The organism is Janthinobacterium sp. LS2A, from assembly GCF_036543145.1.
Classification (GTDB): domain Bacteria; phylum Pseudomonadota; class Gammaproteobacteria; order Burkholderiales; family Burkholderiaceae_D; genus Janthinobacterium; species Janthinobacterium aestuarii.
The window spans coordinates 57,672-114,999 of the sequence record NZ_JAZHPB010000013.1 but is presented as its reverse complement, the minus strand read 5'-3'; the positions used below and the strand labels follow the sequence as shown (position 1 = coordinate 114,999).

The 57,328-nt window shown below is 62.3% G+C and carries 54 protein-coding genes and 1 pseudogene (2 of these 55 only partly in view); 9 read left to right on the top strand and 46 right to left on the bottom strand.

From position 1 onward, the window contains the following. From V3C40_RS26890 to V3C40_RS26820, 15 genes and pseudogenes are all read right to left on the bottom strand, one after another. Positions 1-381: the beginning of an ABC transporter permease gene (locus V3C40_RS26890; protein ID WP_046683216.1), read on the bottom strand. It extends 591 nt beyond the left edge of the window; 381 of the gene's 972 nt are visible here — the first part of the coding sequence; the start codon lies at positions 379-381; the stop codon falls past the left edge of the window. Between the two features lie 18 nt (positions 382-399). Continuing rightward, a complete protein-coding gene (locus tag V3C40_RS26885; protein ID WP_331778985.1) occupies positions 400-1,953 on the bottom strand; it encodes a sugar ABC transporter ATP-binding protein in 1,554 nt (517 codons plus the stop codon). An 85-nt stretch (positions 1,954-2,038) separates the two neighbouring features. Continuing rightward, positions 2,039-2,998 carry a sugar ABC transporter substrate-binding protein gene (locus V3C40_RS26880; protein WP_034753892.1) on the bottom strand — a complete coding sequence of 320 codons (960 nt, stop codon included), beginning with the start codon at positions 2,996-2,998 and terminating at the stop codon, positions 2,039-2,041. Positions 2,999-3,206: 208 nt separating this feature from the next. Beyond that, positions 3,207-4,088, bottom strand: a complete 882-nt coding sequence (locus V3C40_RS26875) for an EamA family transporter (protein WP_331778984.1) — start codon at positions 4,086-4,088, stop codon at positions 3,207-3,209. 162 nt (positions 4,089-4,250) lie between these two features. Next, positions 4,251-5,327: a zinc ribbon domain-containing protein gene (locus V3C40_RS26870; RefSeq protein WP_331778983.1), complete on the bottom strand. Its 1,077-nt coding sequence runs from the start codon at positions 5,325-5,327 to the stop codon at positions 4,251-4,253. Positions 5,328-5,335: 8 nt separating this feature from the next. Further along, positions 5,336-6,451 carry a zinc ribbon domain-containing protein gene (locus tag V3C40_RS26865; protein ID WP_331778982.1) on the bottom strand — a complete coding sequence of 372 codons (1,116 nt, stop codon included), beginning with the start codon at positions 6,449-6,451 and terminating at the stop codon, positions 5,336-5,338. 65 nt (positions 6,452-6,516) lie between these two features. After that, positions 6,517-7,242 carry a hypothetical protein gene (locus V3C40_RS26860; RefSeq protein WP_219329333.1) on the bottom strand — a complete coding sequence of 242 codons (726 nt, stop codon included), beginning with the start codon at positions 7,240-7,242 and terminating at the stop codon, positions 6,517-6,519. A 47-nt stretch (positions 7,243-7,289) separates the two neighbouring features. Then, on the bottom strand, positions 7,290-7,838 hold the full coding sequence (locus V3C40_RS26855; RefSeq protein ID WP_331778981.1) for a hypothetical protein: 549 nt from the start codon (positions 7,836-7,838) through the stop codon (positions 7,290-7,292). A 351-nt stretch (positions 7,839-8,189) separates the two neighbouring features. After that, positions 8,190-8,297: pseudogene (locus tag V3C40_RS28360) on the bottom strand (zinc-ribbon domain-containing protein); the annotation flags it as partial. Between the two features lie 281 nt (positions 8,298-8,578). Then, positions 8,579-10,840: a YgiQ family radical SAM protein gene (locus V3C40_RS26845; protein WP_331778991.1), complete on the bottom strand. Its 2,262-nt coding sequence runs from the start codon at positions 10,838-10,840 to the stop codon at positions 8,579-8,581. 248 nt (positions 10,841-11,088) lie between these two features. Continuing rightward, the gene (locus V3C40_RS26840) at positions 11,089-11,367 is read right to left on the bottom strand and encodes a DUF4404 family protein (protein ID WP_034753883.1); all 279 of its coding nucleotides are present in this window, start codon (positions 11,365-11,367) and stop codon (positions 11,089-11,091) included. An 11-nt stretch (positions 11,368-11,378) separates the two neighbouring features. Further along, positions 11,379-11,591, bottom strand: a complete 213-nt coding sequence (locus V3C40_RS26835) for a VF530 family DNA-binding protein (protein WP_070219603.1) — start codon at positions 11,589-11,591, stop codon at positions 11,379-11,381. Between the two features lie 109 nt (positions 11,592-11,700). Then, positions 11,701-13,854, bottom strand: coding sequence for a M3 family metallopeptidase (locus V3C40_RS26830; protein ID WP_331778979.1), 2,154 nt, complete (start codon positions 13,852-13,854; stop codon positions 11,701-11,703). A gap of 228 nt (positions 13,855-14,082) precedes the next feature. Beyond that, on the bottom strand, positions 14,083-16,242 hold the full coding sequence (locus V3C40_RS26825) for a M3 family metallopeptidase (protein WP_331778978.1): 2,160 nt from the start codon (positions 16,240-16,242) through the stop codon (positions 14,083-14,085). Positions 16,243-16,396: 154 nt separating this feature from the next. After that, positions 16,397-16,615: a SlyX family protein gene (locus tag V3C40_RS26820; RefSeq protein ID WP_034753936.1), complete on the bottom strand. Its 219-nt coding sequence runs from the start codon at positions 16,613-16,615 to the stop codon at positions 16,397-16,399. A gap of 160 nt (positions 16,616-16,775) precedes the next feature. Between V3C40_RS26820 and V3C40_RS26815 the strand changes: the two genes are divergently transcribed. Together V3C40_RS26815 and V3C40_RS26810 are read left to right on the top strand one after the other, a co-directional pair. After that, on the top strand, positions 16,776-17,162 hold the full coding sequence (locus tag V3C40_RS26815) for a type II toxin-antitoxin system RelE/ParE family toxin (protein ID WP_219329336.1): 387 nt from the start codon (positions 16,776-16,778) through the stop codon (positions 17,160-17,162). Beyond that, positions 17,159-17,515, top strand: coding sequence for an addiction module antidote protein (locus V3C40_RS26810; protein WP_051991466.1), 357 nt, complete (start codon positions 17,159-17,161; stop codon positions 17,513-17,515). Before V3C40_RS26815 ends, V3C40_RS26810 begins: the two co-directional genes overlap by 4 nt. Positions 17,516-17,522: 7 nt before the next feature. Here the strand turns inward: V3C40_RS26810 and V3C40_RS26805 are convergent, their stop codons facing one another. Beyond that, the gene (locus V3C40_RS26805) at positions 17,523-19,583 is read right to left on the bottom strand and encodes a UvrD-helicase domain-containing protein (RefSeq protein ID WP_051991465.1); all 2,061 of its coding nucleotides are present in this window, start codon (positions 19,581-19,583) and stop codon (positions 17,523-17,525) included. A gap of 209 nt (positions 19,584-19,792) precedes the next feature. Between V3C40_RS26805 and V3C40_RS26800 the strand changes: the two genes are divergently transcribed. Continuing rightward, positions 19,793-20,278: an SRPBCC family protein gene (locus tag V3C40_RS26800; RefSeq protein ID WP_046683204.1), complete on the top strand. Its 486-nt coding sequence runs from the start codon at positions 19,793-19,795 to the stop codon at positions 20,276-20,278. Position 20,279: 1 nt separating this feature from the next. Here V3C40_RS26800 and V3C40_RS26795 read toward each other — a convergent pair whose 3' ends face one another. Together V3C40_RS26795 and V3C40_RS26790 are read right to left on the bottom strand one after the other, a co-directional pair. Beyond that, on the bottom strand, positions 20,280-21,401 hold the full coding sequence (locus V3C40_RS26795; RefSeq protein ID WP_331778977.1) for an HD-GYP domain-containing protein: 1,122 nt from the start codon (positions 21,399-21,401) through the stop codon (positions 20,280-20,282). Between the two features lie 166 nt (positions 21,402-21,567). After that, positions 21,568-23,016, bottom strand: coding sequence for a dihydrolipoyl dehydrogenase (locus tag V3C40_RS26790; RefSeq protein ID WP_331778976.1), 1,449 nt, complete (start codon positions 23,014-23,016; stop codon positions 21,568-21,570). Positions 23,017-23,144: 128 nt separating this feature from the next. Here V3C40_RS26790 and V3C40_RS26785 point away from each other — a divergent pair, with 128 nt between their 5' ends. After that, a complete protein-coding gene (locus V3C40_RS26785; protein ID WP_331778975.1) occupies positions 23,145-24,035 on the top strand; it encodes an ArgP/LysG family DNA-binding transcriptional regulator in 891 nt (296 codons plus the stop codon). On the opposite strand, the gene V3C40_RS26780 is transcribed toward V3C40_RS26785, so the two are convergent. Both V3C40_RS26780 and hemE read right to left on the bottom strand, forming a co-directional pair. Beyond that, positions 24,036-26,093, bottom strand: coding sequence for a primosomal protein N' (locus V3C40_RS26780; RefSeq protein ID WP_331778974.1), 2,058 nt, complete (start codon positions 26,091-26,093; stop codon positions 24,036-24,038). An 842-nt stretch (positions 26,094-26,935) separates the two neighbouring features. After that, on the bottom strand, positions 26,936-28,021 hold the full coding sequence (gene hemE / locus V3C40_RS26775) for a uroporphyrinogen decarboxylase (RefSeq protein ID WP_072457493.1): 1,086 nt from the start codon (positions 28,019-28,021) through the stop codon (positions 26,936-26,938). A gap of 198 nt (positions 28,022-28,219) precedes the next feature. Here hemE and V3C40_RS26770 point away from each other — a divergent pair, with 198 nt between their 5' ends. The 5 genes from V3C40_RS26770 (at position 28,220) to V3C40_RS26750 (ending at position 37,560) form a co-directional block, all read left to right on the top strand. Continuing rightward, positions 28,220-30,163: a dipeptidyl-peptidase 5 gene (locus tag V3C40_RS26770; RefSeq protein ID WP_331778973.1), complete on the top strand. Its 1,944-nt coding sequence runs from the start codon at positions 28,220-28,222 to the stop codon at positions 30,161-30,163. Continuing rightward, on the top strand, positions 30,160-34,329 hold the full coding sequence (locus V3C40_RS26765) for a DEAD/DEAH box helicase (protein WP_331778972.1): 4,170 nt from the start codon (positions 30,160-30,162) through the stop codon (positions 34,327-34,329). The genes V3C40_RS26770 and V3C40_RS26765 overlap by 4 nt, the downstream gene beginning before the upstream one ends. A 69-nt stretch (positions 34,330-34,398) precedes the next feature. Next, complete coding sequence (locus tag V3C40_RS26760; RefSeq protein WP_070303742.1) at positions 34,399-34,887, top strand: hypothetical protein; 489 nt, start codon at positions 34,399-34,401, stop codon at positions 34,885-34,887. Between the two features lie 141 nt (positions 34,888-35,028). Then, a complete protein-coding gene (locus V3C40_RS26755; protein WP_331778990.1) occupies positions 35,029-36,888 on the top strand; it encodes a DUF885 domain-containing protein in 1,860 nt (619 codons plus the stop codon). A gap of 171 nt (positions 36,889-37,059) precedes the next feature. Then, positions 37,060-37,560 (top strand): hypothetical protein, encoded by a 501-nt coding sequence (locus V3C40_RS26750; protein WP_331778971.1) that lies wholly within the window; start codon positions 37,060-37,062, stop codon positions 37,558-37,560. 84 nt (positions 37,561-37,644) lie between these two features. Here V3C40_RS26750 and tatC read toward each other — a convergent pair whose 3' ends face one another. The 26 genes from tatC to V3C40_RS26620 all read right to left on the bottom strand — a co-directional run. Then, entirely contained in the window at positions 37,645-38,400 is a 756-nt protein-coding gene (tatC, locus tag V3C40_RS26745; protein WP_034753858.1) for a twin-arginine translocase subunit TatC, read from the bottom strand. Next, positions 38,397-38,930 (bottom strand): Sec-independent protein translocase protein TatB, encoded by a 534-nt coding sequence (tatB, locus tag V3C40_RS26740; RefSeq protein ID WP_034753856.1) that lies wholly within the window; start codon positions 38,928-38,930, stop codon positions 38,397-38,399. The genes tatC and tatB overlap by 4 nt, the downstream gene beginning before the upstream one ends. 48 nt (positions 38,931-38,978) lie before the next feature. After that, positions 38,979-39,215 carry a Sec-independent protein translocase subunit TatA gene (gene tatA / locus V3C40_RS26735; protein WP_034753854.1) on the bottom strand — a complete coding sequence of 79 codons (237 nt, stop codon included), beginning with the start codon at positions 39,213-39,215 and terminating at the stop codon, positions 38,979-38,981. Between the two features lie 80 nt (positions 39,216-39,295). Continuing rightward, the gene (locus V3C40_RS26730) at positions 39,296-39,667 is read right to left on the bottom strand and encodes a histidine triad nucleotide-binding protein (protein ID WP_034753851.1); all 372 of its coding nucleotides are present in this window, start codon (positions 39,665-39,667) and stop codon (positions 39,296-39,298) included. 15 nt (positions 39,668-39,682) lie between these two features. Beyond that, positions 39,683-40,054: a phosphoribosyl-ATP diphosphatase gene (locus V3C40_RS26725; RefSeq protein WP_034753849.1), complete on the bottom strand. Its 372-nt coding sequence runs from the start codon at positions 40,052-40,054 to the stop codon at positions 39,683-39,685. Beyond that, a complete protein-coding gene (gene hisI / locus V3C40_RS26720; protein WP_034753847.1) occupies positions 40,051-40,488 on the bottom strand; it encodes a phosphoribosyl-AMP cyclohydrolase in 438 nt (145 codons plus the stop codon). Before hisI ends, V3C40_RS26725 begins: the two co-directional genes overlap by 4 nt. Positions 40,489-40,508: 20 nt before the next feature. Beyond that, positions 40,509-41,270 carry an imidazole glycerol phosphate synthase subunit HisF gene (hisF, locus tag V3C40_RS26715; RefSeq protein WP_034753845.1) on the bottom strand — a complete coding sequence of 254 codons (762 nt, stop codon included), beginning with the start codon at positions 41,268-41,270 and terminating at the stop codon, positions 40,509-40,511. 61 nt (positions 41,271-41,331) lie between these two features. Continuing rightward, positions 41,332-42,105, bottom strand: coding sequence for a 1-(5-phosphoribosyl)-5-[(5-phosphoribosylamino)methylideneamino]imidazole-4-carboxamide isomerase (gene hisA, locus V3C40_RS26710; RefSeq protein WP_034753842.1), 774 nt, complete (start codon positions 42,103-42,105; stop codon positions 41,332-41,334). Positions 42,106-42,160: 55 nt separating this feature from the next. Further along, positions 42,161-42,799: an imidazole glycerol phosphate synthase subunit HisH gene (gene hisH, locus V3C40_RS26705; RefSeq protein ID WP_072457435.1), complete on the bottom strand. Its 639-nt coding sequence runs from the start codon at positions 42,797-42,799 to the stop codon at positions 42,161-42,163. A gap of 35 nt (positions 42,800-42,834) precedes the next feature. Beyond that, on the bottom strand, positions 42,835-43,425 hold the full coding sequence (hisB, locus tag V3C40_RS26700; protein WP_010402123.1) for an imidazoleglycerol-phosphate dehydratase HisB: 591 nt from the start codon (positions 43,423-43,425) through the stop codon (positions 42,835-42,837). A 19-nt stretch (positions 43,426-43,444) separates the two neighbouring features. Further along, complete coding sequence (gene hisC, locus V3C40_RS26695) at positions 43,445-44,539, bottom strand: histidinol-phosphate transaminase (RefSeq protein WP_331778970.1); 1,095 nt, start codon at positions 44,537-44,539, stop codon at positions 43,445-43,447. A gap of 32 nt (positions 44,540-44,571) precedes the next feature. Next, positions 44,572-45,513 (bottom strand): DNA-methyltransferase, encoded by a 942-nt coding sequence (locus tag V3C40_RS26690; protein WP_331778969.1) that lies wholly within the window; start codon positions 45,511-45,513, stop codon positions 44,572-44,574. Further along, positions 45,510-46,835: a histidinol dehydrogenase gene (hisD, locus tag V3C40_RS26685; protein WP_331778968.1), complete on the bottom strand. Its 1,326-nt coding sequence runs from the start codon at positions 46,833-46,835 to the stop codon at positions 45,510-45,512. Before hisD ends, V3C40_RS26690 begins: the two co-directional genes overlap by 4 nt. Before the next feature lie 26 nt (positions 46,836-46,861). Beyond that, the gene (gene hisG, locus V3C40_RS26680) at positions 46,862-47,530 is read right to left on the bottom strand and encodes an ATP phosphoribosyltransferase (RefSeq protein WP_070219646.1); all 669 of its coding nucleotides are present in this window, start codon (positions 47,528-47,530) and stop codon (positions 46,862-46,864) included. Between the two features lie 12 nt (positions 47,531-47,542). Further along, a complete protein-coding gene (gene murA, locus V3C40_RS26675; RefSeq protein ID WP_034753826.1) occupies positions 47,543-48,793 on the bottom strand; it encodes a UDP-N-acetylglucosamine 1-carboxyvinyltransferase in 1,251 nt (416 codons plus the stop codon). Between the two features lie 4 nt (positions 48,794-48,797). Beyond that, on the bottom strand, positions 48,798-49,034 hold the full coding sequence (locus V3C40_RS26670; protein WP_034753824.1) for a BolA family protein: 237 nt from the start codon (positions 49,032-49,034) through the stop codon (positions 48,798-48,800). A gap of 58 nt (positions 49,035-49,092) precedes the next feature. Then, entirely contained in the window at positions 49,093-49,854 is a 762-nt protein-coding gene (locus V3C40_RS26665) for an ABC transporter permease (RefSeq protein ID WP_034753822.1), read from the bottom strand. Then, on the bottom strand, positions 49,851-50,768 hold the full coding sequence (locus V3C40_RS26660; protein ID WP_070303724.1) for an ABC transporter ATP-binding protein: 918 nt from the start codon (positions 50,766-50,768) through the stop codon (positions 49,851-49,853). Before V3C40_RS26660 ends, V3C40_RS26665 begins: the two co-directional genes overlap by 4 nt. Positions 50,769-50,979: 211 nt before the next feature. Beyond that, positions 50,980-51,327: an STAS domain-containing protein gene (locus V3C40_RS26655; RefSeq protein ID WP_034753819.1), complete on the bottom strand. Its 348-nt coding sequence runs from the start codon at positions 51,325-51,327 to the stop codon at positions 50,980-50,982. Positions 51,328-51,379: 52 nt separating this feature from the next. Next, on the bottom strand, positions 51,380-52,015 hold the full coding sequence (locus tag V3C40_RS26650; RefSeq protein WP_034753816.1) for an MlaC/ttg2D family ABC transporter substrate-binding protein: 636 nt from the start codon (positions 52,013-52,015) through the stop codon (positions 51,380-51,382). A gap of 71 nt (positions 52,016-52,086) precedes the next feature. Beyond that, positions 52,087-52,968 (bottom strand): MlaA family lipoprotein, encoded by an 882-nt coding sequence (locus V3C40_RS26645; protein WP_331778967.1) that lies wholly within the window; start codon positions 52,966-52,968, stop codon positions 52,087-52,089. Continuing rightward, the gene (gene mlaD / locus V3C40_RS26640; RefSeq protein WP_034753810.1) at positions 52,965-53,435 is read right to left on the bottom strand and encodes an outer membrane lipid asymmetry maintenance protein MlaD; all 471 of its coding nucleotides are present in this window, start codon (positions 53,433-53,435) and stop codon (positions 52,965-52,967) included. The genes V3C40_RS26645 and mlaD overlap by 4 nt, the downstream gene beginning before the upstream one ends. 80 nt (positions 53,436-53,515) lie before the next feature. Next, positions 53,516-54,298, bottom strand: a complete 783-nt coding sequence (gene mlaE, locus V3C40_RS26635) for a lipid asymmetry maintenance ABC transporter permease subunit MlaE (RefSeq protein ID WP_034753807.1) — start codon at positions 54,296-54,298, stop codon at positions 53,516-53,518. Next, a complete protein-coding gene (locus V3C40_RS26630; RefSeq protein WP_034753922.1) occupies positions 54,295-55,104 on the bottom strand; it encodes an ABC transporter ATP-binding protein in 810 nt (269 codons plus the stop codon). The genes mlaE and V3C40_RS26630 overlap by 4 nt, the downstream gene beginning before the upstream one ends. Positions 55,105-55,363: 259 nt before the next feature. Next, the gene (locus tag V3C40_RS26625) at positions 55,364-56,827 is read right to left on the bottom strand and encodes a glutamate synthase subunit beta (RefSeq protein ID WP_072457449.1); all 1,464 of its coding nucleotides are present in this window, start codon (positions 56,825-56,827) and stop codon (positions 55,364-55,366) included. Positions 56,828-56,906: 79 nt separating this feature from the next. Continuing rightward, on the bottom strand, positions 56,907-57,328 hold the end of the coding sequence (locus tag V3C40_RS26620; RefSeq protein WP_034753803.1) for a glutamate synthase-related protein. 4,279 nt of this gene lie beyond the right edge of the window; the window shows 422 of its 4,701 coding nt (coding positions 4,280-4,701); its start codon lies beyond the right edge, outside the window — the gene reads right to left on this strand; its stop codon occupies positions 56,907-56,909.

Sequence of the window (57,328 nt, the reverse complement as noted above, 5' to 3'; positions counted from 1 at the left end):
GGGAATGCGCCAGCCGACGGAAATCAGGCCCGTCGTGGCGCCGCACAGGGCGGCGACGAACATGCCCAGCAGGGCCGCGCTCCACACGGGCCAGCCCCAGTGCACGACGGCCAGCGACAGCACGGAAGCGGCCAGCGCCATCACGGAACCGACCGACAGATCGATGCCGCCGATGATCAGCACGAACGTCATGCCGACAGCCATCACGACGAGGGTCGGGATATTGTTCGACAGGGTGCTCAAGGTGGCCAGGGTGAAGAAGTTTTCGCTGGCGAACGAGAACAGCACGCACATGGCGACCAGGGCGCCGATCAGGCCCGCATAGTTTTTCAGGTCGGCCAGGCTGCGCTGCAGATACGAAGGAGAGGAATTGGTGGTCATGGGAATCTTTCCGGCGGATCAGGCCGCAGCTGGAGTGGAAGTGGGGGTCAAATAGCCGGAGAAGGCGGCCGACAGCAGCGCGTCCTGGCTCCAGGCGCCGCGCTCGAAGGTCTCGACGATGCTGCCGGCGCTCATGACGGCGATGCGGTCGCAGATCAGCATCAGTTCGCGCAAGTCGCTCGAGACGATGACGAGGCCCTTGCCCTGGCGCGCCTGTTCGGCCAGCACCTGATAAATATCAAACTTGGCGCCGATATCGATGCCGCGCGTGGGTTCGTCGAACAGCATCACGGGGCAGTCGCGGTACAGCCAGCGTGCGATCACCACCTTTTGCTGGTTGCCGCCAGACAGTTCCGCCACCGTTTGCGCGCTGTTGCGCGAGCGGATGCCCAGGCGCTCGATGTAGTCGTCGGCCACCGACGCTTCGGACGCATCGTTGAGCCAACCGGCGCCGCTGACCGTGTCGAGCGAGGCCAGGGTCGTGTTGACGGCGATGGACTGGCGCAGCAACAAGCCTTGCCCCTTGCGGTCTTCCGTGATCATGGCGATGCCCGCTTTCACCGCTGCCTGCGGCGAGGCCAGGGCGGCAGGTGTTTCGCTGTCGCCAAGGAACACGGCACCGGCGTCGGCACGGTCGGCGCCGAAGATCAGGCGCAGCAATTCCGTGCGGCCCGAGCCGATCAGGCCGGCGATGCCGAGGATTTCGCCGGCACGCAAGTCGAACGAGGTCGGGTTGACGACCTTGCCGCGCGCCAGGCCACGCACGCGCAGCAGCGGTGCGCCCAGCGTGCGGCCGCTCAGGTCGACGGCATCATCGGCCGAACGGCCCACCATCAGGCTGACCAGGTCGGCGGCGGAATGGCCCGCGATATCGTCGTCGCACACGAGCTGGCCGTCGCGCAGCACGGCGATGCGGTCGGCCACGCGCTTGAGTTCTTCCAGGCGGTGGGAAATATAGATGATGCACACGCCTTCGGCCTTCAGGCGTTCGATTTGCAGGAACAGCAATTCCACTTCGCGGTGCGTCAGCATGGCTGTCGGCTCGTCGAGCACCAGCAGGCGGCAGGCGCCGATCAGATTGCGCGCGATCTCGATCATTTGCTGGTGGCCGATGCCCAGTTCGCCCACGAGGGTCCACGGATCGAGGCCGCCCAAGCCCACTTTTTCCATCTGTTCGCGCGCGTCGCGTTCGAGACGGCCGCGGTCGATGAAGCCGAAACGCTGCGGCAGGTTTTTCAGGTACAGGTTTTCCGCGATCGACAGGGTAGGAATCAAATTGAGTTCCTGCATCACCATGCGGATGCCCAGCGCCTCGGCGGCGCCGCGCGAGGCGGGCTGGTAAGGCTTGCCGTCGAGCAGCATCGTGCCCGTGGTGGCTTGCTCCAGACCGCAGATGATCTTCGACAAGGTGCTTTTACCAGCACCGTTTTCGCCCGTCAGCGCCAGCACCTGGCCGGGGGCAAAGCGCAAGCCCACGCCGCCCAGCACGGGGCCGACATAGGACTTGCCGATGTTGTCCAGGGTCAATAGAGGGATGGCGGCTGATGGCGCCGGGGGGATGTCGGTAGGCATGATAAAACTCCGCGGTAGTGGCGGCGGGGCCGGCGCCGCCTGCTCGCATGAGTAGGCAGGCGCCGGCCCCGGCGGGATCAAACGATCAGGACTTGGCGGCCTTGGCGACCAGTTCGACCTTGGTTTCGATGACGCCACCAAGCTCGGCCTGTTTCTTCTTCTGTGCCAGGGCTTTCAGCACGGTCTCGATGCCGAACACGGCTTGCTGCGAACCGAACTGGTCGGCGGTAGCCAGCACGCGGCCATCGGCCAGCATCGGCTTGATGGCGTTGATGTTGTCGTAGCCGACGACGATGACTTTGCCCGTTTTACCAGCCGCCTTGATGGCGGACACGGCACCGATGGCCATGTTGTCGTTACCGCACAGCAAAGCCTTGATATTCGGGTTGGCGTTCAGCATGGCAGCCGCCACCGTGTTGGCAGGGGCGATTTCCCACTGGCCCGACTGCACGCTGACAACTTTCGCGCCGGCCGCGTTCATGGCGTCCTGGAAGCCCAGGGTGCGCTGCTGCGCGTTGTAGGTCGTCGACACGCCTTCGATGATGCCGACCGGGTCACCCTTCTTGATCTGCTTGGCCAGGAAGTCGCCGACCACCTTGGCGCCCTTGCGGTTGTCCGGGCCGACGAACGGCACGCTGATGCCCTTCTCTTTCAGGGCGCCTTCGTCGAGCTTGTTGTCGATATTGACGACGATGATGCCCGCGTCGATGGCTTTCTTCAGGACCGGCACCAGCGCTTTCGAGTCGGCCGGGGCGATCACCAGCGCGTTGACGCGCGAGACGATCATTTGCTCGACCAGCTTGATCTGGCTCGACGTATCCGTCTCATCCTTGATGCCGTTCGACAGCAGGTCGTACTTGGCGGCATTGGCCTTCTGATGCGCCTTGGCGCCATTTTCCATGGTCAGGAAAAATTCATTGGCGAGCGACTTCATCACCAGCGCCACCTTCGGTTTGGCAGGTGTCTGCGCCATCGCCGGCACGGCGGGCAAGGCACACACCAGGACAGCGGCGGCAATCATTTTCAGGCGAATACGGGATGTCATGAGCGTCTCCAGAGTTGTTGGTCAAGCACGTCTACACCATGCTTTTATGAAATTTTACGGCGCGCAAACGTTTGCGCGAAGCGAATAGTGCCTCAATGCCCTATTACAGTGCAAGCAAAACTGTATGTGCGGTGCAGCAAAAAGGGAGCGCCCAGAGGGAAACAGGCAGGCCGACGCGATCGGCCTGCCGAGGAGAAATGCGTAGAAATCAGACGTTTGTTGCGGGACGGGCGCTGGCCCATTGCACGGCCAGCACGCTGGCCAGCACCAGCAGCAAGCCCAGCATTGACCAGCCCGTCATGGCCTGGCCCAGCAGGGCCCAGCCCAGCATGACGGCCATCAGGGGACTGAGCAGGCCCAAGGAGGAGACGGCCACGGGCGACAGCCTGGCGATGCCGCGAAACCACAGCGCATATGCGAGCAGGGCGCCGGCCAGGCACAGGTAGGTGTAAGCCAATATTTGCGGCAAGGACAAGGCCGGCAGCGGTGCGTCGGCCAGCCAGGCGACGGGCGCCAGCATCAGGCTGCCCAGCAGCAATTGCCAGCCCGTCAGCGCCAGCACGGGCAAGTCCGGCTTCCAGCGCCGCGTCAGATAGGTGCCGGCCGCCATGCAAGCCGTGCCGCCCAGCGCGGCGGCGATGCCGACCGGTTCCCACACGGTGCGCGGCGACAACAACAAAATTCCCATGCCGGCCACGCCCAGTACGCTGGCAAGCAAGGCCAACCGGGCCGGACGGCGCCCTTCCACGCCCCAGGCCAGGCCCATGACCAGCAGCGGCTGGATGGCGCCCACCACGGCCGCCAAGCCGCCGGGCAAGCGGTAGGCTGCCACGAACAGCAGCGCCTGGAACACACCGATATTCAGCGCCGACAGGATCAGCACGCGGGCCCAGTCGCGCCGCGCGGGCAGGCGCCGCATGACCAGCAGCAACAACAAGCCGGCCGGCAACACGCGGATCAGGGCCGCAGTGAAAGGCCGGTCGGGCGGCAGCAGTTCGGACGTGACGATATACGTGGAACCCCAGATCAGGGGCGCCAGCGCCGTGAGCAGAATATCGCCCCAGGCGGGGCGGACGGAAGAAGAAACCATACAACTATCTCGACACTAAGATAAAAACTCAGTGTGGACGCGAACTATCTTGATGTCAAGACAAATGGGCGTGCGCACCGCTACCTGCGGACGAAAAAAAACCCGGCATGGCCGGGCTCCGGGAAGCAGATCAGACAGCAAGCCGCGCTGTCTGACAGATACTTAATCGCGCACGCGCCGCAGGGTCGTTACCCGCATGCCGCCCATGCTGATCTGCGCCGTGCTGCCATCGTCGCTGACGATAATATCCATGGCCGCTTCGCCCGCGCCTTCCGGCGCGATCGTCACGGTATTGCCCTTGGTGGTGAAGGTGGCCTTGGTCGAGGTGCCGTTATTGATCACGCTGTCACTTGTAAATTCCAGGACGTTGCCCATCGCCGCCTGCCATTTCCCCACCGCCGGGTGGCCGCCAAAGCTGAACACGCTTTTCAGCTTGTCCAGCATGCCCGCACCCTGCGCGGCCGACGATTTGCCTATCGCACCGGTCATGGCCGCCTGGCTCATCTGCGCTTCGTCGATGACTTGCCATTGCTTGTCAACCAGCGCCATCGGCAGTCGCACTTGCAGATCGCCGTCCGGCAAGCGCTGCAGGATCAGCGCGCGGTCCGGCGATTTGGCGAACCACGCGGCCTCATCGGTCAGCGTCAGGGTGGCCTTGGCCATCGCCACTTGCTGTACGCCCAGGTCGCGCACCTGATCGTAGCCGCTGACCTTGGCCACTTTCACGCCCTTGGCCACGCACAGCTTGTCGCCACGCAAGGCCGCCTTGCCCGGCGCGGCCAGCGCGTAGACAAATTGCGATTGCGCAACCCAACCACCGCTGCTTTGCTCGACGGGAGCGTTGTACAGGCCGCCACGCACAAGGATATCGAGCCATTGCCGAGTGGAACTGTCGTACGACGCCACGCGGATCTCTTCCTTCTGGTACGGCAAGTTGGTGAGGCACAGCAGCTTGTCGCGCGCCGCCTCGTCAGCGGCCAGGTGGGCGTCGATGGCGCGGCTGAAACTGCTGGCCGATGCCGCCTCGGGCGCCAGCAGCCACGCCAGCGCGCCACCGGCCACGATGACCGCCGCCAGCACGCCGCCGGCGATCATGACGTGGCGCCGCTTCACGCCGGACAGCGCCGGCGTCGCGGCTGGTGCGGGCGCCGGTGCGGCGTTGACAGCCTTGCCGCATTCATCGCAGAAGCGCGCGCCGGGGACATGGGCGGTGCCACATTTGGTGCAGAAGTGAGCCATGGTGTGCCTTACTTGAGTTTATGCGCGCATTCGCCGCAGAACACGTCATCGGACGCGACCGGTGCCTTGCAGCTTGGGCAATGCAGGCTGTCAACGGGCGCGGCAGCCGGCGTGGCCGGTGCGGCCGGTGCAGTCGCCTGTTCAGCCAGGGCACGCGCGCGTTCACGCGCTTCTTCGGCTTTTTTCTTGACCGTGGCCAGGCCGTCGTTCAGGCTCGCTTCCGAGGCGCTGAAATCGACATTGCGTGTGGCGTTCAGGTAGATGATGCATACGCCCTTGGTGAAGATCAGGCCCGGTACCACGGCCGCGGCCGCCAACAGCAAGCCGCCGCCCAGGCCCGCTGCGATGATGTAGCCGGAACCGCCATTCAGACCCGAAGCCAGGGTGTACATATTCATCTGGCCGCCCAGGCCCAGGATGCCGGCCGACATGCCGCTGGTCAGCGATACGCCGGTACCGACCACGCCAAAAATCAGCAGCGCCACAAACGTCGTGATCAGGAACAGCAGCACTTCCAGCAAGATCACGGACACCAGCTTGGTGCGCACGATCAGGTTCAGGCGGGCAATGATCTGGAACACGGTGGCGCCCGACCAGGCGGCAGGGCCGGCCAGCGGCAGCATCACGTAGAACAGCGCAAACACCAGCACGCCCAGCACGATGGCCGACAGCGGGAAGACGACCGTGTACAGCACGGGGCCAAGCACGGGAATCTTGCAGACAAACAAGATGATGGCGATGGTGATCATGGCCGCCAGCACGATCAAAAATTCAAGGAAGACGACCGCGATCAGGCGGTGGCTCGTGTACAGCGAAACGAGCATGGCATCAACCAGGCTCATGCCAGGCTGGCCTTGCGCGTCGCGCATCAGCATGATGCCGACGGCGTTAGAACCGTAAAACATCACGAGGAAAGCCATCAGGCCACCGACAAAGACCAGCAGCGGACTGCTCATGCCGCCGGCAAGCATCGTCAGCACGCCACCGACGAGCACGGCGCTGATGAAGGTCAGGGCCAGCAGCGCAATCGCGCGAAAGTTCCTGATGGCGTCGGTCGCTTCGATCAGCGAACCCACGGCGGAGGAAAAGGGAAGAGGTTGATGTGTTTGTGTGGAAATGGTCATGTCTGGCCTGGAAGGGGTGAATCGGGAGGGGACGGCCTGCCTGGCCGTCCCATGGTCATACTGTGTCAGTAGGCCAGCGCCAGTTGCAGCTCGCTCGCAGGCGCCTGGCGCTGGACGATCTGCAGCTTGACGTCCTGGCCACCGACGCGCTTGCTATTCAGGTACAGGGCCGTGCGTACCGGGTAAATGCCCTGCGGCACGCCTTCAGGCATGGGGATCGAGAAGCCGCCCTTGTAGGCGCCGCTGCCGTTATTGCTGCTGACCACCTTGCGCACGGTTTTGATCAGCTCGCCATTGGGCTTGTACAGGCTCAATTCTTCTTCCACCAGCGGGTTCGGATCGCGCGTGCCGGCCGCCACTTCGATGTACGAATTGGTCTGCGCCTTCTGGCCCGGACGCACGGACGACGGCGTAAAGCCCGTCTCGTATTTCACCAGGGTCGACTGCTCGGGCAGCTTGCCCTTGTTGGCCACCTTGTAATCGGCCTGCACCTGCTGCGACGTCTTGACTTGCTGGCTTTGATAATTCAAGGCCACGCAGGCGAGCGCGCCCAGGCTGGCGCCCAGGGCCGCACCGCGCACGGTGTTGTTGCCGCCGCCCAGCAAGCCGCCGACGACGGCGCCGATGCCGGCCAGCATGGCCGTATTGCATTCGCCACTGGCCGCTTCCGTGCCTGCGGTGGTGGTATTGCCCGTGGCGCCAGGGCCGCCCGGCGCGGCGCAGCCGGCCAGCATCGACGACACGACCAGCATCGCCACCAGGGGCTTGGCCATTTGTTTCAAGTTTTTCACGTTATTCTCCGAAAGAATCAAAATAGGAATGGGAGGCAAGCTAGGGCTTACTCGATCTGGATTTGCGACAGCGCCTTGTCTTGCGCTTCCTTCGCCTTGCGCTTGATGTCCTGCGCATGGCGGTTGCCCTTGTCCATGCGCAACACGGCATTCGCATTGGCAATGGCACAGTCGTATTTGCGCTGGCTCATGCAGTGGCTCGCTTCCGACAGGCTGTCCGTGATCACGCTTTCCAGGCCCGTCGTCTGTTTGACAGGCGCCGGTGGCGGGGTCACCTTGACGGGCTTGGCCGGTTTTTCCACGACAGGGGCCGGGGCCGCTGCTGGAGCCGGCTCGGGTGCTGGAGCAGGCGCTGCCGCTGGCTCAGGCTCAGGCTCGGCAGCAGGTGTCGCGGCAAGGTCGCCCGCCGTGCCGCCATCGAGCGCAGCGTCATCGATGGCCAGCGGCTGCTCGGCGGCCGGCGCAGGGTCTTCCTGCACCGGCAAGGCTGCCTCCGGTTCAGGCACGGCGACAGGCGGCTTGCCTGACAAGAAATAGTAAGCGCCCGCACCGCCCAGCAGCACCACCGCTGCGACGGCCGCGGCGATCAGTTTCATGCGCTTGCCAGCCGGTGGGCTGTCAGCCGGCGTGTCGGGAACGCTGTCTGTCACTGCTGCGGGAGCGGTTTCTGGTTCCCGTGCGGGGGCGGGCGCAGGGACCGGATCGGCACGGCGCTTTTCCAGCACGGGCGGTGGCGCAGGTGGCGCGACCGGTTCCGCCACCGGTGCCGGGGCAGGCTCAGGCACGGACACGGGTTCAATGACGGGCGCAATCTCCGGCGCGATGACCGGCTCTGGCAGCGGCGGCGGCATCGCTGCGGCCACCGGCGCCACGGCAAAGCTGAACGCGCACTTGGGGCAGAACCGGGCGTCCGGCTTGCAGTCATGGCCGCACTGGCCACAGGATTTTCCCGGCACCGGGGCGGCAACGGTCGTGGCAACGGCAAACGTCGTGCCGCAGGAAGAACAGAATTTGGCGCCCGGCTTATTCTCGGCCTGGCAGGAAAGGCATTTCAATTGGCATCTCTTTTCATATCAACGCTGGGAGCCGCGTACGCTGGCGATTGCCAGAATGGCAGTATTGTTGACGTACGGCTAAATGTTCAACGAGTATATTTTCAAATACCAAGTTGCCACAAGGGAAAATTGCCTTTTGCTCTATTCAATTTTTAAATATTGGTAAAAATCCTGCCAGCATGGCGTGCTGCGCCCCATGTTGGTGCGCAGATGGCAAAAAACCCGGCAACGCTGTATGCGTTGCCGGGTTCTCAGTCGATGCCGGGGACAGTGACGCTGGCTTACTTGCGTCCGCCCCGTGCCGGTGCGGCATGAGCGCCCTTGGCTGGCGGCTTGCCGCCACGGCCCATCGGCGCGGCGGCCGGCTTGGCCTTGGTCTTGATGGTCGACAGGATCGATGGGCGCACCTTCGACTCGGCGGCCGACGCTTTGGGCGCCGCTGCCGTACCGCCCAGGGCAATGCGGTTCTTGCCCGGCGTGACCTTGAACTTGTCTGGCGTGCCGGCGCCATGCGTCTGGCGGCTGCGTTCGCCTGCGGCCAGTCCGCCCGACTCGGACGAGGTCCAGGCCGGAATCAAATGCTTGTCGCCATTACCGATCAAGTCGCCCCGACCCATGTTGACCAGCGCTTCGCGCAGGATCGGCCAGTTGGCCGGGTCCTGGTAGCGCAGGAAGGCTTTATGCGTGCGGCGGATCTTGCCGCTGCGGGCCGTTTCCACCACTTCCGAGTCCGCCGTGACCTTGCGCAAGGGATTCTTGCGCGTGTGGTACATGGTCGTCGCCATGGCCATCGGCGTGGGCATGAAGGTTTGCACCTGGTCCAGCTTGAAATTGTTCTTCTTCAGCCACAGGGCCAGGTTCAGCATGTCCACGTCCGTCGTGCCCGGATGGGCGGCGATGAAATACGGGATCAGATACTGCTTCTTGCCTGCTTCCAGCGAGAAGCGGTCGAACATTTCCTTGAATTCGTCGTACGCGCCGATGCCGGGCTTCATCATCTTCGACAAAGTCCCCTCTTCCGTGTGCTCGGGCGCAATTTTCAAGAGGCCGCCGACGTGGTGCGTCACCAGTTCCTTGACGTATTCAGGCGAACGTACGGCCAGGTCGTAGCGCAGACCTGAGCTGATCAGCACTTTCTTGATGCCGGGAATGGCGCGCGCCTTGCGGTACAGCGAGATGAGCTTGCTGTGGTCCGTGCCCAGGTTGACGCAGATGGATGGGTACACGCACGACAGGCGGCGGCACGACACTTCGATCTCTTTTTCCTTGCAGGCCAGGCGGTACATATTCGCCGTCGGGCCACCCATATCGGAAATAGTGCCCGTAAAGCCTTTGGTTTTATCGCGGATATGCTCGATCTCGCGCAAGATCGACGGCTCCGAACGGCTCTGGATGATGCGGCCTTCATGTTCCGTGATCGAACAGAAGGTGCAGCCGCCGAAGCAGCCGCGCATGATGTTGACGGAAAAGCGGATCATTTCCCAGGCGGGGATATGCGCCTTGCCATAGCTCGGGTGGGGGGCGCGCGCGTAGTTCATGTCGTACACGCCATCCATCTCGTCCATGGCCAGGGGCAGCGGCGGCGGGTTGAGCCACACGTCGCGTTCGCCATGCGCCTGCACCATGGCGCGCGCATTGCCGGGATTCGATTCCAGGTGGAACACGCGCGACGCGTGCGCATACATGACGGGGTCATCCTTGACGACGTCGTAGGCGGGCAGGCGCACGACCGTCTTGTCGTGCTTTTCCTTGGCCATGGCCAGGCGCTCTTCGCGGCTCATGATGCGGATCGGCTTGATGACTTCGGCCGATTTCGACGCATTTTCCGTGGCGCAGGCGGTCTTGTCTTCCTGCACCATCTCGTAGGGGCTGTAGTGCGGATCGACCTTGCCGGGCACGTCGACGCGGGTGGAGTTGTGCACGCCCCAGTCGTCGCCGGGCAACCAGCCGGACGGCACCATGAAGGCCGTGCCGCGCAAGTTGCGGATATCCTTGATCGATTCGCCGGCGGCCAGGCGGTGCGTCAGGTCGACCAGCGCCCGCTCGGCATTGCCGAAGATCAGCAGATCGGCCTTGGAATCGGGCAAGACGGAACGGCGGACCTTGTCCGACCAGTAATCGTAATGGGCGATGCGGCGCAACGATGCTTCGATGCTGCCGATGACGATGGGCACGTCGGGATACGCTTCGCGCGCGCGCTGGGCGTACACGGTGACGGCGCGGTCCGGGCGTTTATTCGGTTCCGCATTCGCCGTGTAGGCATCGTCGGAGCGGATCTTGCGGTCGGCCGTGTACTGGTTGACCATGGAATCCATGTTGCCGGCGGTAATGCCGTAGTACAAACGGGGCTTGCCGAGGATGCGGAACGCGTCGGCCGACAGCCAGTCCGGTTGGCTGATGATGCCAACGCGGTAACCTTGCGCTTCGAGCAGGCGGCCAACGAGGGCCATGCCGAAACTCGGATGGTCGATGTAGGCGTCGCCCGTGACGAGGATGACGTCGCACTGGTCCCAGCCCAGCGCGTCCATCTCGGCACGCGACATCGGCAGGAAAGGCGCCACGGCAGCGCGGGCAGACCGCTTGGGAACGGTCGCAAATAAATTGGTGGGGGAGCTCATAGGGTACGGATTGTACCGGAATTGGCCATTTCCAACCTGACGGCCTGCTTTTTACTGTTGGATTTCAGTACAAAAAACGTTTATTTTTCAATTACTTGGGAGGAACGGGGCAGATCCGGCGGGGCAATGCGCCCCAGTGGGGCGCATTGCGATCGCGAAGCGACGGACCCCGATCAAATTCCCATATTCGCCAGAATCTCACCAAGTTCCCGCAACGCCGGCTCCAATTTCGGGTGCTTGACGGCAAACTTGGCCGACAATTCCTGGCTGCGCTCGGCCAGGCCATAGGTGGTCGACTCTTCTTCCTGCTCTTGCGCGGCGCGCTTTTCCATCAGCAACTTGATGTCGACATCGAGTTTTTGCAGCAAACCATGCAGTTCTTCATCGACGGGGCCGCTGGTTTCCAGTGTCGAATGCAGTTGTTGCAGCGATTCCTTGAGTTTGCTATCCATGTTTTTTCCTGTCAGTCAGTAAATTGCGTGTCCAGGAACAATTGTTCCACCTTGCTCCTGGCCCACGGGGTCTTGCGCAAAAACTTCAGGCTCGACTTGATGCTGGGATCGCTGATGAAGCAATTGATATCGATGTGCTTGGCCAGGCCGTCCCAGCCGTAGTGGGCGTGCAGGCGCGTCACGATACCTTCCAGGGTGATGCCATTCAAATCTTGCTGACTCATATACTCTTTCGACTGCCTTCTTGTTTACATCTTACTCAATTCTACGCCGCCGGCACGGAAAGCTTGCGTGCGCCATGTCAACGCAACGCAAGCTTCTGACGAGGACGTCTTACTTCGCGTTCAGGCCGCGGCGTTCCAGCAGCGGTTCCACGGTGGCATCGCGGCCACGGAAGTCACGGAACAGTTGCAGCGCATCGACGCTGCCGCCGCGCGACAGCAATTTGCTGCGGAACCAGTCGCCGTTCTTGCGTGTCAGGCCGCCGTTTTCCTTGAACCAGTTGACCGATTCTGCGTCCAGCTTTTCCGACCACAGGTAAGCGTAATACGCGGCCGAATAGCCGCCCGAGAAGCTGTGCGAGAAGTAGCTGGTACGGTAGCGCGGCGGCACGGGCGCGTAATCGACGCCAGCGTCTTTCAGCGACGCTGCTTCAAAGGCCAGCACGTCGGTTGGGATCTGGCTTGGCGCCAGCTGGTGCCAGCGCTGGTCCAGCAACGCTGCCGACAGGTATTCCGTCGTCATGAAACCCTGGTTGAATTTCTTCGCCGCCGTCACCTTGTCGAGCAATTCCTGCGGCATGGCCGCGCCGCTCTGGTAGTGCTTGGCATAGTTTTGCAGCACTTCCGGCCAGACGGCCCACATTTCATTGACTTGCGATGGATACTCGACGAAGTCGCTCGGCACGCTGGTGCCGGCAAAGCGCGGATATTTCACGTTCGAAAACATGCCGTGCAACGCATGGCCGAATTCGTGGAACATGGTCGTCACTTCATCGAACGTCAAGAGCGTCGGCTGGCCGGCCGGCGGCTTCGGAATGTTCAATTGGTTGGCCACCACTGGATGCGTGCCCATCAGCATTGACTGCGACACGTATTCATTCATCCACGCGCCGCCATGCTTGTTGCCGCGCGCATAGAAGTCGGCGATGAACAGGGCCAGCGGCTTGCCGTTGGCGTCCGTCACGTCGTAGACGCGCACGTCCGGGTTGTACACCGGTAGATCAGTGCGTTGCTTGAAGCTGATGCCGTACAGTTTATTGGCGGCAAAGAAGACGCCGTTGTTCAGCACGCTGTTCAATTCCAGGTACGGTTTCAGCTCGTTTTCATCGAAATTGAACCGTTGCTTGCGCAGCTTGTCCGTGTAGATGGCCCAGTCGGCCGCTGCTACCTGGAAACCGCCTTTTTCCGCATCGACCACTTGCTGCAGGTCGGCCGCTTCGCGGCGCGCGTTGGCGACGGCCGGTTTCGCCAGTTCCGACAGCAGCGTATTGACGGCCGTCGTGGTCTTGGCCGTCTGGTCTTCCAGCGAGTACGCGGCGTAGTTGGCGTAACCGAGCAAGGTGGCCCGTTCGGCGCGCAGTTTCGCCAGTTTCAATACGATGGCGCGGTTGTCGAACTCGCCGCCCTGGCTGCCCCGGTTCAGCGACGCATCCATCAGGCGCTGGCGTGTCTTGCGATCCGTCAATACGGCCAGCGGCGGCTGGCCGCTCGTATTCACGAGGGCGATGACGAACTTGCCCGTCAAGCCGCGTTCCTTGGCGGCAGCAGCAGCCGTATCGATATCGCTGTCCGTCATGCCGGCCAGCTCGGCGCGCGTGTCGACAACGATGCTCTTGGCATTCGTTTCCTTCAGCACGTTTTGCGCGAAGGCCGTTTCCAGGCCCGCCTGCTCGGCGTTGTAGGCTTTCAATTTTTCCTTGTCCGCATCGGACAGCTTGGCGCCGGCGCGCACGAAGTCCGTATGGTAGCGTTCCAGCAAGCGCAAGGATTCGGCATCGAGGCCCAGCTTGTCGCGCTTGGCGTACAGGGTATCGATGCGGGTAAACAGTTTTGGATTGAGGGTAATCGCGTCGCCATGCGCGGCCAGTTTCGGCGACACGTCCACTTCCACCGCTTCCAGCACGCTATTCGTGTTGGTCGACGTCATGTTGCTGAAGATGCTTTGCACGCGGTGCAGCAACTGCCCCGTGCGCTCGAGCGCCACGATGGTGTTCTCGAACGTGGGCGCCTGGCGATTGTTCGCAATGGCGTTGACTTCGGCCAGCTGGCGTTTCATGCCTTCGGCAAACGCCGGCGCGTAGTGCGCATCCTTGATCAGGCCGAATTGCGGCATCTGGAATGGCAGCGGACTGGCTTTCAGCAGGGGGTTCTGGGCGCTGACGGCGGCGGCGGGCGCGGATTTTGCAGTGGCGGCAGCCATGGCGGATGGGGCGGCGTGGGCCAGCATGACGCTGGCGGCGATGACGAGCAGTTGTGGACGGATCATGACATCTTTCTGAAAGCGCAGGGAAGAGCCGCGATCGCGTCGCGGGCCAGTGGCAGATCATAGCAGCCTGTCACACAGGCGTCATCCAACATGGGCGATCCTGTGGTGCATCGCGCCAACTGCGCGGTTTACCACGGTTTGTGTGGTGATTCGCCAAATAAAAATGGCCACCCATTCATGGCGGCCACTGATGTTCATCACCGGCCAGGCCGGTGACGGGTACGAGGATTACTTGCCGTTCAAGCCACGGCGTTGCAGCAGCGGCTCGATCTTCGCATCGCGGCCGCGGAAGTTGCGGTAGATGTCGAGCGCGTCGGCGCTGCCGCCGCGCGACAGCAGTTTATTGCGGAACCAGTCGCCGTTCTTGCGCGTCAGGCCGCCGTTTTCCTTGAACCACTCGACCGTGTCGGCGTCGAGCTTTTCCGACCACAGATACGCGTAGTAGCCGGCCGAGTAACCGCCCGCGAACGCGTGCGAGAAATACGTGGTGCGGTAGCGCGGCGGCGCCGGGGCGAAATCGACGCCCGCATCCGTCAAGGCGGCCTTTTCAAAGGCCAGCACGTCGGTCGGGATCTGTGCCGGGGTCAGCTGGTGCCAGCGCTGATCCAGCAGGGCCGACGCCAGGTATTCCGTGGTTTTATAGCCCTGGTTGAAATTGTCGGCCGCCGTCACTTTCGCCAGCAGCTCGGCGGGAATTGCCGCGCCCGTCTGATAGTGCTTGGCATAGTTTTGCAGCACTTCCGGCCACAGCGCCCACATTTCATTGACTTGCGACGGATATTCGACGAAGTCGCGCGGCACGCTGGTGCCGGCAAAGCGCGGGTATGTCACGTTCGAAAACATGCCGTGCAGCGCATGGCCGAATTCGTGGAACATGGTGTTGACTTCGTCAAACGTCATCAGGGTCGGCTGGCCCGCTTCCGGCTTCGGAATGTTCAGGTTATTCGCGATCACTGGCTTGCGGCCCAGCAAGGTCGATTGGCCCACATAGGCATTCGCCCAGGCGCCGCCGCGCTTGTTGCTGCGCGCATAAGGGTCAAGCGTAAAGATGGCCAGCTGCGTGCCGTCTTCATTGAAGACGTCGTAGACCAGCATGTCGGACGTGTAGACGGGCAAGTCGGTGCGCTGCTTGAACGTGAGACCATACAACTTGCCGGCGGCAAAGAACACGCCCTTGGTCAGCACGCTGTGCATTTCAAAGTACGGTTTCAACTGCGTTTCATCGAAGTTGTAGCGTTCGGCGCGCACCTTGTCGCTATAGAAAGCCCAGTCGGCAGCGCCCACCTTGAAGCCGCCTTTGCCCGCATCGATAACCTTCTGGATATCGTCCGCTTCACGGCGCGCATTGACGACGGCCGGCTTCGCCAGCTCGCCCAGCAGGGCGTTCACGGCGGTCGTGTCGTGCGCCGTCTGGTCTTCCAGCGAATACGCCGCGTAGTTTGGGTAGCCCATCAGCGCGGCACGTTCGGCGCGCAGTTTTGCCAGTTCCAGCACTTCCTGAGTGTTGTCGAACTCTCCGCCACGGCTGCCGCGCGCTTGCGAGGCGGCCATGATGCGTTCGCGCAAGGCGCGGTTGGTCAGCAGCGACAGCGGCGCCTGGCCCGTCGTGTTGACGAGGGCGATCACGTATTTTCCGTCCAGGCCGCGCTTCTTGGCCAGGCCGGCGGCCACTTCGATGGCGGCCGGCGACAGGCCGTCCAGTTCCTCGCGCGTGTCGACGACGACGGCCGACGCGTTCAATTCCTTCAGCACGTTCTGCGCGAACTTGGTCGACAGGGCAGCGAGCTGGCCGTTGTAGGCGCGCAGCTTTTCCTTGTCCGCCGCCGACAGCTTGGCGCCGGCGCGCACGAAGTCCGTGTGATAGCGCTCGAGCAAGCGTTTCGATTCGGCATCGAGGCCCAGCTTGTCGCGCTTGGCGTACAGGGTATCGATGCGCTTGAACAATTTGTCATTGAGCATGATCGCATCGCTATGGGCCGCCATTTTCGGCGCCAGTTCGCGTTCCAGGCCCTGGATCGTGTCATTCGTATTCGAGCCGGACATCACGGAAAACACGGTGCGTACACGGCTCAGCAACTGGCCCGAGCGCTCCATGGCCACGATGGTGTTGTCGAACGTGGCTGGTTTCTTGTTGTTCGCAATCGCACTGATTTCCGCCAGATTGGCGGCCATGCCTGCCGTAAAGGCGGGTGCGTAGTCGGCGTCCTGCACCTTGTCGAACGGCGGATAGTTGAATGGCAGGCTGCTCGCTTGCGCAAACGGGTTCGAGGCAGGCAAGGCTACCGCCGCGGTAGCGGTGGTGGTTGGCGCCGCGGTGGCGGCAAAAACGGCGGCGGCTGGCGCCAGCATCAGGCTGGCGGCGATGACGAGCATTGTTGGACGGGTCATGTCTTCTTTCAAGAAACGCAAGAGAGCCGCGATTGTGTCGCGGGCCAGCCTGAAATAATAACAGCCTGAAACACTTGCGTCACCAGCAACTACCGATGGTAGCGCGCCCGCCAGTGATGAACGGTTTTCACGTGTCCCGCGTCACGATGCCGATTTAGTAATGCGGCGGACGCTCGTTGACCAGCCCGCCATTTGCCTGCTGCGCGCCGTCGCGCACGTGTTCGCCCAGCTTGTGCAGCATCGCCTCGAGCTGGTCGATGCGCTTGCCCTGCTGGTACACCATCTGGTTCAGCGATTCGACCAGGTCCTCCTGCTGCGCCAGCTTGATTTCGATATCGACGAAACGTACTTCCATCTGTTCTGCATTGTCCATGGTGCTCACGATCATTTCTCACTGAAAGCGGCATTCTACCGCCGTCACGGCGTGAGCCAGGACAAACAAGCGGCATTCTTCCTGTAGCGGTGCCGATTTCTGCCTATTCTCCCCGTATGGCTGAATCAAACCGCTTGACGAATGAGAACAAACGATTACAATGGACGTATCCACTTTGCCTGACCTGATCGATACGCGCAAGACGGCTGAATACCGGCGCTGGGAAGACTCCCTGCACGACGTGGCTGCCGCAGCCATCGATGCACGCATCAAGCATTTGCAGCACGGAAAAAAGGGCGACTGGCGGCCCGTGGGCGAAGGCGTGTGCGAGCTGCGTTTTTTACAGACGGGGCCCGGCTGGCGCGTGTATTTTCACGAAACCAACCTGGGCACCCTGATCTTGCTGCTGCTCGGTGGCGACAAGTCGAGCCAGCGGCGCGACATCAAGCACGCGCAAGCGATACTGCAAACATTGAAGGCCCAACAGGCGGCCATCCGGAAACAAAAAGCGGTGGCCAGCCCATCGACAGGAGCACGAAAAAAATGAACGACCATACTGACGCTGACGGCTTTGACCTCGACGACCTGGACGCATTAGGCCTGAGCAAATTTGATCCCACGCAACACCTGACCAGCAAGGAAGCCGTGGCTGCCTACATGAGCGAAATCGTCGCCACCGGCAACGCCGAACTATTCCAGTCCGCCATGAACGACGTGGTGCGCGCCTACGGCATGGGCAAGGTGGCGGCCAGGGCCGACATCACGCGTGAAGGCGCGTATAAAGCCTTGCGCGAAGGCAGCAAGCCGCGCTTTGAAACCATTTTAAAGATGCTCGATGCGCTGGGCATGCAGCTGGCCATCGTGCCGAAAACCACGCCAGACGGCGCCGTGGAAGCGTGAACGCCGCTTAGCCCTTCGGCGCGGCCAGCAAGGCCTTCATGCGCGCCAATCTCTCCTTGGGCGAAATCACTTCCGCCTCCGTCGGCACGGCGTCGCCCACGTCGAGTTCCATTTCCTTGATGAAGCGCGACGGGTCGCAATGGACTTGCTCGCCGGCACGCTTGCGCTTCTTGCACCACGTGATGTGCAAGGTGCGCTGGGCCCGCGTGATGCCCACGTACATCAGCCGCCGCTCTTCCTGGATGCGCGCGGCGATGGTTTCGGCCGGCGCGTCAGGGTCGCCCTTGTGCGGCAAGATGCCCTCTTCCACACCCACCAGAAACACGTGCGGAAACTCGAGACCTTTCGACGCGTGCAGGGTCGACATGCGCACGGCGTCCTGCTCCTCGTCCTTGCCCTCGAGCATGGTCATCAGGGCCACCATCTGTGTCAATTCCAGCACGTTCTTTTCTTCGCCGTCGCGGTCCTTGCCGCCCCGGCCCCGTTCCTTGAGCCAGTTGACGAATTCCAGCACGTTCTGCCACTTGCTTTGCGCTTGGCGTTCCTCGAAAGCATCGTACAGATACGATTCGTAGTGGATTTCCTTCATCATGTCGTCCAGCACTTCGGCCGCGTTGTCGCCGCTGCCGGCCGCGCCGGGACGGCTGGCGCGCGATTCGAGGTCGTTGATGAAGTTGCAGAAGTCGCGCAGCGGCCCCAGCTGGCGGTCTGTCAGCTTGGCCTCGATGCCGCCTTTAAAAACGGCCTGGAACAGCGAGCACTGCCACTGCCCCGAAAACGCGCCCAGCACCTCCAGCGTCGATTGCCCCACGCCACGGCGCGGCGTCGTCACGGCGCGGATGAAAGCCGGATCGTCATCTTCGTTGGCCAGCAAACGCAGATAGCTGATGATGTCCTTGATCTCGGCCTTGTCGAAGAAACTCTGGCCGCCCGAAATCGTGTACGGGATGCGTTCCTTGCGCAAGCATTGCTCGATGATGCGCGCCTGGTGGTTGCCGCGGTACAAAATCGCGTAATCGGAAAATTTGTTCTTGCGCTCAAAATGGTCGGCCGAGATCATGATGGCGACCTGCTCCGCCTCCTGCTCGTCCGTCTGCATGCCCAGCACCTTGATCGGCTCGCCCAGGCCGTGTTCGGACCACAGCGACTTTTCAAACAGCTTCGGGTTATTGCCGATGACGGCATTGGCCGCGTTCAGCACGCGCATGGTGGAGCGGTAATTCTGCTCGAGCTTGATCACGCGCAGATCGGGGAAATCCGTTTCCAGGGTCTTCAGGTTTTCCACGGTGGCGCCACGCCACGCGTAAATTGCCTGGTCGTCGTCGCCCACGGCCGTAAACATCGGCTTCTTGCCGATGCCCGTCACCATCAATTTCACCAGTTCGTACTGGCAGGTGTTCGTGTCCTGGTATTCGTCGACGAGCAGATAGCGCAGGCGGCGCTGCCACTTGTCGCGCACGGGGCCGTTGTTGCGGAACAGTTCCACCGGCAAGCGGATCAGATCGTCGAAATCGACGGCCTGGTAGGCGGACAAGGTCGCCACATAGCTGCGGTAGATGCGCGCCGCGTTCGCCTCGTCTTCATCCTTGGCTTGCGCCAGCGCCATGTCCGGATCGATCAGGCCATTTTTCCACAGGGACATGGCATTCTGGATGCCACGAATGACCTGTTTATCGGTGGTAATGGCGAGGTCTTGCACGAGGGAAAAGCAATCGTCGCTATCCATGATGGAAAAGCGGTCCTTCAAGCCCACGCCATTGGCTTCCTGGCGCAGGATTTTCACGCCCAGCGAGTGGAAGGTCGACACTGTCAACTGCTTGGCCTGGCGCGGCTGTTTCAACAGCTTGGCGATGCGTTCCTGCATTTCCAGCGCCGCCTTGTTGGTGAAGGTCAACGCGGCGATGGTGCGCGGGTCATAGCCCCGGTCTTCGATCAGGTGGGCGATCTTTTGCGTGATCACGCGCGTCTTGCCCGAACCGGCGCCCGCCAGCACGAGGCAAGGGCCGTCGAGGTAGGTAACCGCTTCACTTTGGGGCGCATTCAGACCGAACTGTGGTGCTTTGGACATCAGGGTATTTCCGCAGGGAACAGCAGCCCATTGTAACAGCGTCGCATGGGCTATTTGCATGGCGGACCCTGCCTGAAAAACAGGCATAGTCATTGATATATCGCCATATGCCGCCATCTTGGCCGATTCAATGCGTGCGGCGATGCCACGCCTGGAGTACCATTCCGCCTATATCGCCCGTGCGCGCCCACTTACCGAATGGCAGTCCCATGAAATTTGAACACCTGATTGAAATCAACGATCCCTTGAACCCGCTGATCGACACCTTGACTCTGGAACAGGTGTGGCGCGGCCTGGTCTTGCGCGCCGAGTCGCCGAAGCTGTTCGTGCCGCACCTCGACGAATGCCAGATCAGCGAACGCAGCGACGCCGGTTTCGCGCGCAGCCTGCGCTATGGCGAGCTGGTCATCAACGACAAGGTGGTGCTGATACCGCAACTGCAGGTGCGCTACGAAGTGCCGGCGCAACAGGATATCAGCGCGTCCTCGCTGGTGATGACCATCGAAATGCCCGACGAAGCGAGCATGTGGGTGCGCTTCCAGTACGACGACGGCCACGACGCGGCCACCGACGCGGCCAATGCCCTGTACGACGACTTCCGCCGCTCGGCCTACAAGGAGTCCGACATCGACACGGTGCGCATCATGCGCGAACTGGCGCTTGAAGGACGGCTCGATGCGGGCTTGCTGAACTAAATCAAATTCGCGCGCTGCGGCCCCACAACTGATCGGGGCGAAACTGGAGTCCCGCCTGCTCGGCGCTCAGCACTTCGCGAATCGCATGCAAGTCCACGCGCGTATCGCGCCGCAGCGGCACTTCCAGGCGCGCGCCGCGGGGGCCGACCAGCGACTGCACATGGGGCGTGGTGGCATTCAGCCCCTTGCGCGTGACGACGCCGACTTCCCCATTCAACAGTTTGACGAAGGTGCCGACCGGGTAGATGCCCAGCTCGCGCACCAGCAGCGAGGCCAGCGGCGCATCGAGGGTGGCCTTGTCGGCCATCAGCATTTCGCGCAGGGCCACGTTCGGCAGCAAAGGCTGGCGGTAGCTGCGCTTCGATACGCGCGCGCAATAGCGGTCGGCCAGCATGATCAGGCGCGCGCCGATGCCGATCGCCTCGCCTTGCGTGCCCAGCGGATAACCGCTGCCATCGATATTTTCATGGTGCTGCAGCACGGCTTGCAGCCAGACGGCATCCGTCACGCCAGCCGCGCGCAGCAAATCGACACCGGCTTGCGGATGGGCGCGCAAATAGGCGCGTTCCTGCGCGTCCAGCGGCCCCGCCTTGTGCTGGAAATCGGCGTGGCGTTCCAGCATGCCCACATTCATGCTCAGCGCGGCCAGCAGCACGCTGCGGATCACGCCATCATCGAGTTTCAGGGCGCGCGCCAGCAAGGCCGTGATGACTGCCGTATCGACGCTGTGGCGCACGGCAAAGTCGCCCGCGCCCTGGTTGTGCAGGATGCAGGCCAGCGCCACGTCGGCATCCAGAACAACAGCCTCTTCCACCAGCTGCGCCAGCGGCGCGAGGGATGCATGGCTGCCCGCCTGCCCGGCGGCAATGGCCGGCAAGACGAGGGCCAGGCCCGCCGTGACGAGGTTGAGCATGCGCAGGGCCGACGGTGCTTCTGTGGCTGTGCGCGGCACGTCCGCGCTGGTATCGGCGATGACGCCGCGCGCCAGCAGCAATGCGATCTGGTTCTCGCTGCTGATGACATGGCCCAGCCTGGCCAGCAAGCTGCCCGTTTCGCCGTGCACGTCCCAGGGCAGGGCCACGCCCAGGGCGAGTTCTCCCGCGTAAATGCGCCGAATTTTCACATCGTCTCCGTGTCATCGCCAGCCGCCACCCTTTTTACCATTGCGGCATGGGCGGCATGTGCCAATTGAAATGTTTTTTGCTTTTAATCAATATTTCAATGTGGCAGCGATGATCGCGCAATCATGTGAGCTTGTCTACAAAATTATGTAAATCATAAAGTTGCCTTCAAGGTCCCGGTGTGCAGTCGGCGCAGCCGGGCGCGTGTTCCGGGTCTTTTTCCAGGTGCAGCGCCAGCTCGCGCAAGGCCGTGCGCACGCCTTCTTCGATGACGGGGTGGTAGAACGGCATGTCGAGCATGGCCGGCACCGTCAGCTGGGCTTGGCATGCCCAGGCCAGCAGATGGCCCAGGTGTTCCGCCCTTGGGCCGATCAGCTCGGCGCCGAGAAAACGCTTGCTGCCGAATTCCGCATACACGCGCAGCAAGCCCTGGTTTTGCAGCATCACGCGGCTGCGGCCCTGGTTGCCGAACGACACGGCGCCGACGGCGAAGCGGCCCGCGTGGCTCACGCACAATTGCTGGTACGTCGCGCCCACGGTGGCGATCTGCGGTTCCGTGAAGGCGATCGTCAACGGCGTGCGGCGCAAGCCCGGTTTGACGTCGGGAAAGCGCGCCGCGTTGTCGCCCGCGATGCGGCCCTCGTCGGCCGCTTCGGGCAGCAGCGGTAGTTCGTTGTCGGCGTCGCCGGCGATGAAGATGGCGCTCTTGCCGCATTGCATGGTGTGCGGATCGTGCAGGGGAATACCGTGGTGGTCGAGCTCGATTTGCGCCGTTTCCAGGCCGATCTTGTCCACGTTCGGCGCGCGGCCGATGGCGGCCAGCACATACTCGAACTGCTCGGTTTTTTCCACGCCGGCGTCATCGCGGCTGGTCAGCACGATACCGCTGCCGTCCGGCGTTTTTGCCATGTGCGCGACCTTGGTCATGAAACGGATATCGAGTTCGCGCGCCAGCACGGCGTCCGCCTCGCGCAGCACCAGCGGGTCCGTCAGCTGCGCGACTTTATTGCCGCGCGCAAACAAGGTCACGCGCACGCCCAGGCGTGCCAGCGCCTGGCCCAGCTCCAGCCCGATGACGCCGCTGCCGACCACGGCCACCGAGCTGGGCAAATCCGTCCACTCGAACACGGCGTCGCTGGTGATGACACGCTCGCCCGCCGCCCGCCACTCGGGCGGCACGATGGGCGTGGAACCGGTGGCGATGACCACGCTGGCGGCCTCGACGATCGTATGCTCATCCACCTGCAGCTTGCCAGGGGCGATGAAGCGTGCATGGCCGCGCAGTTTTTCGTCGTCGGGAATGGCATTGACGCCGTCGAGCACGAAGCCGACAAAGCGGTCGCGTTCGCTCCGTACCCTGGCCATCACTTGCCGGCCATCGATGCGCACAGGCCCCGGATGCACGCCGAAAGCGGGCGCGGCAGCCACCGCATGGGCCGCCTCGGCCGCCGCGATCAGGAGTTTGCTGGGCATGCAGCCCACCCTGGCGCAGGTCGTGCCGTACGGTCCGCTTTCTATCATCAGCACGCGCTTGTCCTGCATGCGCGCCGCCCTGTGCGCCGTCATGCCGGCCGTGCCGCTGCCGATCACGGCCACATCCACTTGTATCGTCTTCATGGTGCTATCCATCCACTGAGGTTGCTCACAGCGTTCGATACTACCCGTTTGCCGAAAATAAGGTTTTACTTTGCAGCAATATATGCATTAGTATAACTAATCATTTTCAAAATTTATAAGCTGAGCTAATGGGATCACTCGATTATCGCGCGCTGGCCGTGCTGGATGCCGTGGCCAGCCATGGCAGTTTCGACAAGGCCGCCCTGGCGCTGGGCATCACCCAGTCGGCCGTCTCGCAGCGGATCAAGGCGCTGGAAGACGCCAGCGGGCGATTGCTGATCATCCGTGGCCAGCCAGCCGTGCCGACGGGCCTGGGCCAGCGCCTGATCGTGCATCACCGCAACGTCAAGCTGATGGAAGCATCGCTCGACATCGACCTGGGCAACAGCGTCAGCATGCCGGAAATCGCCATCGCCATCGATGCCGACAGCCTGGCCACGTGGTTCCCCGACACCTTGTCCGCCCTGCTGGCGCCGCCGCGCTGCCAGCTCGACGTGCGCCTGGCCGACAGCGACAGCGCCCTGCAAATGGTGCGCGACGGCTCCGTGTTTGGCTGCGTGGCAGCCGAGTCCGGCACAGCGATCGACGCGGCGGCGGCCACCAGCGTCACGCCGCTGGGTACCTTGCGCTATGTCTGCGTGGCAACACCCGTGTTTGCGGGCCATTGGTTTGGCGATGGTTTTATTGCCGAAGCGGTGCAACTGGCACCGGCTGTCGTAGGCCAGCACAGCTTGCTGGCGCGTTTCCTCGCTGAACAATTGAGCATGCGTGAACCATTCCCCCACCACACCTTGCCGGTGGAAGCGGCGCGCCGCGGCTGCGTCCAGGATGGCCTGGCCTACGGCCTGATGCCGCAGCGCCTGGCCGCGCCAGCGCTGGCGGCGGACCGTCTCGTGGATCTGATGCCGGGCAGTACCCTGGACGTGCCGCTGAGCTGGCATGCCTGGACCCTGGACACGCCGTTTACCAAGCTGTTGTCGGAACAGATCGTCAAGTCGGCGCGCAACTACCTGCAGTAATCAAATATCGAGCGGGTCCACTTCCAGCGACCATTTCACGCGCGTCTTCATGGCGCGCAGCTCGGCTAACCACTCCTTCAAAAATGCCTGCAACGCGGGCCGCGAAGGCGATTCCAGCAGCAGCTGGGCGCGGTCCACGTTGTAGACGCGCGTCATGCTCATGGGAATCGGGTCATTGATGGTCACCTGCGGGTGTTCCATGCACTCTTTCGCCGCCTGCAGGAATTCGATGGCCGTGGCCAGCTCGGGCGCCTCGGCGCGCAGCAGGGCCTGGAATAGATACGGCGGCAGCGCCGCCTGCGCCCGCTCTTCCAGCAAGGTGGTGGCGAAGTGGTCGTAATCGTGGTTGACGACGGCGTCGTACAGCGGATGGCGCGCATAGCGCGTCTGGATCAGCACCTCGGACACGCTGCCCCCTTCCGTCTGCGCGGCCCGCCCGGCGCGGCCAGCCACCTGCATCAATTGCGCGAACAGCCGTTCGCTGGCCCGGTAATCCTGCGAAAACAGGGCCGTGTCCGGATTCAAGATGCCGACCAGGGTCAGCTTTTTGAAATCGTGGCCCTTGGCCACCATCTGCGTGCCGATCAGAATATCGACTTCGCCCCGGTGCACGGTGTCGAACGCTTCCTGCGCGCTGCCCTTCTTGCGCGTGGAATCGGCGTCGATGCGCAAAATGCGCGCCTCGGGAAACAATTGCTGCAAGCCCTCTTCCACCCTTTGCGTGCCGCGTCCCAGCGGCTGCAAGTCGACGTTGCCGCACGTGGGGCAATGGCGGGGAATGCGCAGTTCCAGGCTGCAATGGTGGCAGCGCAAGCGGTGTTCGGGTTTGTGCAGCACCATGAACGAGGTGCAGCGCGTGCAATTGCTGATCCAGCCGCACGATTCGCAGCAGATGACGGGCGAATAGCCGCGCCGGTTCAGGAACAGCAGCGACTGCTCCCCGCGCTCCATGCGCAGTTTCAAGGCGGCTACCAGATGCGAAGTCAGGCCATCTTTCGGCTTGTCGCGCTCCATGTCCAGGATCTTGACGCGCGGCAACACCGCATTCCTGACGGCCCGTTCGCGCAATTCCAGCTTGCGATAGCGCCCCGTCTGTGCGTGGTGCCAGCTTTCCAGCGAGGGCGTGGCCGAACCGAGCACGATGGGAATTTGCAATTGCCAGGCGCGCCACACGGCCAGGTCGCGCGCCGAATAGCGCAAGCCTTCCTGCTGCTTGTAGGAAGGATCGTGTTCCTCGTCGATGACGATCAGTTTGAGCTTAGGCAACGACGCCAGGATGGCCAGCCGCGTGCCGAGCACGATGCGCGCCTGGCCCTGGTGGGCGGCCAGCCAGTGCAGCATGCGCTCGCCCTCGGACAGGCTGCTGTGCAAGGTAGCCAGCATGACGCCGGGAAAGCGCGCACGGATATTGCCTTCCAGCTGGGGCGTGAGGTTGATTTCCGGCACCAGAATCAGGATTTGCGCATCGTCCTCGCGCGCCAGCACCTGGGCGCAGGCTTGCAGATACACTTCCGTCTTGCCGCTGCCCGTCACGCCGTACAGCAGGGTCGGCTTGAAACCCTGGGCGCCGCCGATGGCATCCGCCGCCTCCTGCTGCGCCGGGTTGAGCGCCGGCATGTTCAGCGGCGTGCCGTCGTGCGCATCGGCCAGCTTGCCCAGCTTCTTGATGGCGCGGTCCAGCGCCACGGTGGTGAGCACGCGCAAATTCTTCGGCAAACCGGGCAGCGCCACTTCGCCGAGCGGACGCTGGTAGTAGTCGGCGGCAAAGGCGGCCAGCGCCAGCCACTGTGCCGACAGCGGCGCCAGCTGGCTGCGCACGGCCAGCACGTCCTTCAATTTCGCGGCGGGCACGTCGGTGCTGTCGGAGACGCCGACGATCAGCCCCATCACTTCGCGCCGGCCGAACGGCACCAGCGCCAGCTGTCCCACTTGCGGCAGCGGTGCGGCGGCGTCCGCACCGGCATCGGCCGCCGCGTTCCAGCGGTAGTCGAACAGGGCGTTCAAGGGCGTGTCGAGCGCGATTTTCAGGATGCACGACGTCAAAATGCACTGCGACATGGGAGGTGGGCCTATCTCAATAAAAAAGCGCGCCGCAGGGTCGGTGGCGCGCGGGATGTCCGGCATCAAGCCAGCGGGCCATGATACTTGTTTCGCCCATCAAACACCTAACGGCAGGCAGGACAGCGTGTCATCGTGCCTGAAGAAAATTCTGTGGATAACTTTGTGGACAAAGCAAAATTAACTTTCAGAAAAATGTGGACAGAAAATTTCGATCGCCGTCAAGAGCGGCACGCAAGAAAAATTACCCTTTTAAAATCAATGGCTTAAAAATTGATGCCCGGGAAACCATAAATCCACAGGGCATTTCCGCCGCTGTGCATAACTGAACCATTTGTAATGTATTTATACAGAAATCAGCACCGTTTTGATGCATGCGATCCGCAAAAATACGGGAGGAATGAAGCAAAGTTGACAATTGCCGGGCAAGCGTTCGTTTTTTGCTGACGAGCGGCGAAACATTGTTCAATTATCATGCACTGCAACATGCACTTCAGGTGAAACCTGAACATCGGCGCTAAGTATCGGTTAACAAAATACTTTTCAATTTTATCCACAGAATCTGTTGATAACTTTGTGGACAATGAAGGAATAAGGCAAGCGAACGAAAGAATAACCTTATCAATAGCAACAAAGTCCGCCGAACAATGGATTTTTTATGTCTTAATAATCAAGCACTTGCAGAGCATCCCCGGGCATGGCTTTTACGGTGCCTCTTATTTCCGCAGCAAAAAAAATTGTGCATAAGTCGGTATTTCTTGCTAGGGCGCAGCAAAGAAAAAGGCAGGCTTCCGCTGGAAAGCCTGCCTTTTCTTGTCCCTGAACCAGGGGGAAGCGAATACTTACTGGCCGCTGCGCATGGCGCGGCTCATGCTGTGCACGGCTTCCACCATGGCTTCCACGGATTCCGGCGGCGTGAACTGGGAAATACCATGGCCCAGGTTGAATACGTGACCCGTGCCGGCCGATGGCGCGCCAAACGCGTTGAGCACTTTCGCCACTTCGGCGCGGATCTGCTCGGGGCTGGCGAACAGGATGGCCGGGTCGAGATTGCCCTGCAAGCCCACTTTATGACCGACCAGCTGGCGCGCGCGCGTCAGGTTGACGGTCCAGTCCAGGCCCACGGCATCGGCGCCGATGTCGGCGATCTGCTCGATCCACTGGCCGCCGCCCTTGGTAAACACGATGGCGGGAATCTTGACGCCATCCTTGTCGCGTTTCAGCTGCGCCACCACTTGCTGCATGTAGGCCAGCGAGAATTCCTGGTAGGCGCCGTCGGCCAGCGCACCGCCCCACGAGTCGAAAATCATCACGGCTTGCGCGCCGGCATCGATTTGCGCATTCAGATACTGCGCCACGGAGGTGGCGTTGATCGCCAGGATGTGGTGCATCAGGTCCGGGCGGTTGTACAGCATCTTCTTGATGGTGTGGAACTCTTTCGAGCCACCGCCTTCCACCATGTAGCACGCCAGGGTCCACGGGCTGCCGGAAAAACCGATCAGCGGCACGCGGCCATTGAGTTCCGTGCGAATTTGCGTGACGGCCTTGAAGACGTAATCGAGCGACTCCAGGTCCGGCACTTGCAATGCCTTCACGTCCTGTTCCGTGCGCAGCGGACGCTCGAACTTCGGGCCTTCGCCATCGGCGAAATACAGGCCCAGACCCATCGCGTCAGGCACCGTCAGGATGTCGGAAAACAAAATCGCCGCGTCGAGCGGGAAACGCTCCAGGGGCTGCAAGGTCACTTCGGTCGCGTAATCGGGATTCTTTGCCAGGCCCAGGAAGGAGCCGGCCCGCTCGCGCGTGGCGCGGTATTCGGGCAGGTAGCGGCCCGCCTGGCGCATCAGCCAGACAGGGGTGTGCTCGGTTGGCTGGCGCAGCAGGGCGCGCAGGAAAGTATCATTCTGGAGCGGAGCAAATTGTGGCATGGCAGGCAATCGAGCTTGGAGAAGCGGTATTATCGCATCCAATCGCTGCCATTTCATTGATTCCGGTGCCGCTTTGCAGCATTTGCCACGCACAGCGATGACTTTCGTTGTGCCTGCCCTTCCATTATGATGATGCACGCCGCCGCGCGCCCTGACCCTGCCTGGCGGCCCTTGATCCCCTCACTACACGGAGCCCGCATGACCTCGACCGCATCCAGCACCACTTATGGCATTTGGCCATCGCCGATCAGCGCGACCATCGTCGCCGCCGGCGCCTCGCCGCTGACGCAGCTGGCCCTGGGCGGTGCGGATGGGGCCGACGTGTTCTGGCTGGCCGGGCGCGCCAGCGAGGCGGGCCGCAATACCCTGCTGCGCCAGCGCGGCGCGCGTGTCGATGAACTGACGCCGGCGCCGTTCAATGTGCGCACCCGCGTGCATGAATACGGCGGCGGCGCGTATGCCGTGGCCGGCGATACCGTGTATTTCTCGCATTTCGCCGACAATTGCCTGTACCGCGTGAGCGGCGACGGCGCGCCTGAAGCGTTCACCACGGGCGGCAACACGCGCCATGCGGACTTCGTCGTCGATGCGGCCCGTTCCCGCTTGATCGCCGTGCGCGAACAGCACCCGGCGGAAGGCCATGCGCATCCGGAAAACAGCCTGGCGGCCGTCGGCTTCGACGGGCGTGAAACGGTGCTGGCGCGCGGTCACGATTTCTATGCGGCGCCGCGTTTGTCGCCGGACGGCAGCCAGCTGGCCTGGATCAGCTGGGACCACCCGCGCCTGCCGTGGCAAGGCACGGAACTGTGGCTGGCCGACGTGCAGGCTGACGGCAGCCTCGGTTCGCCGCGCCTGATCGCCGGCGGCGCGCGCGAATCGATTTGCCAGCCGGAATGGTCGCCGAACGGCTTGCTGCATTTCGTTTCCGACAGCAGCGGCTGGTGGAATCTGTACCGCCTGCATGGTGCCGACATCGAGGCGCTGTGCCCGATGGAAGCGGAATTTGCCACGCCGCACTGGACCTTCGGCGGCAGCATGTACGGTTTTCTGTCCGACGACGAAATCGTCTGCACGTATATCCAGGCCGGTGTCAGCTACCTGGCGCAATTGAACGTGGCGGCGGCCAAGCTCGAGCCGATACCGCACCCCTACCAGGAAATCCGCGAACTGCGCGTGGGCCCCGGCTTCGTCGCGCTGCTGGGTGGCAGCCCGACCATCGCGCTGGAACTGGCGCGCATCGATTTGTCCAACCATGAGCTGGAAGTACTGGCGCAGTCGATCGCACACTTGCCCGCGCTCGAGTATTTGTCCGTGCCGCGCAGCTTGAGTTTTCCAAGCAGCAATGGCCGCACGGCTTACGCCTTCTTTTATGCGCCCACCAATGGCGACGTGCAGGCGCCGGCGGGAACCTTGCCGCCCGTCATCGTCATCAGCCATGGCGGCCCCACCAGCATGGCCAGCAATACCTTGAAACTGGCGACGCAATACTGGACCAGCCGCGGCATCGGCGTGCTCGACGTCAACTATGGCGGCAGCAGCGGCTTCGGCCGCGAATACCGCGACGCGCTGCGCGGGCAATGGGGCATCGTCGACGTGGAAGACTGCATCGCCGGCGCGCGCTACCTGGCCGCCAACGGCCTGGCCGACCCGGAGCGCCTGATCATCCGCGGCGGCAGCGCGGGCGGCCTGACGACCCTGTGCGCATTGACGTTCCACGACGTCTTCAAGGCGGGCGCCAGCTACTATGGCGTATCCGACCTGAAGGGCCTGGACGACGATTCGCACAAGTTCGAATCGCGCTACACCGATTACCTGATCGCTTCGCAGCCGCAAGCCGAGGCGCTGTACCTTGAGCGCTCGCCCATCCACCACACGGACAAACTGTCGCGCCCGATGATCTTCTTTCAGGGCCTCGACGACAAGGTGGTGCCGCCGCAGCAGTCGCAGCTGATGGTCGACGCCCTGCAGGCGCGCGGCGTGCCTGTCGCGTATGTGCCGCTCGAAGGCGAGGGCCACGGCTTCCGCAAGGCGGAAAACATCGTGCGCACCCTGGACGCGGAACTGTATTTCTACCAGCGCGTGTTCGGTCTGCCAGTGGCGGCCGGCGAACCGCCCGTCCACATCGCCAATTTGTCCGCATGACAGACCAGCTCTTGCTTGACGAATTTGCCGCCCTGGAGCAGCACGAGCAGATGATCCTGGCCCTGCTGGCGATCACGGGCGAACCGGTGGGCAAGCATGCCGTGTATGAACACTTACAGCGCGCCAATGTCGTCGAGCCGGACGGCACGCCGTTCGCCCTGCTCACCGTCACAAACATGCTGCAGCATTTGACGCGGCACGCGCTGACGTCCGAAGTGGTGGGACGGGGCTTTGCCTGCGAAGCGAAGCTGCGCTGGCCCGCCATGCGCGCGGCCATCGAGCACCTGGTATTTCGCGACCTGTGCCAGGCCATCGAGCTGATCAACCCCGTGCGCCGCAACTGGGATGGCTATGTGGAATTGCGCAGCTACCGGCAAGGCGTGGCGCGCCTGCGCATCGCCCTGCTGCGCAACGACGAGGTGCGCCACGTGGCCGCCATCCTGGCTGCCTGCATGGCCTGCTATGAAGCGCAGCAGCTGCATCCGCTGATCGAGATTTTCGGCCGCCCGTTCGAGCCGGAAATGCTGTCTTTCGTCATGCCGCAATTGCAGGATGACATCCTCGCCGTGCTGCTGGGCAACGCCCCGCGCGAGCCGGCCACGGCGCACGCCATCCGCACGTATGCGCGCGCCCACCATGCGCGCCAGACGGCCGCCGGCGACCATATCGGCGCCGCCCTGCCGCTGGCCCTGGCCGAAGATGCCCTGCTGTGCGGCGAACTCGACGCGGCCGCCCGTTACCTGGCGGGCCAGCAGGGGCCGCAGGCGCTGTTTGTCGACAGCAGCATCGCCCTGTTGCGCGGCGAACATGCGCACGCCGTGGCCGGCTTTGAAACGGCCTTGAAAGGGCTGCGCAAGGAGGCGGGCAAGCGCAAGCTGTGCTTCACGGGCATCGGCGGCCATTTGTACGTGCTGGCGCTATTGCGCGGCAACGACGCCAAGCTGCTGAAAAACGCGGAAACCTATCTCGATATCGCGCTGCACGCGCAGCCGAACCACGACAGCATCGTCTACCAGCAACTCAATACCTTGCGCCTCGTGCGTGCCGGCGTGCAGCAAGCGGAAAGCATTTCCACGCGCAGTTGGGAAACGGGACTGCAGCCGCAGCTGTTCCAGGCCTTGCTGTACTACTGGCTGGCGCTACCGCAATTGAGCGAACGCAAGGACCAGCTGCGATCGCTGGTGCAGCAAGCGGACGCGGCCGGCTACGATCTGATCGCCGCGCAGGCGGCCGGCTTGCTGGGCTTGATGGGCGAGCCGCAGCAGGAGCGCTATGCCACGGCCAAGCGGGCGCAACATGGATTGACGGACATGGCGCCGTGGTTCGAACGCCAGGAAGCGTGGCAGCGCCAGCTGAGCGCCCTGATCAACCTGCAGCAGAACGCGCCCGCCGAAGCGCTGGGCGGCGTGTCGCGGCTCGTATGGCTGGTGGCGTTCGATCCGCGCTTTGGTCTCACGGCAGTGGAAGTGCGCGAGCAGAAACGCGACGCGCGCGGCGGCTGGAGCAAGGGCCGCGCCATGGGTCTCAAACGCCTGGCCGAGGAAGCGGGCGACATCGATTTCCTCACGCCGCAGGACGCCCGCGCGGCCGGCAGCATCGCGCCGTTCAAGCAATACTATTCATCGGCGCCCCGCTATGAAGTCGAGCTCGACAAGGCCGCCATCCTGCTCGTCGGCCACCCGCTCGTCTTCTGGCTCGACAACCCCGACACGAGAGTGGAACTGATCGCCGGCGCGCCCGAACTGCTGATCAAGTCGCACGAGGGGCAACTGTGGCTGGGCATGCAACCGCCCCTGCCCGACAGCGGCAGCAATGTCGTGGTACAGCGCGAGACGCCGACGCGCTTGCGCGTCGTGCACATCCTCGACGAACACCGGCGCATCGGCGCCATCGTGGGCCTGGGCCTGTCCGTGCCCCTGCATGCGGAAAAACAGGTGATGCAGGCGATCGGCGCCATCTCGTCCATGGTCACCGTGCAATCGGACATCGGCGGCGGCGCCGGCGACGCGGAAGCGATCACGGCCGACCACCGCCTGCACGTGCATTTGCTGCCCTACCAGCAGGGCCTGAAAATGCAGATTTTAGTCCGCCCACTGCTCGACAACGGCGCCTATTACGCGCCGGGCAGCGGCGCCGAAAGCGTGTTTGCCGATGTGGCAGGCCGTGCCGTGCAAGCGCGGCGCGACCTGAACGCGGAACGCGAAGCGCAGCGCCAGCTGATCGGGAAATGCCTGGTGCTGGAAGAGGCGGAAGAAGAGCATGGCGAGTGGCTGCTGGGCCAGCCTGCTCTGGGCCTGCAATTGCTGGTCGAGCTGCAAGCGCTCGACCCGAATGGCATGGTATTGGCGTGGCCCGAGGGCGAAACCATGCGCGTGTCGAAACGCATCGACAGCGGCCAGATGCGCCTGAATATCAAGAGCGAAAAAGATTGGTTTGCCGCCAGCGGCGAAGTGCAGATCGATGAAGACAAGGTGATGGATTTGCGCGCCCTGCTCGACTTGATGCAGAACAATAAAAGCCGCTTCGTGGCCCTGGGCGACAACCAGTTCCTGGCCCTCAGCGACGAACTGCACCGGCGCCTGTCGGAACTGGCCGCATATGGCGAGGCGCATGCCGATGGCGTGCACATCCACCCGCTGGCCGCGTTTGCGCTGGAAGAGCTGGTCAACGATGCGGGCGGCGTGAACGCCGACAAATTGTGGCGCGAACACTTGCTGCGCCTGCGCGCGCTCGACGACTATCAACCGCAGCTGCCCAGCACCTTGCAGGCGGACTTGCGCGACTACCAGCTGGCCGGTTACGAATGGCTGGCGCGCCTGGCGCACTGGGGCGTGGGCGCCTGCCTGGCCGACGACATGGGCCTCGGCAAGACCTTGCAAGCGCTGGCGCTGATCCTGGCGCGCGCGCCGAACGGCCCCACCCTCGTCGTCGCCCCCACGTCCGTGTGCATGAACTGGATCAGCGAAGCGCAGCGCTTCGCGCCCACCTTGAACATCAAACTGTTCGGCAGCGGCGACCGCGCCGACATGCTCGATACATTGCAGCCGTTCGATGTGGTGGTGGCCAGCTATGGCTTGCTGCAGCAGGAAGCGGCCATGTTTGCCGGCGTGCACTGGCATACGATCGTGCTCGACGAAGCGCAGGCGATCAAGAATGGCGCGACCAAGCGCTCGCAAGCCGTGATGGCCCTGCAAGGCGATTTCCGCATGGTGGCCAGCGGCACGCCGCTGGAAAACCATTTGGGCGAATTGTGGAACCTGTTCCGCTTCATCAACCCGGGCTTGCTGGGCACCCTCGACCAGTTCAATTTGCGCTTCGCCGGGCCCATCGAGAAGGATCAGGACAAGCGGGCGGCGGCCGGCGCGCGCTTGCGGCTGCGCCGCCTGATCGCACCATTCATCCTGCGCCGGACAAAAACGCAAGTGCTGTCGGAGTTGCCGTCGCGCACGGAAATCGTGCTGGAAGTGGAATTGTCGCCGCAGGAAACGGCGCTGTACGAATCGTTGCGCCGCGAAGCGCTGGAAAAGCTGGCCATGGTGGAAGGGCCGGCATCCAAGAAGGCCATCCAGATCCTGGCGGAAATCATGAAACTGCGCCGCGCCTGCTGCAATCCGCAACTGGTGGCGCCCGAGCTGGGCCTGGCCAGCAGCAAGCTGGCGGCGTTCGCGCAACTGCTGTCGGGCTTGCTGGAAAACCGCCACAAGGTACTCGTCTTCAGCCAGTTTGTCGACCATCTGACCCTGATCCGCCAGCATCTGGAACAGCATGGCGTGCGCTACCAGTATCTCGACGGCAGTACGCCCATGCAGGAGCGCAAGCGCCGCGTCGACGCCTTCCAGGCGGGCGACGGCGATGTCTTCCTGATCAGCCTGAAGGCGGGCGGCATGGGCATCAATTTGACGGCGGCCGATTACGTGATCCACATGGACCCGTGGTGGAACCCGGCCGTGGAAGACCAGGCCTCGGACCGCGCCCACCGCATGGGGCAATTGCGCCCCGTTACCATCTACCGGCTGGTGGCGAAACATACGATCGAGGAAGGCATCGTCGAATTGCACCAGCATAAGCGCGACCTGGCCGACAGTCTGTTGGAAGGCAGCGACGCGGCCGCGCGCATGTCGGCCAATGACATGCTGGGCATGCTGCAGGAAGGGTTGAAGCGATGAGCTTGAAAAAATGAACGGCGCCGCCGCGTTCCATGCGATGATCCATTTTTCCTGTTGCTCTCCCACGCCATGACCGACTATATCGCCACCAGCGCCGGCCAGCGCGCCACCTTTTTGTGCGGCAAATCCTGGACCGCCTACGTCAGCACCTTCCTCATTGCCGTGCTGCTGTTTTTTGCCGCCCTGCCGCTGGCCTTCAAGTACAACACGCGCGCCGCCTTCATCGTGCTGGTCGGCTCGGCCCTGATCGTCGGCTACCGCCTGCTGACGATACGCAGCTACCAGCTGTACTACGATGAGGCGGGCGTGTGGCTGGCATCCGGCATCTTGCCGTGGAAAAAGAAACTCACGGGCGTCAAATGGCGCGACATGGATGAAGCCGTCTATGAAACGAACTTCTGGAGCTGGCTGTTCCAGTCCTACACGGTGCGCGTCAGCCAGCGCTACACGCAGGAAACGGAAATCCACGCCACCGGCATGGCGCGCGGCAAGGATGCCGTGGCGGCCATCAATGCGCGCCACCAGGAACTGCTGCACGGCAGCGCCATCGTCGTCTAGCGCCGCAGGGGCAATTAGTGCTAATCTTTGGGCCGCCCAGGCAAGCAAGGCCAACCTTTCAATAGTTGTTTGTTACTTATATTATCAGTTTATTATTTTCTGATGAGGGCAAACGACAAAATATTCAAGAGATAAACTATGCTGATAAAAAATAAAGTTGCGCTCGCCGCATTGATGATGGCCTTTACCCTGACACCGGCCAGCGCCGCGAAGAAGCCGCAGAAAAACAGCAAGGCCAGCACCAGCAGCAGCAAGAAGAAAACCGTCGCCAAGAAAGCGGCCGTCGTCACGGCGGCAACGGCAGCCACGGTCGCGGCCGTCGCCAGCGAGAACAGCAGCGACCGCTCCATGAATAACCTGAGCGGCCAGTTCCTCACGGCCCTGTGGCGCCTGGACCCGGAAAGCGCGATTTCCGTCGGCAAGTACGATGGCGCCGCCAACCTGAGCATTCCCGACGCGGCCAGCCGCCAGAAGCAACTGGCCTTCATCGAAGAATGGCTGGGCAAGTTCGGCAAGCTCAATGCCGGCAAAATGTCGGACAAGCAACGTACCGACCTGGCCTTGCTGACCAATAAACTGCAATCGGGCCGCTGGTATCTGACCACCTTCCGCGAATTCGAATGGAATCCCGCCCAGTACAACGTGGCCGGTTCCATCGACTTCATCCTGAACACGGAATACGCGGCCCAGCCGCAGCGCCTGCGCACCTTGCTCAAGCGCATCGCCACCGTGCCGCAATACTATGCGGCCGCGCGCGCCAGCATCGTCAACCCGACGCGCGAACACACGCAGCTGGCCATCGCACAGAGCGCAGGCGTGCTCAGCGTGCTTGACGACTTGAACAAGACGGCACAGGGTTCCATCCTGACGCCGGCGGAAAAACAGCTATACAACGCGCGCATCGCTGCGGCCCGCACGGCCGTGCAAGGCTACGCGGCCTGGCTGACGGAACAGGATGCGGCGCTGGCGCAGAACGGCAATGCGCGCTCCTTCCGCATCGGCAAGGATTTGTACGAACAGAAATTTGCCTACGATATCCAGGCCAGCGTGAGCGCCGAGCAGATGTACCAGAAAGCCCTGGCCGCGCGCGAAAAGCTGCTCGAACACATGGATAGCCTGTCCGATGAGCTGTGGGTGAAAACCATGGGCAACACGGCCAAGCCGGCGGACCGCACGGCGAAGATCGGCATGGTGATCGACAAGCTGTCGAGCAACCACGTGGCGGCCGCCGATTTCGTGCCGGAAATCCGCCGCCAGATTCCCGAGTTGCAGGAATGGGTGACCAGCCACAACCTGCTGACGATGGACCCGAAAAAGCCCCTCGTCGTGCGTGAAACGCCCGCTTACCAGCGCGGCGTGGCCGGCGCCAGCATCGAGGCGCCCGGCCCGTACCGTCCGCAAGACCGCACCTATTACAACGTGACGCCGCTCGATGGCGAAACGCCGGAACAGGCGGAAAGCAGCTTGCGCGAATACAACCACTGGATCTTGCAGATCCTGAATATCCACGAAGCCATTCCCGGCCACTACACGCAGCTCGTGTACGCCAACAAGTCGCCGTCCTTGGTCAAGTCGATCTTCGGCAATGGCGCCATGATCGAAGGCTGGGCCGTGTATGGCGAGCGCATGATGCTCGAATCGGGTTATGGCAACAACGCGCCGGAAATGTGGCTGATGTATTCGAAGTGGAACTTGCGCAGCGTCACCAACACCATCCTCGACTACAGCGTGCACGTGCTGGGCATGACGGAAGCGCAAGCGCTCGACCTGCTGACGCGCCAGGCCTTCCAGACCCAGCGTGAAGCGAAGGAAAAATGGCGCCGTGTGCAGCTGAGCTCGGTGCAACTGACCAGCTATTTCAGCGGCTACAGCGAAATCATGGACTTGCGCGAACAGCGCAAGCAAGCGCTGGGCAGCAAATTCGTGCTGAAGGATTTCCACGAGCAATTCCTCAGCTACGGCAGCGCGCCCGTGAAAGTCATCAAGGAACTGATGAATTAACTTGTACGCCTCCTCTCCTTGCAAAGGGCGCTGCGGCGCCCTTTTTGCATGCGTTTGCGCCACCGCAAACCGCCGGCGTGCCTGTCCATTACGCTGACGGGAAGGCAGGCGCCACCGCACTCCTCACTGGCAATTGCCGATTTTCCTGCTAGGCTGGATACAGGAGCGTCCATGCATATGCCCATCCAGTTCGACACCCTCGATTACGCCAAACGCCTCGCCTCGGCCGGCGTGCCCACGCAGCAGGCGGAAGCCCATGCGACGGCCTTGGGCGACGTACTGGGTTCGGCTGTCGTCGTGCATGGCGAACTGGCGGCGCTCGAGCGCAATCTGCTGGGGGAAATCAAGCTGGTGTCGCACAACGTCGATACCAAGGTGGGCGCGCTGGAGTTGAAGATCGATGCGCTGGAGCTCAGACTCGATACCCAGATCGATGCACTGGACCTGAAACTCGATACGAGGATCGATGCGCTGGAGCACAAATTCGATACTAAATTAGACGCCTTGGAACACAAATTCGACGCCAAATTTGACACATTCGAGCACAAATTCGACGCCCGCCTGGAACGCCTGGACTTGCGCCATGGCGCGGACATGAAACACGTGTACTGGATGATGAGCACCCTGATCCTGCTCAACCTGGGCATCCTCAGCAAACTGATGCTGCAGTAAGCACCCACCAACTTTCCGGACGATAAAAAAGCCGCTGCTCCCGAAGGAGGTCAGCGGCTTTTGCTTGCGTGTATTGCAAACCGTCTAGGACGCTTCTTCCGGCGCCTGCGTGGCCTTGACGAAGATGGGCGCTACCAGCAGGCCCAGCTCGAACAGCAGACACATCGGGATGGCCAGCGAGAACTGGCTGACGACGTCCGGCGGCGTGACGATGGCGGCAATCACGAAGGCGCCGACGATGATGTAGGGACGCACTTCCTTGAGTTTCGCAATAGAAACAATGCCCATGCGCACGAGGATCACCACCACTACGGGCACTTCGAACGTGGCGCCAAAGGCCAGGCACATCGACATGACGAAATCGAGGTAGTTTTCGATATCGGGCGTCACCGCGATCGACGATGGCGAAAAGTCGCTGATGAAGTGGAAGACGCGGCCAAACACAAAGAAATAGCAGAAGGCCACGCCGGCCATGAACAGCAGGGAAGACGAGATGACCAGCGGCGCGATCAGGCGCTTTTCATGCGTGTACAGGCCGGGGGCGATAAATGCCCACATCTGGTACAGCACCCAGGGCAAGGCGACGATGAAGGCGATCACCAACGTCACTTTCATCGGTACGAGGAACGGTGAAATGACGCCGGTGGCGATCATTTTCGAGCCGGCCGGCAGCGAGGCGATCATCGGCGCCGCGATAAAATCGTAGATCTGCGAGGGGCCGGGCCAATAGAACAGCACGGCGCAGACGACGGCGATGCCGATCGACGCCTTGACCAGGCGGTTGCGCAGCTCGACCAGATGCGAGATAAAAGTTTCTTCCACCGGGGATTTGCTACTCATGAGTAAAAGGAGGAGGAACTGGTGCGCGGACGGAAGCGCGCCACGCGGGCGGCCGCCGACTGCACGTGCAGCTTGCCGCCATGGCGCTGCTTGTACCAGCCAGGGATGGCGGAATTGCGCACCAGCTTCTTGCGGCGGAATTCGCGCGCCTTGCGGGCCAGGTCTTCATTGGTGGCGCGCAGCATGGCTTCATGGGCATCGTGATGCTCATCATACGAACTCGAATCGCCACGCCAGGCGTTTTCCACCTCGGCCAGGTTGCCGGAGATCGAATTTTCCACGCCATGCATGGATTTCTCCACGCTTTGCTTGACGGAATGGGCCGCATCCTGCACTTCCTTCTGCAGGTTTTTCAGCTCTTCCATTTCAATTTCGCGCGAGACTTCGGATTTCACCTGGTTCAGGTAGCGTTGCGCGCGGCCATACAGGGTACCGGCCATGCGCGCCACTCTCGGCAACTTTTCAGGGCCGATAACTATCAACGCAACCACGCCGATGATGGCGATTTTAGAGAGACCGAGATCGATCATAAGCGGACAAGGGCCGTTACCGGACGAGGCAAGCGCCCCGCCACGCTATCAGGACTTGCTTTTCTCTTTCGTCTCGACGTCGATGGTGCTTTTGTCGGCCACTTGCGATGGCGCAGCAGGAGGGGTATTGGCTGCCGGGGCGTCATCTTCGCCCTTGACGCCATCCTTGAAGCCTTTGACGGCCTTGCCGATATCACCGCCGATATTGCCCAGTTTCTTGGTGCCGAAGACCAGCATCACAATGACCAGAACGATCACCCAGTGCCAAATACTCAATGAACCCATCACATTCTCCTTGCGGGACGGTGCCCGAATAGCGTCAACCAATGCCGGTAGTATACACGTGAACCCGGCGCGCAGCGAAATCAGTGTTGACCGCGCCAGGGACGGGGACCGCCGTACACATGCATGTGCAGGTGATACACCTCTTGCCCGCCGTTCGGGCCGCTGTTGATCATGGTCTTGAAGCCGCCGGCGGGCGCGCCATCGGCTTCATACGTGACGGCGCAACCGAACTCGGCAGCAAGTTTCGGCGCCAGGCGCAGCAGCTTGCCCAGCATGTCCGTATGGCTGTCGTCGCAATCGGACAGGCTGGCCACGTGGCGCTTCGGGATCAGCAGCAGATGCACGGGGGCGGCCGGATTGATATCCTTGAAGGCCAGCAAGTCCTCGTCTTCATACACGATGCTCGAGGGAATTTGTTTTGCGGCAATCTTGCAGAAAATACAGTTATCCACGCATGCTCCAGTAGGTCAGTGTTTGTCTGTTTCGCCGGCGTCGCGCAGCTCATCCTTGCGTGCCGCCTTTTCTTCCAGGCCGGACAGGCCTTCGCGGCGCGCCAGCTCGTCGAGTACCTGCTGCGGCGTCAGGTCGAACTGCGCCAGCATCACCAGCGAGTGGAACCACAGGTCGGCGCATTCATACAGCACCTTCGACGGGTCGTTGTCGCGGCGCGCATCCTTGGCGGCCATCACGGTTTCCGTGGCCTCTTCGCCGATTTTTTTCAAAATCGCGTCATCGCCCTTGGCAAACAGGCGCGCGACATACGACGTGGCCGGGTCGCCGCCATTGGCCAGCTTGCGCGATTCGATCACGGCGGCCAGGCGCTTCAGGGTTTCGCTCATTTGCTCTTGCTTTCCGCGTAAATCGTCTCAGGGTCTTTCAGGACGGGGTCGGTGACTTGCCATTCGCCCGTTTTTTCGTCGCCTTCGAATTTCTGGAAGAAACACGAATGGCGGCCCGTATGGCAGGCGATGCCGCCCGCCTGCTCGATTTTCAGCAAGACCACGTCTTCGTCGCAATCGAGGCGGATTTCCAGCACCTTTTGCGTGTGGCCCGACTCTTCGCCCTTGTGCCACAGTTTCTTGCGCGAACGGCTCCAGTATACGGCTTCGCCCAGCTCCACCGTGCGCGCCAGCGCATCGCGGTTCATCCAGGCGAACATCAGCACGTCGTTGCTGCCCGCTTCCTGCGCGATCACGGGCACGAGGCCGTGCTCGTCCCATTTGACCTTTTTCAGCCACTTGGCATTGCTTGCTACGATGGTTCCGTTTTGCATGTTCTTCTATCCTGCTGATTTTACGCCAGACGCATGGGAATGCCCTGCTGCGCCATGAAACGCTTGGCTTCCTGCACCGTGTGCTGGCCATAGTGGAAAATGCTGGCGGCCAGCACGGCATCCGCGCGGCCCACCTTGATGCCGTCGACCAGGTCCTGCAAGCCGCCCACGCCGCCCGAGGCGATGACGGGGATGCTGACGGCGTCGGACACGCCGCGCGTCAGGCCCAGGTCGAAGCCGACTTTGGTGCCGTCGCGGTCCATGCTGGTGAGCAAGATTTCACCGGCGCCCAGGCTTTCCATTTTACGCGCCCATTCGAACGCGTCCAGGCCCGTGGCAGTGCGCCCGCCATGGGTAAACACTTCCCACTTGCCGGGCGACACCTGCTTGGCGTCGATGGCGACGACGATGCATTGCGAACCGTGCTTTTGCGAGGCCTCGTACACGAGCTGGGGATTCGTCACGGCCGAGGTGTTGATGCTGACCTTGTCGGCGCCCGCATTGAGCAGCCGGCGCACGTCTTCCACCACGCGCACGCCGCCACCCACCGTCAGCGGAATGAACACTTGCGACGCGACGGCTTCGATGATGTCGAAGATCAGGCCGCGGTTGTCGCTGGACGCGGTAATGTCGAGGAAAGTGATTTCATCGGCGCCCTGCTCGTCATAGCGGCGGGCGATTTCCACCGGGTCGCCGGCGTCGCGCAATTCCGTGAAATTGACGCCTTTGACGACGCGGCCATTGGTCACGTCGAGGCAGGGGATGATACGTTTTGCAAGCATGATGGTATCCAGATTGTCACCAGGCCAGGGCGTGCGCAGGCACGCTCCCGGCCGGGCAGGCTTAAACGGCGGCGTCGGTCAGTTCGTCGGCGCGTTCTTGCGCCTGCGCCAGGTCGATCGTGCCTTCATAGATGGAACGGCCGCAGATCACGCCTTCGATGCCTTCGGCCTGGACCGCGCACAGCGCTTCCACGTCGCCGATATTGTGCAGGCCGCCCGAAGCGATGACGGGGATCTTGACGGCTTGCGCCAGCTTGACGGTGGCGTCGATATTGATGCCGCCCATCATGCCGTCGCGGCCGATGTCCGTGTAGATGATCGATTCGACGCCGTAGGCTTCGAATTTTTTCGCCAGGTCGATCACTTCGTGACCCGACATCTTGCTCCAGCCATCCGTTGCCACTTTACCATCCTTGGCATCGAGGCCGACGATGATGTGGCCGGGGAAAGCGCTGCAGGCGTCATGCAGGAAGCCGGGGCTTTTCACGGCCGCCGTGCCGATGATGATGTAGGTGATGCCGGCGTCGAGGTAGCGCTCGATGGTGTCGAGGTCGCGGATGCCGCCGCCCAGCTGCACGGGGATTTCCTCGATGTCGTTTTCCACGGCGAAATCTTGCACGGCCTTCAGGATGGCCTTGACGGCGCCCTCGTTCTTCGGCTTGCCGGCAAAGGCGCCGTTCAGGTCGACCAGGTGCAGCCGGCGCGCGCCTTGCATCAGCCAATGGCGGGCCATGTCGGCCGGGTCTTCGGAAAATACGGTGGCAAGTTCCATATCGCCTTGTTTCAGGCGTACGCAGTGACCGTCTTTCAGGTCGATGGCGGGAATGAGCAGCATGGTCAGTGTGATTTAAAAGTGAGTGAGGGGCGGAAAAAAAGCCGGAGAGCTAACGTTAAGGTTGCCAGTGAACGAAGTTCTTGTACAGCTGCAAGCCAGCGGCAGCACTTTTTTCAGGGTGGAACTGTGTGGCGAAAATATTATCACGGGCGACGGCGCAAGCGAACGGCGCACCGTAGACAGTCTCGCCCACCGTGTGCAACGCCTCTTGAGGTTGAGCAAAATAGCTGTGCACAAAGTAAAAATAGGCGTTGTCGGCGATACCATCCCACATGACATGGGACGCCGTTTGCCGCACTTGGTTCCAGCCCATTTGCGGCACCTTGAAGCGCGAACCGTCTTCCTGCACCTGGCCGTCGAGCTGGAAACGCACGACTTTGCCGGGCAGCAAGCCCAGACCGGCCGCGTCGCCCTCTTCGCTGCCGTCGAACAGCATTTGCTCACCGATGCACACGCCCAGCACGGGCTTGCTGTCGGCGGCGCGCAGCAGCGCTTCGAGCACGCCCGATTCGCGCAGGCTGCGCATGCAGTCGGGCATGGCGCCCTGGCCCGGCAAGACGATGCGGTCGGCGCTGTCGATGTCTTGCGCCAACCCGGAAATGCGCACGTCGGCTTCCGGCGCCACGGCGCGCAGCGCTTGCGCCACCGAGCGCAAATTGCCCATGCCGTAATCCACCACCACAATTTTATTCATGTTTGATCTCGGAATCTACAGTGGTTCGCGGGCGCTTACAGGCTGCCCTTGGTCGATGGAATGATGCCGGCCGCGCGCTCATCGAGCTCGGCAGCCATGCGCAGCGCGCGGCCAAAGGCCTTGAACACGGTTTCGCATTGATGGTGGGCATTCGTACCGCGCAGGTTGTCGATATGCAAGGTCACGCCCGCATGGTTGACGAAGCCGCGGAAAAATTCCAGGGTCAGGTCGACATCGAAGCCGGCGATCATGGCGCGCGTAAACGGGATGTGGTATTCGATGCCCGGGCGGCCCGAGAAATCGAGCACCACGCGCGACAGCGCCTCGTCCAGCGGCACGTACGCATGGCCGTAGCGGCGGATACCCTTCTTGTCACCGATGGCCTTGGCCACGGCCATGCCCAGGGTGATGCCCACGTCTTCCACTGTATGGTGGTTGTCGATATGCACGTCGCCCGTCGCTTCGATATCGAGGTCGATCAAGCCGTGGCGGGCGATCTGATCCAGCATATGGTCGAGGAAGGGCACGCCAGTGTTCAGCTTTTGCTGGCCGGTGCCATCGAGGTTGAGGGCGACGCGAACTTGCGTCTCATTGGTGTTGCGCGTGATTTCTGCGGTGCGGTTCATGGGAGGCTCTGGCGGTAGGCTAAACGAGGGATGCCTTGAAGGCATCGTAAAAAAGGGAATTTTCTTCCGGGGTGCTGACGCTGATGCGCAGGCAATTGGCCAACGCAGCATGCATTTTACTCATATTTTTAATTAAAACCCGGCGGGCAAGCAGTTTTGCGCAAACATCGTCGGAATCAGCCACACGAATCAGAAGAAAATTTGCCTTCGAGGGAAATACCGTCACGCCGGGCAACTGCGCCAGGCGCAGCGCCAGGTCGTCGCGCGCGCTGTTGAGCAGGGCCGCCTGGGCATTCAACACGTCGAGGTGATCGAGCGCGAATTCAGCCGCCGCCTGCGTCAGCACGTTCACATTGTACGGCGGGCGCACTTTCTCGAATTGCGCCAGCAGGGCCGGCGCGGCCGACATGTAGCCGAGGCGGATGCCGGCCAGGCCCAGTTTCGACACGGTGCGCATCACCACCAGGTTCTCGAACTCGGGCAAACGGCCCATGAAGCTGTGCTGCGCGAACGGTTCATACGCTTCGTCGACGATGGCGATGCCCGTGTCACCCAATGCGGCCAGGATGCGCTCGATGTCGGCGCTGGCAAACAGGTTGCCCGTCGGGTTGTTCGGATAGGCGAGGAAGACCAGCGCCGGGCGGTGTTCTTCGATGGCCGCCAGCATGGCCGGCATGTCCAGGCTGAAATCGGCCTGCAAAGGCACGCCGACGAAATCCATGCCGGCAAACTGCGCCGAGCGCGCATACATGACGAAGGCGGGAACGGGCGCCAGCAGCACGGCGCGCTTGCCCGGCTCCTGATGCGCGCACGCCATGGCCAGGATGGAAATGAGTTCATCGGAGCCGTTGCCCAGCATGACGTCGTAGCCGGCGGGCACGCCGAGCTTGGCGCAGATGGCCGCCTGCAGACTGGCATACGACGGCGGATAGCGGTTCAATACCACGCCGGCCAGGCGCACGCCCAGTTCCTCGCGCAGATGCGGCGGCAGCGGATACGGGTTTTCCATCGCATCGAGTTTGATGTAACCGCTGGCATCGGCGACCTGGTAGCTTTTGACGGCCCGCACATCGGCACGCACGGTGTTGCTGATTAACTGATCGAGGAAAGACATGCTGCAAACACTCCTGATGAAATTAGTGGAGACTAAATGACGACGTCTTCCGGCACGGCGGCGCTACGCGCCTTGCGGGCCGGCGCTTTTTTCACGGCGGGCGGTTTCTTCACGGCGGCCGGCTTCCTGGCAGCCGCCGGCTTTTTCGCTGCCGCCTTGGCGGCTTTCGGCGCGGCCAATGTGACCGGTTCGGCCAGCTCCTGCGTCAACGCCGCCAGGCGCTGTTCGATGATGGCGCAGTAGTCGGGATTCAATTCAAAGCCGACAAAATCGCGCCCGCAGCGCTTCGCCGCCAGCGCCGTGGTGCCGCTACCCATGAACAGGTCGAGCACCACGCCGCCGGGCGGGCACGACGCCTTGACCATGCGCTCGATGATTTCGAGCGGCTTTTGCGTCGGGTGGTCGGCCCGTTCCGGGTGTTCCTTGTGCAGGCGCGACACGCTCCACAAGTCTTTCGGGTTGTAGCCCACTTCCAGCCATTTGGCGCCGATGAAGATCGAGCGCGAACGGGCTTTCTTGGTGGCCGCGTCGTAGGCGATGCGCACCGCGTCAAGGTCGAAGTAGTAATCCTTGCGCTTGACGAAGAAGCCGATGGTGTCGTGCACCGATGAAAAGCTGCGCACGCTGCCGCCCATGGACGGCACGCGGCGGTCCCAGATGATTTCATTCATCATCGCCATGCGCTGTTTCAGCATGACGAAGATCTCCGGCGAATAGCGCCAGGTGAGGAAGATATACAGGCTGCCGTTGGCTTTCAGCTTGGGCAGCGCCGCATCGATCCACTGTTCCGTCCAGCGCAGGTAGTCGGCCACCGACTGCTGGTCCGAGGCATTGCCGTAATCCTTGCCCAGGTTGTACGGCGGATCCGTCAGGATCAGGTCCACCGAGCCATCGGGAATGCGCGCCAGCCCCGCCAGCGCATCTTCGCAATAGACCCGGTTGACCCAGTCCGGCTGCTCCGCCAGCTTCGTCATGGCTGCGGCTTCAGGCGCAATTCGGCGCTGCGCGCGTGCGCCTGCAAGCCTTCGCCATACGCCAGCGTGGCGGCGACACGGCCCAGGGTTTGCGCGCCCGCTTCACTCACGTGAATGATGGACGAGCGCTTCTGGAAGTCGTACACGCCCAGCGGCGACGAAAAGCGCGCCGTGCGCGACGTCGGCAGCACGTGATTGGGACCGCAGCAATAGTCGCCCAGCGATTCGGACGAGAAGCGCCCGAGGAACATGGCGCCCGCATGGCGGATCTGCTCGGCCCACTGCTGCGGGTTTTCCGCCGAGATTTCCAGGTGTTCCGCGGCGATGGCATTGGCTATTTCACAGGCCTCTGCCATGCTGCGCACCTTGATCAGCGCGCCGCGGTCCGCCAGCGAGGTGCTGATGGTGGCCTGGCGCGGCATCGTCGGCAGCAGCTTGGCGATGCTCTCTTCGACTTTCACGATGTAAGCGGCGTCCGGGCACAGCAGAATCGCCTGCGCCAGTTCGTCGTGCTCGGCCTGGGAAAACAGGTCCATGGCCACCCAGTCCGGGTCCGTCGTGCCATCGCACAGCACGAGGATTTCGGAAGGCCCGGCGATCATGTCGATGCCGACGATGCCGAACACGCGGCGCTTGGCGGCGGCCACATAGGCGTTGCCGGGACCGACGATTTTATCCACGGCGGCAATCGTCTGCGTGCCATACGCCAGTGCGCCGACGGCTTGCGCGCCGCCAATGGTGATCACGCGCGTCACGCCGGCGATCGCGGCGGCGGCCAGCACCATCTGGTTTTTCACGCCATCAGGCGTCGGCACCACCATGATGATTTCGCCCACGCCCGCCACGTGCGCGGGAATGGCGTTCATCAGCACGGACGACGGATACGCGGCCTTGCCGCCCGGGACGTAAATGCCGACCCGGTCCAACGGCGTGATTTTCTGCCCCAGCACCGTGCCATCAGGCTCGGTGTAGGTAAAGCCGCGCAGTTCTTCGCGCTGGCGTTCGTGGAAGGCACGGATGCGCTGGGCGGCGATCTGCAGCGCTTCGCGCTGCGCCGACGGCAAGCCGTTCAGGGCCGCCTGCAATTCGGCTTGCGAAATATCGAAGGCCGCCATTTCCGCCGCGCCGCCATGCGGGATGCGGTCGAAACGGTTCGTGTATTCCAATACGGCGGCGTCGCCGCGCGTTTTCACGTCGGCCAGGATTTTTGCGACCGACGTTTCAATCGCCGCATCGGTGCCCGCCTCGAACGCCAGCAAGGTGTCGAGCGATTGTTGGAAACCATCCTGGCTTGAATCGAGCTTGCGTATCTGTATCGGCATAATCGGCTTTCTGCTACTGAAGGTGTCTAAGCTTGCGAAGCGCGTTCAAACGCCTCGATAATCGGCTGCAAGCGCTCGCGCTTGAGCTTGAGCGCGGCCTGGTTGACCACCAGGCGCGACGAAATTTCCATAATGTGCTCGACCTCGACGAGGTTGTTCGCGCGCAGGGTGCTGCCCGTGCTGACCAGATCGACGATGGCGTCGGACAGGCCGACCAAAGGCGCCAGCTCCATCGAGCCATACAGCTTGATCAGGTCGACGTGCACGCCCTTGGCGGCGAAGTGCTCGCGCGCCGTGTGCACGAACTTGGTGGCCACGCGCAATCGCGCGCCCTGGTGCACGGCCTTTTCGTAGTCAAAACCGGCCTGCACCGCCACCGACATGCGGCAAGAAGCGATATTCAGGTCGATCGGCTGGTACAGGCCTTCGCCGCCGTGTTCGAGCAAGACATCCTTGCCCGCCACGCCGAAATCGGCCGCGCCGTACTGCACGTAGGTCGGCACGTCGCTGGCGCGCACGATGATGACGCGCACGTTCGGATCGTTGGTGGCCAAAATCAGCTTGCGCGAGGTCTCCGGGTTTTCCAGCACCTTGATGCCGGCCGCTTCCAGCAGCGGCATGGTGTCCTCAAAAATGCGGCCTTTCGACAGCGCCAGGATCAGCTGGGAGCTGTCACCGTTGTTCGATCCGTTCATGCTCGTTCCTTGTTATTTGATGCGTACGATATTCGCGCCGACGGCCGACAGCTTCACTTCCATGCGGTCGTAACCGCGGTCGAGGTGATAGATGCGGTCGATCAGCGTTTCGCCATCGGCGGCCAGGGCCGCGATCACCAGCGACGCCGACGCGCGCAGGTCGGTCGCCATCACGGGCGCGCCGCGCAACTGCTTGACGCCGGCGATGATGGCCGTGTTGCCTTCGATGGTGATGTCGGCGCCCAGGCGGTTCATTTCCTGCACGTGCATGAAGCGGTTCTCGAAGATCGTTTCGGTGACGCGGCTGGCGCCATTGGCGATCGTGTTCACGGCCATGAACTGCGCCTGCATGTCGGTCGGGAAGCCCGGGTATTCCGTCGTGCGGAAGCTGACGGGGTTCGGGCGGGCCGACATCTCGGCGCGGATCCAGTCGGCGCCGAAGGTCATCGTCAGGCCCATGGCGCGCAGCTTGTCGAGCGCAGAGTCGAGGATGTCGGTGCGCACGTTGCGCAGGGTGATATCGCCGCCGGTGGCCGCCACGGCGCACAGGAAGGTGCCCGTTTCGATACGGTCGGCGATCACCGCGTGCGAGGCGCCGTGCAGGGCGTCCACACCCTGGATCACCAGGCGGCTGGTGCCGATGCCGTCGATCTTCGCGCCCATGGCCACCAGCAGGTGGGCCAGGTCCGTCACTTCCGGTTCGCAGGCGGCGTTTTCCAGGATGGTCTCGCCTTCGGCCAGGGTCGCGGCCATCAGCAAGTTCTCGGTGCCGGTGACGGTGATCATGTCGGTGACGATGCGCGCGCCTTTCAGCTTGGCGCACTTGGCGTAGATGTAGCCCGCTTCGATGCGGATCTCGGCGCCCAGCGCCTCCAGCCCCTTGATGTGCTGGTCGACGGGGCGCGAACCGATGGCGCAGCCGCCCGGCAGCGAGACCTTGGCTTCGCCGAAGCGCGCCAGCATGGGGCCCAGCACGAGGATCGAGGCGCGCATGGTTTTTACCAGTTCATACGGCGCTTCCAGGGTGTCGATGGCGCTGCCGTTGAGCACCACGCGGTCGCCGTCCTGCCGTACTTTCAAGCCCGTCTGGCCCAGCAGTTTCAGCATGGTGGCCACGTCGTGCAAATGCGGCACGTTCGTCAGGTCCAGGTCGCCCGCGGTCAGCAGGCCGGCGCACAGGATGGGCAGGGCGGCGTTTTTCGCGCCGGAGATGGCGATGTCGCCGTTCAGGCGGTTGCCGCCGTTGATGAGGAGCTTGTCCATGTGCTTATCCTTGGAATTCTTCAGGTGTCAGGGTTTTCATCGACAGCGCGTGGATTTCTTCGCGCATGCGGTCGCCCAGCGCCGCGTAGACGATCTGGTGGCGCTGGATCAGACGCTTGCCGGCAAACGCGGGCGAGACGATCACGGCCTGGAAGTGCTGGCCATCGCCCTCCACTTCGAGGTGCGTGCATTCGAGGCCGGCCGACAGATAGCCGTGGATCAGTTCTGGAGTGGTGGTCACGATAAGTCCTTGATATTGAATAATGTAGTGATGTGATATGCCGCAATCAACGGCGCAATTAGTGTCGCAGTCGGTAGCCGCTTTTCAGCAGGCGGATCGATGCGAGCGCCAGGATCACGAGGAAGCCGGCGACGATGGAAAGACTGAGCCAGGGGCTGACGTCGGACACGCCAAAGAAGCCGTAGCGGAAGCCGTCGATCATGTAAAAGAAGGGGTTCAAATGCGATACCGTCTGCCAGAAGGCGGGGAGCGAGTGGATCGAATAGAACACGCCCGACAGGAAAGTGGCCGGCATGATCAGGAAGTTCTGGAAGGCGGCCAGCTGGTCGAATTTCTCGGCCCAGATGCCGGCGATCAGGCCCATGGTGCCCAGCATGGCGGCGCCGAGGAAGGCGAACACGACGATCCACAGCGGCGCGACGAACGACAGGTCGGCGAACCAGCACGTGATGGCGAACACGCCAAAGCCCACGGCCAGGCCGCGCGCGACGGAAGCGAGTACATACGCCGAGAAGATTTCCCAGTGCGACAGGGGAGTGAGCAGCACGAACACCAGGTTGCCCGTGATCTTGGACTGGATCAGCGAGGACGAGGAATTGGCGAACGCGTTTTGCAGCACGCTCATCATCACCAGGCCGGGAATCAGAAAGGCCGTGTAGCTGACGCCGGGACTCGGCTCGACGCGGCCGTCGAGCACATGGCCGAACACCAGCAGGTACAGCATCGACGTGAGCACGGGCGCGGCCACGGTTTGCGTCGCCACTTTCCAGAAGCGCAGCGTCTCTTTGTAGACGAGGGTGCGAAATCCTGTCGAAATCATACGGTACCTTTATCCATGATCTGCAAGAAGATATCTTCCAGGTCGGCTTGTTGCAATTGCATTTCATCGATCTCGGCACCCGCTTCGCGCAGGCGGGCGAGGATTTTTTCGACTTCGCTGTATTCGTTGACGCGCAGGCTGAACTTGTTCGGCGCCTGCTGTTCTTCCGCATGCAGCACCAGGTGCCGCAGGTCGTCCGGCAGGCTGCCGTTTTTGAGGTGCAGCTGCAGCTGCGAGCCGGCGATGCGGCGGATCAGGGCCGACATGGTGTCGAGCGCCACCACCTTGCCCGTCTTCAGCATGGCCACGCGCTGGCACATGGCTTGCGCCTCTTCCAGGTAGTGGGTGGTCAAGACGACCGTGTGGCCGCCTTCGCGGTTCAGGCGCGAGATGAACTTCCACAAGGTCTGGCGCAGTTCCACGTCGACGCCGGCCGTCGGCTCATCGAGCACGATGACGGGCGGCTTGTGCACCAGCGCCTGCGCCACGAGCACGCGGCGCTTCATGCCGCCGGACAGCGCGCGCATATTCGTGTCGGCCTTGCCGGTCAGGTCGAGGTTTTCCATGACCTCGTCGATCCACTTGTCGTTGTTCGGCAGGCCGAAATAGCCGGACTGCAGGCGCAGGGTTTCGCGCACGGTGAAAAACGGGTCGAACACCAGTTCCTGCGGCACCACGCCCAGGTTGCGGCGCGCGTTGCGGAAGTCCTTGACCACGTCGTGGCCATGGATCTTGACGGTGCCCGCGTCGGGGCGTATCAGGCCGGCGATGATGGAAATGAGGGTGGTCTTGCCGGCGCCGTTGGGACCGAGCAGGCCGAAAAACTCGCCTTCTTCGATGGCCAGCGACACGCCGCCCAGCGCCTTGAGCGATTTATAGCTCTTTTCTACATTCGTTATTTGAATTGCGGTCATGTGCTTGTTTCAAGTGTAATGCGTCTGGTGTGATGCGCCAGTTGCCGGAGACATCGAGGCCGGCAGGCCGGTGCAGGGCGCCACCTTCAGGCGAGGACGGCGCAACAGTCAATTATAGTTGGAAAATTCGTGGAACACTTGGAGATCAATCCGGCGGCGCTGCTGGCCTGCCGGCTTGAAAGCTACTGCTGATGCGGGGAGTGGGACAGGATCAATGATGATGCAGGTCGGACGGGCTGCGTTCGGCGTGGCCGCCGGCGCTGGCGCAGTCGTCAGCCGTCAACGTGCTCGAGACGAGCGAGCAGACGCCATACAGCTTGGTGAGGTTTTTCAGGTTGTTCGGCAGGTTTTTCAGCTCCAGCACGGCGCCGGCATCCTGCGCGGCGCGCTGCCACGTCAGCATGACGGAAACGGCGGCCGAATCGACAGCCTTGACGTTGCGCAAGTCAAACTTCGTCTGACCCGAGCGGATGGCGTCCAGACCCTGCTCCAATGCCGAAGTGGCATTGTGCACGGTCAGGGAAGTCAGAGACTGCAAGGTGTCGAGAGAGTCGGGCATGGCGTCGGGCTGCGCTGGTCTGGAGCTGGGTCAGGAGCTATATGATAGCCGATTATTTGGCTTTGGCAGCGGGACGGCTGGCCAGGGCCTTGTTTTTTGCCTGCAAGGTCTTGATCAGGCCATCGATGCCGCCCTTGCTGATCTCGCTGGCAAAGCTGCTTTTGTACGTTTCCACCAGCCATGCGCCCAGCACGTTGATGTCATAGATCTTCCAGCCGGACGGGGTTTTCGCCACGCGGTAGTTCAGGGGCACGGGTTCGCCGCGCGCCACGTTCACTTGCGAACGTACTTCCACTTCCGTGTCGGCCGGGTCGGCGCGCAGCGGCTTGAATTCCACGGTTTCGTTCTTGATCTGCGACAGGGCGCCCGAGTAGGTGTAGATCAGCAAGGTGCGGAATTCCGCGGCCAGCTGCTTTTGCTGGTCGGGCGTGGCGTCGCGCCAGTGGCGGCCGGCGGCCAGCGACGTCATGCGCTGGAAATCCACGTACGGCAAGATCTTGCTTTCCACCAATTCGGTGACGCGCTTGATATCGCCAGCCTGGATGGCCTTGTCGGCCTTGGCCGTGTCGATCACGTCCTGGCTGATGCGTTTGACGAGGACGTCCGGTGCTTCGACAGCAGGGGCGGCCTGGGCGGCGGTGGCAAAGGCGATGGTGGCCATCGCCAGCAGTTGTTTCATCAATTTCATGGTTTTACCTTTCATGGTGTTGCTATGCACCGGCTGGCGTTGATCGCAGCCGTGGTGTTCTTGCGTCCAGTTTACTCCTGCGGCCTGGCCTGGGAAGCAACGGTATTGCTACCAGATGTTACGAGGTCCGCTGGCGCCACATCGGCGGCGGCCGTGGCCGCAGGCGCGTCATTGGCAGGCTGCGGTTTTGCCTCGTATTCCGGCTCGTAATCGCTGGTGTCGTTTTTTGGCACTTTGCGGTCGCGGCGGTCCGTATCGCCATCGAACACCTTGCTTTCGCGCGCCTGCAGGAAGCCGTCGCGGATGAACTCATAACGGTCCAGCGCGGCCGCTTCCATCAGGTTGGTCGCGTCGAGCAGCGCGGCGCGCTTGTCAACCACGCGCGTCACCGTGCCGATATTGCGCACATACGCCGGATCCTTGTAGCGCCATGGGTCGCCCGCGATATCGAGCGGCAGGGCCGCCGTGTCGCGCACGGTCGATGGGCCCAGCAACGGCAGCATCACGTACGGACCGGACTGGACGCCATACCAGCCCAGGGTCTGGCCAAAGTCTTCGTTATGCTTGGGAATGCCGGCCTGCGAGGCGATGTCGATCAGACCGAAGATACCGAAAGTCGAGTTCATGCTGACGCGCACGACGTCTTGTAAGCCCGCTTCGCCCTTGCCTTGCAGCAAGTTGTTCATGGCGCTCCACACATCGGACAAGTTGCCGAAGAAGTTGCCCACGCCCGTTTGCACGAACGATGGCGTGACCTTCTTGTAGGCCGTGGCGACCGGCTTCAGGGCTACCTGGTCAACCGTGTCGTTGAACTTGAACATGGCGCGGTTGTACCCTTCCAGCGGGTCGCGCGGATTGGCGCCGGTGGCGCACGCGCTCACGCTGGCGGCGATGGCCAGGGCCAGGCCGATACGCGCCAGGCTGCCTTGGGATTGTTTGGTCGACTCGCTCATTTGCTGTCCTTTCCTTCCGCTGCCTTGCTGTAGATGAACTGATTGATCAGGTCTTCCAGCACTGTGGCCGATTGAGTACGGGCGATCTTGTCGCCCTCTGCCAGGTTCGCCAGATCGCCGCCTGCTTCCAGGCCGATATATTGCTCACCCAGCAAACCGGCCGTCAAAATCTTGGCCGAGCTGTCTTTCGGAAATTTGTAGCCATCTTCGATGTCGAGTTTCACCAGCGCCTGGTAGGTCTTGTCGTCAAAGACGATTTCCGAGACCCGGCCCACCACTACACCAGCGCCCTTGACGGGCGCCTGCGGCTTGAGGCCGCCAATATTGTCGAACTTCGCACTAATGGTATACGTCTTGCTGAAAGACAGCGAGCTCATATTGCCGGCCTTGAGCGCCAGAAACATCAATGCCGCCACACCGAGCAAGACGAACAAGCCGACCCAGACATCCAAAGATTTACGTTGCATAAACAATCCTAAATAATTTTTACTTGCCGCCACCTGCGCAGAACACTGCCCAGGCCGATAATTTTGTCGCCTATCGGCAATTACTTGCTAAACATCAAAGCCGTCATCATGAAATCGAGCCACCACACCATCAACGACGAAATGACCACCGTGCGCGTGGTGGCGCCGGACACGTCTTCCGGCGTCGGCTGTGCCTGGTACCCCTGGAACAGCGCGATGAAGGTCACCGCGATGCCGAACACCAGGCTCTTGATGGTGCCGTTGCCCACTTCTTTCCAGACATCCACGCCGCCTTGCATCTGCGACCAGAACGAACCTTCATCGACGCCGATCAGCACCACGCCGACCAGGTAGCTGCCGATGATGCCGACGGCCGTGAAGATGGCGCCCAGGATCGGCATGGCGATCACACCGGCCCAGAAACGGGGCGCCAGCACGCGCTGGATCGGGTTGACGGCCATCATTTCCATGGCCGACAGTTGCTCGCCCGCCTTCATCAGGCCGATTTCCGCCGTCAGCGACGTGCCGGCGCGGCCGGCGAACAGCAGCGCCGTCACGACGGGGCCCAGTTCGCGCGTCAGGGACAGCGCCACCAGCAAGCCCAGCGACTGCTCGGCGCCATACGTGGTCAAGGTGTAATAGCCTTGCAAACCCAGCACCATGCCGACAAACAGGCCGGAAACGGCGGTAATCACCAGCGAGCGGTTACCGATAAAAAACAGTTGCTCAATCACCAGGCGCGGACGGCGCCACAGGCCGCCCGACGAGGCGATGATGATGAAAAACGACCGCACGGCAAAGCCGAGGTCTTGTACCGAACGACGCAACCACGCTCCGATCGCCGCCAGGAAACGCGCGATCATCGGCCGCCCCCCGCCTGCAGACCCAGGTCGTCGGCCAGCGACTTGCCCGGATAATGGAACGGGACGGGGCCATCGGCCTCGGCATTGACGAACTGCTTGACGTACGGATGCGTCGACACGGCCATCTCGGCCGGCGTGCCGTGCGCCACGATCTTGCCCGATGACAGAAAATAGACGTAATCAGCGATGGCGAAACACTCCTTCACATCGTGCGATACCAGGATAGACGTGGAGCCCAGCGCATCGTTCAGATTGCGGATCAAATTGGCCGTCACGCCCATGGAAATCGGGTCCAGGCCGGCGAACGGCTCGTCGTACATGATCAGTTCGGGGTCGAGCGCGATGGCGCGCGCCAGCGCGACGCGGCGGCCCATGCCGCCCGAGATCTCGGCCGGCTTCAATTGCGCCGCATTGCGCAGTCCCACGGCGTGCAGCTTCATCAGCACCAGGGTGCGGATCAGCTCTTCATTCAAGTCCGTGTGTTCGCGCAGCGGGAACGCCACATTCTCGAACGCCGTCAAGTCGGTAAACAGCGCGCCGTGCTGGAACAGCATGCCCATCTTGCGGCGCAGCTGGTATAACTCGTCGGTTCCCAGCGTATGCACGATCTGGCCGTCCACATTCACGGAACCGGAACTGGGGCGCAGCTGTCCGCCGATCAGGCGCAGTACGGTCGTCTTGCCACTGCCGGAGCCACCCATGACGGCCACAACTTTTCCACGTGGGAAATCCATTTGAAGGCCCGATAAAATCGAACGTTCTCCATAGGCAAAGTGTAAATCACGGATCTCAACAAGATTTGGCACGACGAAGCTCACTATTTTAATGGCGTATTGTAGTGCAGAAACGCCAACCTCTGCTGAGACACCCCTGCTTACAGCCCGGGACAGGGGAAGAATACAACACTAATGAATCGAAAGTCAGATATTGTAGTGGAAATTCAGCCGCCACATCGCGTCCCTGCCCGATGACGTTCACGCCTGTTGACTTGACCAGTAAAAATAACAAAAGCCACGTCGCGATCCGCGCCGTGGCCCTGGCAAAAAACGAACAATTGCTCGTTTTTTAGCGCGGCAGCAGCGATGCCCCCATCAGGAACTCATCGACGGCGCGCGCGCACTGGCGCCCTTCGCGGATGGCCCACACCACCAGCGACTGGCCACGGCGCATGTCGCCGGCCGCAAAGACTTTCGGCACCGAGGTCTGATAGCAGCCGGCGCCATCCGTTGTCGCCTTGACATTGCCGCGCGCATCCGTATCGACGCCGAACGCTTCCAGCACTTGTTGTACTGGTGAAACAAAACCCATGGCCAGGAAGACCAGGTCCGCCTTCATCTCGAATTCCGAGTTCGGCACTTCGCTCATCTTGCCGTCTTTCCACTCGACTCGGCAGGCGATCAGCTTTTCCACCTTGCCGCCCTTGCCTTCGAAACGCTTGGTGGCCACGGCCCAGTCGCGCTCGCAGCCTTCCTCGTGCGAGGACGAGGTACGCAGCTTGGTCGGCCAGTACGGCCAGACGAGCGGCTTGTTTTCCTGTTCCGGCGGCTGCGGCATCAGTTCGAACTGGGCCACCGAGGCGGCGCCATGGCGGTTCGACGTGCCGACGCAGTCGGAACCCGTGTCGCCGCCGCCGATCACCACCACGTGCTTACCCGTCGCCTTGATCTGGTCCTTGAGCTTGTCGCCCGCGTTGACCTTGTTTTGCAGCGGCAGGAAATCCATGGCGAAATGCACGCCTTTCAGTTCGCGGCCCGGTACGGGCAAGTCGCGCGGCTGCTCGGCGCCGCCGGCCATGATGACGGCGTCAAATTCTTTTTCCAGGTCTTCGGGGAAAATGGTTTCCTTGGCCCAGTTATTCACGTGGGCAGGGAAATCTTTGCCAACGAGCACGCTGGTGCGGAACACGACACCTTCGGCTTCCATCTGTTTCACGCGCAGATCGATGTGCGATTTTTCCATCTTGAAGTCGGGGATGCCGTAACGCAGCAAGCCACCGACCCGGTCGCTCTTTTCAAACACGGTGACAGCGTGGCCGGCGCGCGCCAGCTGCTGCGCCGCCGCCAGGCCGGCAGGACCGGAACCGACGATGGCTACTTTCTTGCCCGTGCTGAATCCCGCCGGCTGCGGCGTGACCCAGCCGTGCTCCCAGCCCATGTCGATGATTTTATGTTCGATCGACTTGATGCCGACCGGGTCTTCGTGGATGCCCAGGGTGCACGCCGATTCGCACGGCGCCGGGCAGATGCGGCCCGTAAATTCCGGGAAGTTATTCGTCGAATGCAAGACGTCGAGCGCTTCGCGGTAGTTACCGCGGTACACCAGGTCATTCCAGTCGGGAATGATGTTGTTCACGGGGCAGCCCGTGGTGCAGAAGGGAATGCCGCAATCCATGCAGCGCGCGCCCTGCACCGTCGCTTGCGCATCCGACAGGTGCAAGACGAATTCCTTGTAGTTCTTCAGGCGCGCGGCAGGCTCCAGATAGTGTTCGTCCTGGCGCTTGAATTCCATGAAGCCGGTAATTTTACCCACGATAGTTCCTTTGTATTTGGCTGGCGGGGAGCGGCCGGGCCGCTCCCTGGTCATTCATTTGGCAATGAGCTTGGCTGGCTCAGGCGGCGACGGCTTGGACTTCCATGGCGGCATCAGCGGCCATTTCAATCAGCGCGCGCTTGTATTCGTTCGGGAAGACTTTCACGAACTTGCCGCGCGCCGCAGCCCAGTCGTCGAGCAAGACGCGGGCGCGGGTGCTGCCCGTGTGCTTGAAATGACGCTCGATCAGGCGCTTGAGGATCACCTCGTCCGCTTCCGGCACGCCATCGCGGTGCTGCGTATGCCAGGCATCGCGGTCGACATGCTGTTCCGCTGCCGACACGACCTTGTCCAGGCCGACCATGGCCGTGTTGCACTTGCTGGCAAAGTCGCCGGCCGGGTCATACACATAGGCGATGCCGCCCGACATGCCGGCCGCGAAGTTGCGTCCCGTGTTGCCCAGCACCACGACCGTACCGCCCGTCATGTATTCGCAGCCAT

Bases quoted from the DNA above. Each gene is read 5' to 3' on its own strand.
- V3C40_RS26885 (WP_331778985.1), bottom strand. From the start codon at position 1,953: ATGCCTACCGACATCCCCCCGGCGCCATCAGCCGCCATCCCTCTATTG.
- V3C40_RS26880 (WP_034753892.1), bottom strand. From the start codon at position 2,998: ATGACATCCCGTATTCGCCTGAAAATGATTGCCGCCGCTGTCCTGGTG.
- V3C40_RS26875 (WP_331778984.1), bottom strand. From the start codon at position 4,088: ATGGTTTCTTCTTCCGTCCGCCCCGCCTGGGGCGATATTCTGCTCACG.
- V3C40_RS26870 (WP_331778983.1), bottom strand. From the start codon at position 5,327: ATGGCTCACTTCTGCACCAAATGTGGCACCGCCCATGTCCCCGGCGCG.
- V3C40_RS26865 (WP_331778982.1), bottom strand. From the start codon at position 6,451: ATGACCATTTCCACACAAACACATCAACCTCTTCCCTTTTCCTCCGCC.
- V3C40_RS26855 (WP_331778981.1), bottom strand. From the start codon at position 7,838: ATGAAACTGATCGCCGCGGCCGTCGCAGCGGTGGTGCTGCTGGGCGGT.
- V3C40_RS26845 (WP_331778991.1), bottom strand. From the start codon at position 10,840: ATGTCGCGTGCCGAGATGGACGCGCTGGGCTGGGACCAGTGCGACGTC.
- V3C40_RS26840 (WP_034753883.1), bottom strand. From the start codon at position 11,367: ATGGATAGCAAACTCAAGGAATCGCTGCAACAACTGCATTCGACACTG.
- V3C40_RS26835 (WP_070219603.1), bottom strand. From the start codon at position 11,591: ATGAGTCAGCAAGATTTGAATGGCATCACCCTGGAAGGTATCGTGACG.
- V3C40_RS26830 (WP_331778979.1), bottom strand. From the start codon at position 13,854: ATGATCCGTCCACAACTGCTCGTCATCGCCGCCAGCGTCATGCTGGCC.
- V3C40_RS26825 (WP_331778978.1), bottom strand. From the start codon at position 16,242: ATGACCCGTCCAACAATGCTCGTCATCGCCGCCAGCCTGATGCTGGCG.
- V3C40_RS26820 (WP_034753936.1), bottom strand. From the start codon at position 16,615: ATGGACAATGCAGAACAGATGGAAGTACGTTTCGTCGATATCGAAATC.
- V3C40_RS26815 (WP_219329336.1), top strand. From the start codon at position 16,776: ATGGACGTATCCACTTTGCCTGACCTGATCGATACGCGCAAGACGGCT.
- V3C40_RS26810 (WP_051991466.1), top strand. From the start codon at position 17,159: ATGAACGACCATACTGACGCTGACGGCTTTGACCTCGACGACCTGGAC.
- V3C40_RS26805 (WP_051991465.1), bottom strand. From the start codon at position 19,583: ATGTCCAAAGCACCACAGTTCGGTCTGAATGCGCCCCAAAGTGAAGCG.
- V3C40_RS26800 (WP_046683204.1), top strand. From the start codon at position 19,793: ATGAAATTTGAACACCTGATTGAAATCAACGATCCCTTGAACCCGCTG.
- V3C40_RS26790 (WP_331778976.1), bottom strand. From the start codon at position 23,016: ATGAAGACGATACAAGTGGATGTGGCCGTGATCGGCAGCGGCACGGCC.
- V3C40_RS26785 (WP_331778975.1), top strand. From the start codon at position 23,145: ATGGGATCACTCGATTATCGCGCGCTGGCCGTGCTGGATGCCGTGGCC.
- V3C40_RS26780 (WP_331778974.1), bottom strand. From the start codon at position 26,093: ATGTCGCAGTGCATTTTGACGTCGTGCATCCTGAAAATCGCGCTCGAC.
- hemE (WP_072457493.1), bottom strand. From the start codon at position 28,021: ATGCCACAATTTGCTCCGCTCCAGAATGATACTTTCCTGCGCGCCCTG.
- V3C40_RS26770 (WP_331778973.1), top strand. From the start codon at position 28,220: ATGACCTCGACCGCATCCAGCACCACTTATGGCATTTGGCCATCGCCG.
- V3C40_RS26765 (WP_331778972.1), top strand. From the start codon at position 30,160: ATGACAGACCAGCTCTTGCTTGACGAATTTGCCGCCCTGGAGCAGCAC.
- V3C40_RS26760 (WP_070303742.1), top strand. From the start codon at position 34,399: ATGACCGACTATATCGCCACCAGCGCCGGCCAGCGCGCCACCTTTTTG.
- V3C40_RS26750 (WP_331778971.1), top strand. From the start codon at position 37,060: ATGCATATGCCCATCCAGTTCGACACCCTCGATTACGCCAAACGCCTC.
- tatC (WP_034753858.1), bottom strand. From the start codon at position 38,400: ATGAGTAGCAAATCCCCGGTGGAAGAAACTTTTATCTCGCATCTGGTC.
- tatB (WP_034753856.1), bottom strand. From the start codon at position 38,930: ATGATCGATCTCGGTCTCTCTAAAATCGCCATCATCGGCGTGGTTGCG.
- tatA (WP_034753854.1), bottom strand. From the start codon at position 39,215: ATGGGTTCATTGAGTATTTGGCACTGGGTGATCGTTCTGGTCATTGTG.
- V3C40_RS26725 (WP_034753849.1), bottom strand. From the start codon at position 40,054: ATGAGCGAAACCCTGAAGCGCCTGGCCGCCGTGATCGAATCGCGCAAG.
- hisI (WP_034753847.1), bottom strand. From the start codon at position 40,488: ATGCAAAACGGAACCATCGTAGCAAGCAATGCCAAGTGGCTGAAAAAG.
- hisF (WP_034753845.1), bottom strand. From the start codon at position 41,270: ATGCTTGCAAAACGTATCATCCCCTGCCTCGACGTGACCAATGGCCGC.
- hisA (WP_034753842.1), bottom strand. From the start codon at position 42,105: ATGCTGCTCATTCCCGCCATCGACCTGAAAGACGGTCACTGCGTACGC.
- hisH (WP_072457435.1), bottom strand. From the start codon at position 42,799: ATGAATAAAATTGTGGTGGTGGATTACGGCATGGGCAATTTGCGCTCG.
- hisB (WP_010402123.1), bottom strand. From the start codon at position 43,425: ATGAACCGCACCGCAGAAATCACGCGCAACACCAATGAGACGCAAGTT.
- hisC (WP_331778970.1), bottom strand. From the start codon at position 44,539: ATGTCTTTCCTCGATCAGTTAATCAGCAACACCGTGCGTGCCGATGTG.
- V3C40_RS26690 (WP_331778969.1), bottom strand. From the start codon at position 45,513: ATGACGAAGCTGGCGGAGCAGCCGGACTGGGTCAACCGGGTCTATTGC.
- hisD (WP_331778968.1), bottom strand. From the start codon at position 46,835: ATGCCGATACAGATACGCAAGCTCGATTCAAGCCAGGATGGTTTCCAA.
- hisG (WP_070219646.1), bottom strand. From the start codon at position 47,530: ATGAACGGATCGAACAACGGTGACAGCTCCCAGCTGATCCTGGCGCTG.
- murA (WP_034753826.1), bottom strand. From the start codon at position 48,793: ATGGACAAGCTCCTCATCAACGGCGGCAACCGCCTGAACGGCGACATC.
- V3C40_RS26665 (WP_034753822.1), bottom strand. From the start codon at position 49,854: ATGATTTCGACAGGATTTCGCACCCTCGTCTACAAAGAGACGCTGCGC.
- V3C40_RS26660 (WP_070303724.1), bottom strand. From the start codon at position 50,768: ATGACCGCAATTCAAATAACGAATGTAGAAAAGAGCTATAAATCGCTC.
- V3C40_RS26655 (WP_034753819.1), bottom strand. From the start codon at position 51,327: ATGCCCGACTCTCTCGACACCTTGCAGTCTCTGACTTCCCTGACCGTG.
- V3C40_RS26650 (WP_034753816.1), bottom strand. From the start codon at position 52,015: ATGAAATTGATGAAACAACTGCTGGCGATGGCCACCATCGCCTTTGCC.
- V3C40_RS26645 (WP_331778967.1), bottom strand. From the start codon at position 52,968: ATGAGCGAGTCGACCAAACAATCCCAAGGCAGCCTGGCGCGTATCGGC.
- mlaD (WP_034753810.1), bottom strand. From the start codon at position 53,435: ATGCAACGTAAATCTTTGGATGTCTGGGTCGGCTTGTTCGTCTTGCTC.
- mlaE (WP_034753807.1), bottom strand. From the start codon at position 54,298: ATGATCGCGCGTTTCCTGGCGGCGATCGGAGCGTGGTTGCGTCGTTCG.